Below are 56288 nucleotides of genomic sequence, written 5' to 3'. Positions count from 1 at the left end.
AGGCGGGACGGGTCGTCACGATCCGTCCCGTCTTCTCAGTCAACTTCCTGATGGAAGTTGGGGTGCGGAACGGCTTCCTGGACTGTAGCCGTTCCGCATTCCTTGTTTATGGCAGCGCCTTCAGCCGCTCACCGATCCCCCGCAGGTCCGCGACGAAGCGCGCCAGTTCCTCCTCGCGGCGATCCTCGTCGGGGAGACGCAGCACATAGCTGGGATGCACCGTCACCCAGCCTTCCGCTCCGTTGTCGAGCGCGATCGCCTGACCCCGCGCCCGGCTGATTGTCACCGCCCTGCCCAGCATGGCGCGGGCCGCCGACGCGCCCAGTGCGACGATGATGCGCGGGCGAACCAGATCGATCTCCTGCTTCAGCCACCAGCGGCACGCTTCGATTTCGCCGGCGTCGGGTGATTGATGCAGCCGCCTCTTGCCGCGCCGTTCGAACTTGAAATGCTTGACCGCATTGGTGACGTAAGCGCGCGACCGGTCCACCCCGGCCTGCGCCAGCGCCCGGTCGAACAACTGGCCCGCCGGTCCCACGAACGGCCGCCCGGCCAGATCCTCCTGATCGCCGGGCTGCTCGCCGATGAAGAGCAAAGGCGCGTCGAGCGGGCCTTCGCCGAACACCGTCTGCGTGGCGTCCCGGTGCAGCGGACAGCGGGCGCAAGTCATCGCCTCCTCGCGGAGGGCCGCCCAGACGGTCGCCGCATTGCCCTGGCGTTTGGGCGGCGCCTTTTCTGGCAGGGGCGCGGTCGCGATCATGGCCGCCTCGCGCGCTTGCGCGCCGGCGACAAGGTCGGGGATGAGCGCGGCTTCGGGCAGGTTGCGCCAGTATTTTTTCGGCATTTCGGACAGCATGGCCTTGGTCTTGAGCCGGGCCGGATTGAAGATCGCGGCATAATAGCCCTTCCATAGATCCTCGACCGGGTCGTCCGCGGGGGCGTCCCCACGGCTGGCGCCCGGTCCCTCGCTCAATGTCTCGCCATCCCAATGGATGCTGGCCTCCGGGGTCAGGATCGACCAGTGCATGGTCGCGAAGCGGCGCAGGAAGAAACCGGCATTGGCGCGGACGATATGATGGTCGGGCTCGAACCAGGCGACGAAGCGCGGGCCGACCGCATCCTCCAAAGCGCGGAAGCGCACGAAGGCGCGCATTTTGTGGATGTCGCGGCGCACCGCCTTGGCCAGTATATCGACCCGGCGCAGCAGCGGGTCGGCCTTGTCCTCCATCAGCCCCGGCCGGTCGCGCAGCCGGCATAGCAGCGCATAAAGCAGGGCGAAGCGTTCGGGGTCGCGATGCAGGATCGCGCTCTGCGCCAGGTCGACGAAGGCGCGGGGCACCGAGAAGCCCGCGCCGGGCCGGTCGGGCGGCAGGGGCGCGTCGCCGAACAGGTCGCCGCCCGCCATCTCCCCAGCCTGCCAGACGACATCGGCCGGATCGACGCCGTTGACCGCCAGCCGCCGCGCCGCATCCCGCCAGCCGTCGAAATCGTCCGGAGCGGTCAGCGCGACGCGATACAGGGCTGGCGATCTCATCAGCCGTTCACTGCGAACGGGGTGGGAGGGGCGCTCAGTCCTCGGCCTGCGCGCGCTCCAGTTCGGCCGGCTTGCGCTTGGCGAACAGCTTGCCCAGCCGCTCTTCGTCCTGCGCCGTCAGTTCCTTCGCGGCGTCGGGGAACATCTCCTCCTCCTCCTCGTCGATATGGTGGAGGTAGCGCTTCTTCATTTCGGCGAATTTCTTGCGCCATGCCTCGCCGTTGAATTTCAGCGCGTCCAGCTCTTCCAGATAATCGTCGATTTCCTTGTGTTCGGACACGCTGTGCTGCGCATCCTCGCGCAGGTCCGGCTGCGCCAGCATGGTGGCGTAGAGCGTTTCTTCCTCGGCCGCGGCATGGGCGGTCACTTCCACCTTGAACTGCTCGAACAGCTTTTCCAGCCGATCCTCGTTCTTTTCGCGCTCCGCGTCCGCCATCTTGGCGAACAACTGGCGATGGGTGTCGTGATCCTGCTTCAGGCGATCGAAAATCTTGGTGTCGGCCATGGATGGTCCTCCTCTTTCGAGGACAGACAACGACAGGCGGCGCAAATGGCTCCCGCCAGAGAGCCGCCCGATCTTCAGCCGAACAGGAAGCGGAAGATGATCGCGACCGGAATCCAGAGCAGCGCGCCCAGCAGGCTGGCGGCCCAGAGTTGCAGCACGTCGCGACGGAAACGCACGGTGAGGCCGCTGGTCGACAGGCCGCCCCGCTCCAGCATCTGCCAGCGCCGTTCCAGCCCGCGCGCGGCCACGGCATAGCCGCCGATCGCAACGATGATACCCAGATGCAGGACGAGCGAGCCGCCCGTCTTGGCGACGATGCCGATCTGGAGCAGGCAGAAGACGACCAGCGCCGCCGCCAGATGGGTGCTGATCCGCTTCGCGAAACCCTTGCGCTGATGTGTGCGATTGCCGAGCGCCGTCGCCAAAGCCCCGAACTCCTTGCTTGACCCTGGTGACAGAATTTCACGAGTCGCAGCCGCGATCAACCCGAAATCCGCGATCAGGCGAACAAATCGAGCTGTCGTGCCGGCGGCGCGACCCGCGCGCGCAGGTCGGCGCTGTCGATCAGCGCCAGCGGGCGCCAGTCCGCCGCGATCAGGAAGGGGCGTAATTTCTTGATCGACGTCGTCAGCCGCGCGACATCGTCCAGCCGCAGGCGGCGATGGCGGCGGCTCGACAGGATGCGGTCCACCGCCTTCACCCCCAGGCCCGGCACCCGCAGCAGCGCCTCGCGCGGGGCGCGATTGACGTCGACCGGAAAGGTCGCGCGATGGCTGAGCGCCCAGGCCAGCTTGGGATCGATGTCGAGCGGCAAGCACCCGGTCGCCGCATCGGTCGCCGCCGCGATCTCCTGCGCATCATAGCCGTAGAAACGGATCATCCAGTCCGACTGGTAGAGCCTATGTTCGCGCAGCAGCGGCGGCCGCTTGAGCGGCAGCACCGCGCTGGGCGAGGGGATAGGGGAAAAGGCGCTGTAATAGACGCGGCGCAGCTTGTGCCGGTCGTAAAGGCTGCTGGCCCGCGCGATGATCGCCCGGTCGTCGGCGGCGTCGGCGCCCACGATCATCTGGGTGGACTGGCCAGCGGGCGCGAAGCGCGGCGCGCTCTTATATTTGCGGCGGGCGTCCTGCCCGTCCTCCATGTCGCTGCGCAGCCGGCTCATGGCCCCTTCGATCCGCACCCCGTCCTTTTCCGGCGCCAGACGCTTGAGGCCGCTTTCGGTCGGCAGTTCGACATTGATCGACAGGCGATCGGCATGGAGCCCGGCCTGGTGGATGAGGTCGGGGTCGGCGTCGGGAATGGTCTTGAGATGGATATAGCCGCGAAAATGATGGTCCTCGCGCAGCGATCGCGCCACCTCGACCATCTGCTCCATCGTATAGTCGGACGACCGGATGATGCCCGACGAGAGAAACAGCCCCTCGATATAGTTGCGGCGGTAGAAGCTCAGGGTCAGGTCGACCACCTCCTGCGCGGTGAAGCGCGCGCGGCGGACATCGCTCGACCGGCGGTTGATGCAATAATGGCAGTCGAAGATGCAACTGTTGGTCAGCAATATCTTGAGCAGCGAAATGCAGCGGCCGTCGGGCGCATAGGCGTGGCAGATGCCCATGCCTTCGGTCGATCCGATCCCCTTGCCGCCGCGGCTGTCGCGCCTGGTGGTGCCGGAAGACGCGCAGGACGCATCATATTTGGCGGCGTCGGCGAGGATTGCGAGTTTCGCGCGGGTGGAGAGCTGGACCATATCGTTCCTGATATGTTCGCAAGGCGTCGCTGTCCATAATCTCGATCAACCCTGTCCCAAGGGGCATGGCGGGCAGGGCAGAGGCCGCGGCACGACAGGGGAGGGGTGGCGCATCGGGCCAACCATGCTATGCGCGTCGCCATGCATAGCAGCGCCGGTACCGTCGACGTCGACGGCTTCACATATGAATGGGAATTGCGGCGCGAGCCGCAGTGGAGCGACATCGACGGGTGGAAGGGCATGGCCATCGCGCTGTTGCAGAAGAATATGCAGCGCGGGGCGCTGCTGGAGTTCCCCCCGCCCAAGCGCTTGTTGAAAGGCTTGCAGCGCGGTCGGCTCCAGATCAACGACGCGATTATCGCCCGCGGCATCCGCGCCGCTTTGGAGGCGGGATGGGAACCGGAATCGCGCGGCAAGCCGATGGTGTTCACGGTGGACGCCGAGGGTAACTGATCGCCGCGCCGCTCGGGCCGCGATCGCTTGCGGTTCGGCCCATGCCCTTCGTTATACGACATGGCGAAGCGAACGGGGAGACGAGGCAATGGACAGGCGCGCATTTCTGGGCCGGGGCATGGGCGGCATGGCGGCGCTGTCGCTGGCGACGGCGGGCCGCACGGCGAATCTGTGCGACGCCATGCCGCCGCCGATCCGTGCGACCCCCGATCGCCTGTTTCGCGTCACCGTCTGCCTGCGCCCCTTCCGCGCCGCCGGGCCGCGGATCGAGGTGGAACGGGTCGGCACCAAGCGGGTGGTCCATAATTATGGCCATGGCGGCAGCGGCTGGTCGCTGTCCTGGGGATCGGCGCAGGTCGCGGTCGGCATGGCGCTGGCGGACGGGGTGCGCGACGTCGCGGTGATCGGCGCGGGCGCGCTGGGCCTGACCGCCGCGCTCACCGCCCAGCGCGCCGGGGCCGATGTCACCATCTATGCCAAAGAGCAATTCCCCTATGTCCGCTCCGCCCGCGCGACGGGCGGCTGGACGCCCGACAGCCGGATCGCGATGCAGAAAGCCGTCGATCCGGGGTTCGCCGACCGGTGGGAAGCGATGGCGCGTGCGTCCTTCACCATGCACCAGAGCTATCTGGGCCTGCCCGGCGACCCGGTCGAATGGACCGACCGCTACATGCTGTCGGACACGCCCTTCACCGAACGGGTGCGACACGCGCCGTCAGGCGAGCATCCTGACGAATTTCTCCGTCTCGAACAGCGGCTGGCCGACATCACCCCGCGCTCGGTCGAACTGGCGCCCGGCACCCACCCCTTCCGCCCGACCTATGCCCGACGCGGCAGCGGCCTGACCTTCAACGTCGCCGACCTTGCCCATCAACTTATGGCCGATTTCCGGCTGGCCGGGGGCAAGGTCGTGCCGATGGAACTGCACGATCCCAATGACGTGACGAAGCTGCGCCAGAAATCGATCATCAACTGCACCGGCTATGGCGCCCGCGCGCTGTGGCGGGACGAAAGCATCGTGCCGGTCCGCGGCCAGATCGCCTGGCTGATCCCGCAGGCGGGCGCGACCTACGGCGTCTATTATGGCTCGCTGTCCATGCTGGCCCGGCGCGACGGCATCGTCGTGCAGGAAGTCGGGGCCGACGAATGGTTCGGCTATAATGACGCAAACGAAGAACCGGATTACGCAGCGGCCCAGGCGTCGGTGCGGCAACTGGCGCAATTCTGGGCGGACGGTAAGGGGGCGTAAGCGGGAGGGGAGCGGCGTATCCGCATTTCTCCGTCATCCCGGCCTTTGCTGAATGACGGTAGTGGATGATGGCCAATGATCCCTGCTGCTTTCCACCCCTCTCTTGCCATTCCACCCCCGCGCCGCCATCACCTGCGCCCATGACCTGGCATTTCTGGATCGACCGCGGCGGCACCTTCACCGATGTGGTGGCGCGCGCGCCCGATGGGCGGCTGCACACCGTCAAATTGCTGTCCAGCGACCCGGAACGCTATGCCGATGCGGCGGTGGAGGCGGTGCGGCGGCTGACGGGCGCAGGTGCGGACGGGGACATCCCGCCCTGTGCGCTGCGCATCGGCACCACCATCGCCACCAACGCCCTGCTGGAGCGCAAGGGCGAGCCGGTGCTGCTGGCGATTACGCGGGGGTTTCGCGACGCGATCCGCATCGGCACGCAGGAACGGCCGGACCTGTTCGCGCGCCGCATCCGCCTGCCCGATCCGCTCCACGCCGATGTCATCGAGATCGACGAGCGGCTGAGGGCCGACGGCACGATCCGCACGCCCCTCGATGAAGCGGCCGCCCGCGCCGCGCTGCAGGGCGCCTATGACAAGGGGTTGCGCGCCGTCGCGATCGTGCTGATGCACGGCTATCTCTACCCGGATCATGAACGGGCGCTGGCGCGGATCGCGGCCGATATCGGCTTCACCCAGATCAGCACCAGCCATGACGTCGCCCCGCTCATCAAGCTGGTTGGGCGCGGCGATACGACGCTGGCCGACGCCTATCTCTCGCCGGTGCTGCGCGCCTATGTCGATGGCTTGCGCGATGCGCTGGGCGATCAGGCCGACATGTTCTTCATGCAGTCGAGTGGCGGCCTGACCGACGGCGCGCTGTTCCGGGGCAAGGATGCCGTGCTGTCCGGCCCGGCCGGCGGCATCGTCGGTTTGGCGCGAACGGCGCAGCAGGCGGGCTTCACCGAGGTCATCGGCTTCGACATGGGTGGCACCTCGACCGATGTGTCGCACTATGCCGGCGTCTATGAGCGTGACAATGAGGCGCGGGTGGCGGGGGTGCGGTTGCGTGCGCCGATGATGCGCATCCATACCATCGCGGCGGGCGGCGGCTCCGTCTGTTCGTTCCTGGACGGGCGCTTTCGCGTCGGCCCGGAAAGCGCGGGCGCGGTGCCGGGGCCTGCCTGCTATCGGCGGGGCGGGCCGCTCACCATCACCGACTGCAACGTCCTGCTGGGCAAGATCCAGCCAGCCTTTTTCCCCAGCCTGTTCGGCCCGAACGGCGACCAGCCGCTGGACCGCCAAGCGGTGGAGGCGCGCTTCGCCACCCTCTGCGCGCAGGTGGAGGCGGAGACCGGCCGCGCCATGACGCCGCGCGACGCCGCGCAGGGCTTCGTCGCCGTCGCCGTCGCCAGCATGGCCAATGCGATCAAGCGCATATCGGTCGCGCGCGGCCATGACGTCGCCCGCTATACGCTGGCCAGCTTCGGCGGCGCGGGCGGGCAACATGCCTGCCTGGTCGCCGACGCGCTGGGGATGGACCGGGTGATGATCCATCCGCTGGGCGGCGTGTTGTCCGCTTATGGCATGGGCTTGGCCGATCGGCGGGCGGTGCGGGAGAAGACGATCGCGCTGCCCCTAAGGGAAAATGGACTGGGGGACGATGGGCTGGCCGCCGCGCTGGCGGCGCTGGCCGCCGACGCCCGCGCCGACCTGCCGCAGGCCGACCGGACCGAAACGCTGCTGCGGCTGCGCTATGACGGCACCGACAGCCTGTTCGACGTGCCGCTGGGGGATGTGGACGCCATGCGCGCCGATTTCCTGGCCCAGCATCAGGCGCGCTTCGGCTTCGCGGGCAAGGGGGGCATATTGGTTGATATGGCGCGGGTGGAGGCGATCGCATCGGCGCACGAAGCCATGGACGGCATCGCGGCGATCGCGGCGCAGGCCGCCCCGCCGCTGGCCCATGTCGACTATGCGGGCGACACCGCGCCCGTCCATGACCGCGCCGGCCTGTCCGCCGATAGCGTCATCGACGGCCCGGCGCTCATCATCGATCCCGTCTCCACCACCGCGGTCGAACCGGGCTGGCGCGCGCGGCTCGATGGCCATGGCAATTTGATCCTCACGCGCCACATCCCACGCGCCCGGCCCGAAAGTGGCGACGCCACCGCCGTCGATCCGGTCCGGCTGGAGGTGATGGGCGGCCTGTTCATGGCCATAGCGGAGGAAATGGGCGCCGCGCTCCAGCATAGCGCTTCTTCGGTCAATATTCGCGAGCGGCTCGATTTCTCCTGCGCGCTGTTCGACGTCGGGGGCAATCTGGTCGCCAACGCCCCGCATATGCCGGTGCATCTGGGCAGCATGGGCGACAGTATCCGCACGATCATGCGGCGGCGCGGGGGCGGCGCGGACGGCGTGGCCATCGACGGGCGCGGGATGCAGCCGGGCGACGTCTATGCGCTCAACGCCCCCTATGATGGCGGCACGCATCTGCCCGACGTCACCGTGGTAATGCCGGTGTTCGTGGGCGATCTCGTCACCCCGTCCTTTTACGTCGCCGCGCGCGGCCATCATGCCGATATCGGCGGCATCACCCCCGGATCGATGCCGCCCGGCAGCACCTCCGTGGATGAAGAGGGCATCGTCCTCGACAATATCCTGCTGGTCGATCGCGGCGCGTTTCAGGAAGCTGCCATCCGCGACCTGCTGGCGTCGGGACCATGGCCCGCCCGCAACATCGACCAGAATATCGCGGACCTCTCCGCCCAGATCGCCGCCTGCGCGAAAGGTGCGAGCGAACTGCGCCGCATCAGCAATAGTTACGGTATCGAAACGATATCCGCCTATATGGGCCATGTGCAGGATCAGGCCGAAGCCGCCGTCCGCCGCCTGATCGATCGCCTGTCCGACGGCCACTTCACCTATGCCATGGATAGCGGTGCAACTGTCCATGTCGCTGTCCATGTCGATCGCGCCGCCCGCGCCGCGACCATCGATTTCGCCGGTTCTTCGGCCCAATTGCCGGGCAATTTCAACGCCCCTGTCTCCGTCGTGCGCGCCGCCGTCCTCTATGTCGTGCGCACCCTGATCGATGAGGCGGTGCCGATGAACGACGGGTGCCTGAAACCCATCACGATCCACGTCCCCGAAGGATCGATGCTGCGCCCCCGCTATCCCGCCGCCGTGGTCGCGGGCAATGTCGAAACCAGCCAGGTCGTGACGGACGCGTTGTTCGGCGCGCTCGGCGTCATGGCGGGCGCGCAGGGGACGATGAATAATTTCACCTTCGGCAATGATCGCCACCAATATTATGAGACGATCGCCGGCGGATCGGGCGCTGGTCCAGATTTCGACGGGGCGGACGTGGTGCAGACGCATATGACCAACAGCCGCCTGACCGATCCCGAAATTCTCGAAACCCGATTCCCGGTGCTGCTGGAGGCATTTTCGATCCGCGCCGGATCGGGCGGGGCGGGGCGTCACCATGGCGGCAATGGCGCGCTGCGCCGCGTCCGCTTCCTGGATGATATGACCGCCGGCATCCTGTCGAACCGCCGGATCGTGCCGCCTTTCGGCCTGGACGGTGGCGCGCCGGGGGACGTTGGCCGCAACCGGGTGGAGCGCGCCGACGGCAGCGTCGAGCCGCTCGGCCCGACCGCCACGGCGTCGCTGCGCGCGGGCGATGCCTTCGTCATCGAAACGCCCGGCGGCGGCGGCTTCGGAGACGCTTGATCGCTGCTTGACAAGCGGCTCGCGCAGGTCTGTTCTGCTACAGGGGGAGTGGGGCATGACGCCGGACTCGACGACGCAGATCAGATGGGGATTGGGGGCCGCGCTGCTCGCCTTGGGCATGGTCGCGATCCTCGCGCTCGTGCCCGATCCCTTCTTCCGCCAGCGGGTGATCGCCACGACGCTGGACGATGTCGAAGGGGTGTCGCCCGGCGTCCAGGTCTATTTCCGCGGCGCGCCGATCGGCGCGGTGCGATCCATCGACCTTAACCGGCAAAGCCGCACCTTCGCCGTCGCCATGGGCATCGATCGCAAATGGCAGCCGTCTGCCTGCTCCTTCGCCACCGTCGCCTCGGCCAATCCGCTCACCGCGCCGCGCATCGAACTGGTGGCGCTGGAAACCGGCAGCGCCCAATGCCCCGCCGCGCGCCGCGCCTATGGCTGCGATCCGGTGCCGGGCCGGGACGCCGCCGGTGCGCTGCCCGGCTGTCGTCGCCCTGCCGACCTGTTCGAAACCGCCGCGCTCGCGATCGGGGAGGCGGCCAATGTCGCCCGCACCGCCAACGCCATGGCGCAGAAATTGTCGGGCCTGTTGCAGGGTGACGGATCGGGCGGCGCCGTCGACATGGCGCAGGTCGCCCGCAACGCCACGCAAACCCTCGCCGCGCTCAATAGCCTCAGCACGCAGCTCGACCGCAGCTTCACGCCGGGCCGGGGCGACATCGCCCTGACCCTGTCGCATGTGCGGCAGGCGACCGGCCGGGCGTCCGAAATCGACGTTGCGGCGCTCAACGGCATCTTGCGCGAAACCCGGTCTCTGGTGGCGCAAAATCAGGCCAGCATCGCCGGGCTGCTGGCGGAGGGCAAGAGCAGCGCCGGGGAAGTACGCGGCATATTGGAGGGCGCGTCCGCCTCGCTGGTGGCGACCAGCGCCAATCTGGAGCGCACCAGCAGCAGTCTGGGGGCCTTGAGCGAGCGGCTGGCGGGCGATCCGACCTATGCGATCCGCGGCCAGCGCTACGTCGATCCGCCACCGCCGGGAGGCACGAAATGAAGCCGATCGTCCTGCTGCTGCTCTGTGCGCTCCCCGCCTGCGCCGCGCTCAAGCCGGGCGATGCGCCCGTCACCATGCGCCTCTCGCCCCAATTCGCGCCCGGCCGGCCGGTCGCCGCCCCCAGCTTCACGGTTGCGGCGGTGCAGGCGCGCGGCCTGTCGGGCGGGATGCGCTACGCCTATGTCGATGCCGCCGCGCCCGGCGAGATCCATCAGGCCGCCACCTATTTCTGGGAAGAGCCGCCCGCCGACAGCCTGGCCCGCGCGCTGGTCGCGGGGCTGCGCACCCGCTTCGCCACCGTCACCGGCCCGTCGCTAGCGCTCGCCGCCGACCGGCGCGTGGTGGCCACGCTCGACCGGTTCGAGGAACTGAGCGCAACGGGTAATGCACAGGCGGTCGTCGCCTTCGACGTGACGCAGGTGGCCCAAGGCAAAGCGATCTGGGCCGGCCGCTATTGCGCAATCCGGCCTATCTCCTCTGCTGCGGGCACCGTCCGCGCTGCCGCCTTCCAGGGCGCGATCGAACAGGCGGTCGCCGCCTTCGTTCAGGACGTCGCGTCGGGGACCGTGACCGCCGCATCCTGCTGAATGAGGCGCCCGCGCTCCAGCCGGTAGACCCGCTCGCACAGCCGCCCCGCCAGCGCCCGGTCCTGCGTCAGCAGCAGCAGCGCCCGGCCCTGCGGCACGATCCGCCGCCGCACCTGCGCCTCCAGCATGTCGCCCCGCGCGAAGGCCCCCTCGAACGGTTCGTCCAGCACCAGCAATTCGGGATCGCGGACGAAGGCGCGGGCCAGTTCCGCACGCCGCCGCTCGCCGATCGACAGCGCGTCGGCGCGGGTCGTCGCCGCCTGCTCCAGCCCATATTCCAGCAGCAGCCGGTCGATCCGCCGCCCCCCGCGCCGCGCCTTGGACCAGTCGCCGGTGCCGATCGCCAGCCGCATATTCTCCTCGACGCTGAGGTCGCCGAGCAGCGATCCGCCCTGCATCGCCACGCCGCACCGCGCGCGCAGCAACCGGCGCACATCCGGCGGCGCGTCGGCCAGCGCCACGCCCATCAGGCGTACCGTGCCGCTGCCGGGTGTGGCCAGCCCGATCGCCAGCCGCAACAGCCAGCTCTTGCCCGCGCCGCTGTCCGCCAGGATCGCGACCCGATCGCCGGCTTCGATGGCAAGGTCCACCTGATCCAGAAGCCGCGTCCCGCCCAGCACCAGGCTCACCCGCTCGAAGGCCAGCAGCGCGCTCACAGCAAAGCCGTCCACAGCGCCGCCGCGCTAAAGATGCCCAGCAGCCCGGCAGTAAAGGCCGTGGTCGCGCGGCGGCCGATATCGGCTGGCGACCGCACCGGCTTCGCCCCCACCGCGCTGCCCACGCCAAAGGCGATCAGGGCATAGAGCAATAGCTTGGCGATGCCGGTCAGCATCGCGGCCGCCACGTCGTGGGAAAAGGCGAAGCCGGACCAGAGCGGCCAGCCGACATTGGCGATCAGCGCCAGCGGCACGCCGCAGCCGATCACCGCGGCGATCCCCCCCAGCAGCATGTGGATCGGCGCGGACAGCAGCACCGCAGCGAGTGCCGGGCCCAGCGCATGGGCGACCGGATCGCGCCCCAGCGCCTCCAGCGCGTCGATCTCCCGGTTGAGCGCCATCGCGCCGAGCCGCGACGACAGCGCCACCGACACGCTGCCGCAGGCGAACAGGCCGATCAGAAGCGGCACGATGTCGCGCAGCAAAATCTCCGCCAGCGCGCCCAGCACCGGAATCTGCGCATTATAGAGCGCCAGCAGCCGCCCCGCGCCGATGCCGGCGATGATCCCGGCCAGCGCGGCCAGCGGCAGCAATGTGCGCAGCGGCCGCCACACATGCAGGGGCAGGCCGTCCGCCAGTTGCCGCTGCGCCAGTGCGTCGCCCGCGATGATGCGCCGCCCCATGCCCAGCCCCGCGCGCATGGTCAGCCATGCCCCCGCGCCGATCGCGGCCAGCAGCTTGGAGCCGCCCTTCAGCGCGTCCATGGCGCGCGGCCGATCGCGCCGTCCGGTCCGATGCGAATGGCGCGCCGATCATCGACCGGCACCGCCGCCAGCAGCAGGTCGGCACGCGCCGCCAGCGCCGTCATGTCGCCCGCATGGATCGCATCCGCGCCCTGCACCAGCGCCGCCGCCGCGGTCGCTTCCCCCGACGGCAGCGGATCGAGGATCGCCTGCACATGGCTCTCCAGCGCCAGTTGCGCCAACTGGCCCTGCGCTTGTAGCGCGGCGAGCAAATGGCGCGACCAGCGATCGGCCGGATCGCCGACGAAGAGCGGCGCGCGGTCGGGATACTGGGCCGCCAGCGCCGCCACCAAGGCGGCTGGATCGGGCGCCGCATCCTCGCCGCCCGGCAACAGGGCGACCGTCAGCGTCCGCAGCGCCCGCTGCCCCGAAGCCGCCAGCAGCCGCGCCATGATCCGCACCTGCTCCCGGTCCAGATCCTTGATCGCTTCGCTGAGGTCGTCATAGGGGATGATGTCGGGATGCAGCCGCCGCGCATCGTCGCGCACCGCGCCATGGGTCCACCCCTGCACCAGCTTGGCCGCCATCCAGCGGTCATGTTCGGCGCGCGACAATTCCTCCAGTTCGTCGGGGGAAAGGCTGAGCGAGGGACCGCCGCCCTCGACCAGCCGCGCGCCGATGTCGCGCAGTTTGAGTTGATAGCAGTCGGCGACCAGCCGGTTGTCGTCGCGGAAGCTTTCGGGCAGGTCTTCCCATTCCTGCATCGACGCGCGCACGCCGATCCGCTCGCCCTCGGCAAAGCGGCCCTCCAGATAGAAATCATGGATCGACCGGGCGAGCGCGTCGTGCCGGTCCTGCAACAGCATGTCGGGGTCGGCGAGGTCGGACAGGCCGCCGAAGGGGAAGATGCCCGCGCCGATGCGATGATCGTGCGCGCCCGCCATCCGCACATGGATCGGCGGGGCGGGCAGGGCGGCGGCGCGATAGCGCGCATCGACCGCCAGCGCGACGGCCAGCGCCCGGTCGTCATCGTCCAGGTCGATCAGGATCGCCACCGGCTCGCCGGACGCCGCGACATGGGCGTCGATCAGCATGCCGATCCCGGCCGGGTCGGGCCGCGCCTCGACGAAGCGCAGCGGCGACAGCCCGTCCGCGCCCGGATTGCGCGCGCGAAACGCCGCCTCGCCCTGCGCCGCCTCCGCTATGTGGATAGCGAAAACGGGCTTGCCGCCGTCGCGATAATGGCCCCCCGCCAGCGTCCGCAGCACATAGCGTTCGATCAGCGGCGTGAAGCCGATCACCAGCACGCCGCGCCCCGCCTGTCCCGCGCGCGTGAATCCGTCGATCGGCCGGGCCAGCGCCAGATGCCGCGCCGCGATGTCGGGCAATGCCGCCAGCCGCACGCGCGCGGTCCGCCGGTCGCCATGCTCGAAGCGTTGCTCGACGCTGCGTCGCAGGTCGAGATCGTCGACGCGCAGGATGATATCGACCGGATCGCCCGCCGGCCGCACCGCCGCCGCCTGCGCCAGCACGGCGGACGCCAGCGCGATATTGCCGCGCGCCTCGCGCGACAGCAGCAGCACCGCGCGCGCCTTGTCCAGCGCCAGTCCGGCCGCGCTCTCCTGCGCCATGCCCTGTTCCACCTCCGCCGCGCCCGCCTCCAGCGCGTCGCCGATCCAGGTCGTGCGCCGGTCCTGCGGCCATAGCAGCACCCGTCGCCCGACGGCCAGCGCGCCGCGCGCCGCCTGCGCGGCCAGGCCCCCGCTTTCGTCGCCCGCAATCACCAGATGTTCGCCCCGCGCCCGGATCAGCGCCAGCCGCAGCGGATTGCGCACCTGCTCCCAGGCCAAAGCGGCGGTCGACCAGAAGGTCAGCAGCGGCAGCGCCCAGCGCGCGATATCGAGCGCGAGCGGCAGGTCACGCCCCTCCAGCACCTGCGGGAAGCTGCCGACGATCAGCCGCATCGCCCGCATCGCGTCCTGCATCACGGTCGATGCGATGCGGGCCTCCGCAAAAGCCTGGGCGAAACCCCAGGTGCCCAGCAGGAAGGCGAGGGCCATCGCGCCGAAGCGCACGACCGGCGCAACCGGCGGCAGTCGCAGGCCGCCGCGGGCTTTGGGCTTTCCCTGTGTCGGCTGGCCCCCCATGGCCGGGGTCAGTTGCTGGTCTGCAGCCGGACGAAGGCGGCGGAGACGCCCGCACCCTGACTGTTATTCTGGCTATCGCCCTGACGCCCGGCCAGCTTTGCGCGCAGCCTGGTCAGGAATTGCCGCTCGGTGCCGTTCACCACCTCGTCATCGCCGAACAGAGGCTTGGCCGACGCCAGCGCGACGATCAGTTCGGGGCCGAAGGGCGGCGCGACCTGATAGCGTTGCGCCGCCTGCGACAGGCCGATGGTCACGCGCCGCACGCCCTTGCGGTCGGGTTCGGGATGGCCGCGATGCAGTTCGACCGCGCTGCCGTCGGCCTGCAGGTAGATGATGCTGAGATAGGGCCGCGCCGCGCTCGTCGTCGCGCTGACGCCGAAAATCTCATTCTCCTGCATCACCACCGGGTCGCCGCTGCGATCCTTGCCGTCGGCGGTCAGGGCGACGATGCTGGTTCCCTCGCGGGACAGCGGTGCGGCGAGCGTCAGCGCCGCCTCGCATTGCGGCCAGGGCAGGTGGCGCACCGCGAAGCTGCGGGTCGGGTCGGCCTTGGCGGAGGCTTCGCGCAGCGCGGCGATGGCGTTGAGGTCGCCGGAAAAGCCGGTCACGCTCTTGCCCTGCACCGACACCGCGCCGCAGGGCATGGCCGTCATCTGGTCGGCGAAGATCTGGGCGTCGCTGCGCGGCGGTGGGGGCGGCGTGCCGGGCGCGGCCGGGGCGACCGGCGCTTCGAGCGAATAGGCTTCCCCGGTCAGCAGCTTGAAGGTGGCATAATCGATCCAGGCATAGCCTTTGTCGCCCCAGATCGGCCCCCAGCTATTCATGATGCGCAGGGCCTGCCGATCCTCGTCATAGCCTACGATCGCCATGGCGTGATAATTGGCCTTTTCGGGCTTTTCCGCGCGCCGATAGACGCCGTCGCCGCGAAACGCCTTGAAATCTGCGGGGGCCGGCATGGCGAATATCACCGGTGCGCCGCGCGCCAGGGCGCCCTTGACGTCGTCCAGCACGATCGGCGTGCGCCAGTCGTCCTTGACCTCACGGTCCACCGCGCGCCAGTCGAGCAGGCGGAAATTGCCCGCCTTCTCCTTCAGCCCCTCAGCCGCAGGAATGGCGCATTTGGTCATATCGTCGGGAAATTCGGCCAGGCTGACCGTGCCCTCATTCTTGAGCAGGGTCAGCGCCTGGACGATGCTGATCGTGCCGGTGCAGGGCGACCCCGCCGGGCGCAGCCGGTTATAGACATAGGCCGGACTCATCTGGTCGGCCGGTTCGTCGGGTTGCACATTCTTGTCGCGAAAGTTGAGGAAGGTGCGCGCGGCATAGGTGGTCGCCCAGGCGACGCAATTGGGCTGCGGACCCTGCGATCCGGGCGGCGGATAGGCGTTGGACAGGTCCACCTGCTTGGGCAGATAGGCGCGGAACCGCCCCTGTTTGGGCAGCTTGGCATAATCTTCGGGAGAAACGGGCTCCGCCCCGGTCATGAACAGCGCGTCGTCGCTCTGCTGCGCTGAAAGGCCCGCACCAGACAGCGCCAGCAGCGCGACGCTTCCCCATGTGACGAGACGGCGTGTCATCACCCGTTCCTCCCGAATAGCTGTTTTTAGAAGCGGTAGCCCACGGTCAGCGTCACCGCGTCATAATCGAACTCATGCGAGAAGCTGCTGGTGCCATGGGTGTAGATCAGGCCGATACGCAACTGCTCGGCCCGGCTCTTCTGCTCAACCTCGCGGGTGCGGATGCCCACGCTCAGCGCCGCTTCATGCACATTTTCATAAGCCTGCGGATCGCCGGTCAGCTTGGTCCAGGTGTAGCTGGCGCGCATCGATCCCTGCCGCCCGCCGAACATCCGTCCCTTGAACGGCAATTGATAGGCGATGCCGTTGCGGAACGCCCAGACATCCTCCTTGAAATAGAAGGGCAGCTTCTTGCCGATGCCGATATCGGTGGTGGTGGACCATCCGACCATATTGCCGATGGTCAGGTCGCCGCGGCCCACCTGCGCGATCTTGTAGCGGCTGGTGGCGGACAGGGTCAGCACTTCGTTGCTGGCGCCGAAATAGCCGTCATTGTCGCTCACGCCATAGGCGACGCGCGGGGTAATCAGCCAGTTGGGCTGGACCGGTATTTCGACGCCCGTCGACAGCGTGCCCAGAATCGTGGTCTGGCCGTCATTGACGTGCAGGACGTTGAGGATCGGATCGATCAGCACGCGGGCGCGGCTGCCCTCCGAAGGGCGGAACGCCTTCTGGTAGCGCAGTTCGTAGCGCTGGCCCTCGGCCCCTGCGCCGCCCCAATAGGTGAAGGCGCCGCCGATCGTGTCGGCGTCCCCCTCCATGTCGAAACCGGGCGTGTCGGGATCATCGTCATAGTCGAGATCGTTGAGATTGAGCGCGGTCGTCACCGCCGTATGCTGCAGGCTGTTCGGGCTGCCGATGCTCGCATAATAAGGCGAAGCAAAAGCCGTACCCGGCACCAGCGCCGCAACCGCGGCCGCGATCAGAAACTTCTTCATCGATATTACCCCTCTTGATGCGCCGGCTTCCCATTTCCGGCGCAAACCCTCAGATATTCCGCGTCAGGACGATCCCCCGATCTCGTCCGGTTCCAGGTCGCGCACGACGCGCAAGCCGGCGTCCTGCCGGCGCTTGCCGGGCGGGACGGTGAAGCGATTGGCCGACCGCAGCGCGTCGGGGGCGCTTTCGAACGATCCGCCCCGGATGATGCGCGCCCGGCACGACGTGTCGGTACAGCCCGACGTCCATTCCCACACATTGCCCTGCATCTGGTTGAGGCCGAAGCTGTTGGCGGGATAGCTGTTCACCGCTTCGGGATAGCCGCGATAGGGGGCCGTCTCCGATCCGTGATAGCGGGCGGTATGGTCGTAATTGGCCATGGACGGGCTGATATCGTCGCCCCAGGGAAAGGCCGTGGGCGCGCCGCCGCGGCTGGCATATTCCCATTCCTGTTCGCTCGGCAGGCGATAGGCGCGGCCCGACTGGACCGTCAGCCAGGCGACGAAGGCCTGGGCGTCCTCATAGCTGATGTCGGTGGCCGGGATCAGCGGATTGGGATTTTCCTTCGCCCAATTGCCCAGCTTCGTGCAGGCGTTGTCGCGCACGCAGGCATTCCATTCGGCGATCGTGACTTCGTAGACGCCGATCGCAAAGGGCCGGTCGATCTTCACATCGGCCTGCACGGTCTCGTTCCCGCCCCGCCCCGGTTCGGACAGGGGCGATCCGAAGGGCGACAGCCCGGCCGGAATCGCCCGCATCCAGGGGCAGGTGGCGCAGTCGTAGAAGCGATCGCTCGCCGCCCGGTCGCAGGAAATGAAGCAGGGCGGCGCACCCTGCAGGCCATAGTCGAAGGTCGGCTTCTGGAAATTCTTGCCCGACGACAGCGCCACGCGATCCGACACGCGCTTGAGCGCATCGGCGATATTCTGCTGCGGCCGGCGGATTTCCTCGGCCAGCACCTTGGAGAAGATGCCGTCGTCGAAAGCGACCTGGTCGGCGCTGGTGGAAAAGGCGACCAGATAGCCCTGATCCGGCCGGACCGCGGCGGCGGGCGCGCGGACCATGCGACGCAACCCCTTGCTGCCCGCCAGTTCGCCGACCGCGCTCGCCTCGGTCCCGGTTTCGGCCGCGATCATCTGGGTCAGCGACGGCGGCGGCGCGGGCAGGACGTTGCGGCACATGTCCAGCACGATCAGCACCGTCTTCGCACCCGATCCCAGCAGATTATGGGTCAGCGCCGCGCGGGTCAGCGTCGCGCTTTCGGGCGTCAGGTCGCGGCCGGCATCGACCGGCAGCAGCATAACGTCGCCATAGCTGCCCAGCGCCGCGCCATGCCCGGAAAAATAGAGGGTGCCGAACGCCTTCGGCCCGGCCGCAGCCAGCCTCGCGCGGAAATCGGCGACCGCCTCCAGCATCGCCGCGCGGGACAGGTCGCGGCGCACCTGCACCGGACCTGTCCCGCTGGCGTCGACAAAGCCGGTGGCATTGAGCGCGGTCGCGACCTTGTCGCCATCGCTATAGGTGGAGCCGAGCTTGTCGAAAGCCTGGTAGGCGCCGTTGACGATCACCAGCGCCAGCCGCGGTTCGTCCGCCGCCCGCGCTGGCCCTGCCAGCGCAAGCAGGGCCAGCGCCAAGGCGGCGGCCAGCGCGCGGATCAGGCCGCGCCAGCCCCCCGACAGGCTGTGGATCATTGCCCCGCCTTGCGCGGCGCGAATTCGACCTGGGTCACGACCTGGTCGACCGCATCGACATGCAGCACCGCGTCATAACGACGCGCCGCCTTATAGGGTTCGGCCGGGCCGCCGCCGAACAGCTTGGCGAAGAAGCCGCCAAAGCCGCGGCCCTTCTGGCAATAGGGGGCGACGCTGACGGCGCCGCCGCTCTGCTTGACCTCGTTCAGCCAGGCGCCGAGCGGCAACGGCGCTTCATTGTCCGCCGGATAGGGTGTGTCCAGATCGACCACTACGGCACGGCCGCGGCGCAGCTTGGCCTTGAGCGCCTGGTCGAAGCGGGCGGGATCGGTAAAGCGCAGCGTCGGCTTGGCTACCGGACGATCGCAACTCTTGAGCACGGGCGCGACCGGTGCGGCCGCGACTGGCGCGGCGGCGACCGGCGCCTGCCGGCCGGGATCGACGGCGGGACCGGGATTGACGGCGTGGACGGGCTGCTGCGCCTGTGGCTCCTGTGCAACAGGCTTGGGGGCGGGTGGCTCCGGCGGCAATATCCGCACGCCGCGACCCGTTGCGCCCTCTGCAGGGGCCTGTTCGGACGGCGGGGCGTTATCAGCCTGCGCCAGGGCGTTAGTCGCACCGCCAGCAAAAAACACGAAAGAAGCAACGACTATAGTGCAACGCAACACGGCCATTTGTCCGCTCCGAGTCAAGATATAGTTATTGCCCCGATTACCTTTCTGAGACTATGGATATATATCTGTCGAGGCAACAAAAAAGCGCGGGGGAATCCTAATGTCGAAGGGGCGACGTGGACTCTGGGCAACAGTATTGACCGGCTTTGTCACAATAATGACTAACCCAGGTTATGCTCATGCGGAAACGCGCGCCTTGCTGGTGGGGGCGTGGCAGTTCCAGTCCAAGTTGATCATGGATCTGGTGGGGCCGGAAAATGATCTGGCGGCGATGGAGGCGTTGATTCGCGGTCAGGGCGCGAGCGACGTCACCGTCCTGCGCAATGACGGCGTCAGCCGCACCACGGTCGAAACCGCGCTCCATGCGCTGGGCCTGCGGTCCAAGCCGGGCGACTGGATATTCCTCTATTATACCGGCCATGGCGCGCTGGCCGAAGCCGCGGTCAAGGGCACGCGCGACGGCGATACCGACCAGTTCCTGCCACTGCCCGGCTTCGATCCCGACGTGAAGGATGCCGAGCGCTTCATCGTCGACAAGGATTTCTACACCTGGCTGTCCCTTTACGTGCCGAAGGGGGTGCAGGTGCTGATGATGGCCGATACCTGCCATTCCGGCACGCTGCATCGGTCGGTCGATCCGCGCGCCATGGGCATGACCCCGCGGCTGACGCTGGGCGCGCGCAATGTCGAACTGGGGTCGCGCCCGGCCCCGCGCTTCGCCAGCGTGCTGGCGTCCGGCGACGCCGCCCCGGTCAGCGCCACCCGCGACGACCTGCCCAACCTCTATTATATCAGCGCGGCGCGCGACGATCAGATCGCCTGGGAAAATGCGCTGCCGGTGGAGGGCGCGCCGACCCGCGGTTTCCTGACCTGGTCGTTCGAACAGGGCGTGACCACGCCGCGCGCCGACGGGAAGGGGATGGCCGCCGACCAGGATGGCGACGGCATATTGTCGATCGGCGAACTGGGCGCCTATCTCAACGTCCAGGTGCGGATGCTGAGCGGCCAGCGACAGGAAAGCAATACCGTCATCCCGCCGGGGCGGGAAGGGCAGGGGCTGTTCGCCACGGTCCCGCCGCCACCCGCGCCGCCGGCCCCGCCGCCGCTGCCCGGACTCTATGTCGCGGACCTGAAGGCGCGCGCCAGCGTCAGCGGCGACTATCCCTGGCGCATCCTGACCGACGGGCAAGGCGCGGATTTCGTCTGGGACGCGCGGGCGCAGGCGATGCTGCGCCGCACCGGCGACATCGTCGCCCAGAATGTAAAGAGCGCGGCGCAGGTGCGCGGCGTCATCGACAAATGGGCGGCGCTGGAGGCGCTGCGCCCGCTTCTGTCGGAACGCAGCGCGCGGCTGATGGTCGGCCCGCTCGATAATGGGGCGCGCTATCCGTCCGGTGCGCCGGTCACGCTGGCGCTGGCCCCGGTTCAGGCGCAAACGGGGGATGGCGCGGTCGCGCCCGGCCCGCGCTATGCGACCGTGTTCAACATCGCGTCCGACGGCACGGTACAGCGGCTCTTCCCGGTCGCTGCGTCCGACGGCAAGGGCGAACTGGCCGCCGGCCAGTCGCTGCCCGTCCTCGACAGCCAGGTCATACCGCCCTTCGGCGCCGATCATGTCGTCGCGCTGGTGACGCCGCAGCCGCCCGACGATTTCCGCCTGCTGCTGCGCACGGTCGAGAACCAGCGCGCCGCCGTCCGGCTGGTGGGCCCGATCCGCGACCTGCTCGCCAGGGCCGGGGGGCAGGCGAGCCTGTCGATCGGCGAACTCTATACCGGCAACTGATATGCCGCCGTGCGCCTCAGTTGCTCAGGATTACGGTCCGGCTTCTGGCGGCGCTTTTATTGCCGATATCGACCCGATACTGGCCCGACGCGCGCGGCGTGACCGCGCACACCGGGGCATAATCGGCATTGTCGTCCAGACAGAGCTGCTTGCCCGACGCATCGAGCAGGCGGATATACATGTTGGTGCCGATATCGCCGATCGCGCCGATGCGCAGCGGCTCGCCACCCTTGGCGGTGACGCTGAAGCGATAGGCGTTGCGCGGATTGACGTCGAGTACGCGCCGCACCAGCCCCTTGCCGAAGGCGGAGGCGACCACGCCGCGGCCCGACGCCGACTGCGCCAGCCGGATTTGCAGCAACAGCGCCTGGTCGTCGCGCGCCAGCGCCTTGGCCTCGGCGAACAGCGCGTCGGGGGAAAAGGCTGCGTCGCCCTGCGCCGGGGTCGCGCCATCGGTCATCGGCACCTGTTGCAGCATCCGCGCGGCGGTCAGCATCGCATGGGGATCGCGCTCGCGCCGGGCGAAGTCGGCCACTTGCCGCGCGGCGATAGCCTGGGCGAAGGGATCGGCGGGCGCGGCGGGAGGTGCGACCGGCAGGGAAGCGACCGGCGGAGAGGCAACCGGCGGAGAGGCCACCGGCGGAGCGGTAGCGGCGACATTCTCCTGCGCCATGACCGGACCGTTCAGCGCCATCATCGCTCCCACCATTCCGGCGCCCGCGATCAGGAATTTCCGCATCATGTCCAATCCCCTCGGTAAGATCTTCTCGTCCCCTGTGGATACTGCCGCAGCGGTGGGAAAGCCAGTGCTTGCGGGCGGGGCGGAACTGGCGGGCTATGCCCACAAACATTTGTCGGCGCTGGTCGGCGCGGTCGGCGGCGACGGGCGTTACGCCGCGTTCATCAGCTACAGCCATGCCGACATGAAGGTCGCGCGCTGGCTCCACCGCGCCATCGAAAACTACCGCGTACCCCGCGCTCTGGTCGGGACGGCGGGTGATCGCGGCCCGATCCCCGCCCGGCTGCGCCCGATCTTCCGCGACGAGGACGAACTGGCTGGGGCCGCCGAACTTGGCCCCAAATTGCAGGGCGCGCTCGCCCGGTCCGACGCGCTGATCGTCATCTGCTCACCCACCGCGGCGCGATCGGTCTGGGTCGACAAGGAAATCCGCTCGTTCAAGCGGTTCAATCCCGACGCGCCGGTCTTCGCGCTGATCGCCGCGGGCGTGCCGGGCGATCCCGACACCGACTGTTTTCCCGCGCCCCTGCTGTTCGCGCTGGACGAGGCGGGCGAACTGGACCGCAGCCAGCCGCTCGAACCGCTGGCGCCCGACCTGCAGAAGAATGAGCGCAACATCGTCAAGCTCAAGCTGATCGCGGGCCTGCTCGGCGCGCCCTATGCCGCGCTCTACCGTCGCGACCAGCGCCGCACCCGGCGAATCGCCGCGGCCCTGTCCGCCGCCGCCCTGGTGCTGATCCTGGTGCTGAGCGGCCTGTCGATCGCCGCCTTCACCTATGCCCGGATGGCGGTGCAGCAGCGCAACGAGGCGCAGGCCGCGCGCAAACTGGCGGAGCAGAACGCCGACAAGGCGGAGCGCCGCGCCTGGCTGGCCCAGGTCGCCGCGCAGGAGGTGCGCCGCATGGTGGCTGAAGGGGAGAGCTGTCCGCGCCCCCGAGCGCGGCGAATCGCTATTCCCGCCACCCCCGATCGATCCGGTCGATGCGCCGCACCATCGTCTGGAAATCCGGCACGCCCGGCCCGACCGGCAGTTGCACGGTGCTCAGGTCACGCTGATGCACCGCGATCACGTCTGCCGGAATGTCGATCGGCGTCCCCGCCGCGCCGGCCGCGACCTGGATTTCGCAGGCGCGTTGCAGCAGCCAGTGGGTCAGGAAGGCTTCGGGCAGGCTCCCCGCCATCACCAGCGTGCCATGATTGCGCAGCAGCATGACGCGCCGGTCGCCCAGATTGGCGATCAGCCGCTCGCCCTCCTCGGCGCGAATCGTGACGCCCTCAAAATCATGATAGGCGATTCGCCCGATGAAGGCCGCGGCGTAGAAGCTGATCGGCTTCAGCCCCTCGACGCAGGCGCTCACCGCCATGCCCGCAGTGGTGTGGGTGTGGATGACGCAATGGGCGTCGGGCAGGTGCCGGTGGAACACGCTATGCTGGGTGAAGCCCGCCCGGTTGACGGGATAGGGGCTGCCGTCCAGCACCTGGCCGTCAATGTCGATCTTGACCAGGTTGGACGCGGTCACTTCGTCATAGCTCAGGCCGAAGGGATTGATGAGAAAAGCGCCGGTTTCTCCCGGTACGCGCAGGGTGATATGGTTGTAGATCAGCTCCGACCAGCCCATATGGTCGAAGATGCGATAGCAGGCGGCGAGCTGCTGGCGCGCCTCCCATTCGGCGGCGGACATGTCGGGGTGTTGGGCGGCTGTGGCCATGGCGATCCTCCACTATCTTTATGTCGCCACTATCCGCCCGCATGCTCGGCTTGTCGAGTATGAAGGCTTTAGGGTTGAATTTGCGCGGGCCTGCTGATAGGGCGCCGCCCACATGGCGTAGGGTGACCTGCGACGACTCACTGGCTTTGCTATTCGGTCGGCCCGTCGGGAAGGATGTAAAAATCCCGGCGAACCGCTCGTTTTCGATTGGAGATTGACGGACTTATGCAGATCATCGTTCGCGACAACAATGTCGACCAGGCTCTTCGCGCGCTCAAGAAGAAGCTGCAGCGTGAAGGCGTGTATCGCGAAATGAAGCTGCGTCGTCACTACGAGAAGCCCTCGGAAAAGCGCGCCCGCGAAAAGGCGGCGGCTGTCCGCCGTGCGCGCAAGATGGAGCGCAAGCGCGCCGAGCGCGACGGCGCGAAGTAAGCGCTATCGGGGCGGTCCCCGGCCTGTGCGCCATCGCCGCCCCGTATCCTGCCGAACACCCTGCCCTAATTTGCGAGAGCATACGCCATGTCCACGACGGCCGTACCCCTTCGTCCTATCGCCAAGGGGTCGCTGACGCGTCTCTGGATCGGCGTCGCCGCCGTTGCGCTGGCGGCCGGCGGTCTCGCCTGGGCGGGACAACAGGGCGTCGATCCGTCGCCGGCGGCGTTCCTGACGCAGAACAGCCATGCCAGTGGCGTGGTGACCACCGAGTCCGGCCTGCAATATAAGATCCTGTCGGAGGGCACGGGCGCCAGCCCGACCCCCGCCGACGTGGCGCTGGTCGGCTATAAGGGCACATTGCTCGACGGCACGGTGTTCGACGAGAATCCGCAGGCGCCGATGCCGATCGACGGCGTCGTGCCGGGCTTCTCCGAAGGGCTGCAGAAGATGAAGAAGGGCGGCAAGTACCGCCTCTGGATTCCGCCGCAGCTGGGCTATGGCGACCAGGTCGCCGGCCCGATCCCGGCCGGCTCCGTGCTGGTGTTCGACGTCGAGCTGCACGACTTCAAGTCGAAGGCCGAACTGATGCAGTTGCAGCAGCAGATGCAGCAGCAACAGGGCGCGATGCCGCAGGGCGCCGGGCCGCAGCAGGGCAACTAGAGCGATTTCTAATCAGATGGAATCATCTGATGACTCGGAAATCGCGTAAAAACAAAAGCTGGAGCGGCTGATCCGATGCAATCGGATCGTAAATCGCTCTAGGCGGTCAAGCCAGGACGAATCGCGAAAAGGGGCCGGTTACCACGGCCCCTTTTTCTTTGCCCGAATCAGGCGTGGCCCTGGCAGACGCCGTCATCTTCGGCGCTGAGGCCAAAGGCCAGCGCATCCGCGCTGCCGATCTTCTCTTCGCCGGCGAACAGCTTGTCGAGCCGCGCCTTGATGTCGCGCCGATATTCGGCCGTAGCCACCGATCGCGGCGCCGACACTTCGATATCGCAGGCGATCGCGCCCTTGATGCGATCGACCGCGCTTTCGTCCAGCACGCCTGCGCGGCGCAATTCCAGGCATAGTTGCAACAGGCCGACTGCGGTCGCATGGGCGCGCAGGCCGACATTGCTCAGGTCGAAATGCAGCTTCTTCTGTTTGTCCAACGGGATAGCCATGGCGATGTCCTCTCCAATATTGTCCAGCCTATCATAATCCCAAGCGCTGGACAGGCCCTGCTGTTCCCGATCCGGTTCGACGGGCGCGCGAGCGAGGCAAGGGAGCGGACAGGCGCGTGGCCCCGCCGATCGCGGCTAGGCGTCGGGCGAAGGGAGGGGCGGCGTCGGATTCTGCGGTTTCAGCGCCTTGGAGCGTTCCTCCAGATAGACTTTGATCATCGCCACGATCGGATCGGCCAGGAACAGCCCCATGATACCGAACAGCGCACCGAACAATATCTGCGCGGCCAGCACCAGCGCAGGGGCCAGATCGGTGGCGCGTTTGGCCACCATCGGCACGATCAGATAGCCGTCGACGATCTGCACCGCCATATAGACGCCGAAGGCATAGAGGCCGGTATGCGTCCCGCCGGAAAAGCCCACGAGGATGATGAGGATGCCCGATATGATCGATCCGATATTGGGCAGGAACGCGAACAGGCCGGTCAATATGCCCAGCAAACCCGCCATCGGCACGCCGCCGGCCCACAGGAACAGCCACACGCCCACGCCTTCCACCGTCATGCCGATCAATCGCCCGAACATCAGGCGGCGCAGGGTCCAGCCCATCTTGTCGGCAACCGTATAGAAATGGGCGCGCTTCTCGATCGGCAGCATCCAGGCGACGCCGCGTTCGTATAATTTGGGTTCGACCGCGATGAAGATCGCCAGCACCAGCATCATGACGCCGCTGGTGATCGCGCCCACGGCCGTGCCGACCGCCGCGGTGACGCGTCCCATGCTGCTCATCGCCTGACTGGCGAGGCTCTTGAGGTCTTCGGGGGTGGTGGTGATGCCCAATTGCTGCATCCAGCCGCCGATTCGCGCCACCTGCGTCTCTACGATGGTGCGCATCGCCTGCGCCTGCGCGGCCAGGCTCGATCCGGTGAGGTAGAAAGTATAGACCATGAAGGCGACCGCGCCCAGCAGCACGATCGTCAGCCGCCATCCGCGCGGGATCGGCAGGACGCGGCCGATCAGTCGGGTGCCGCCGTCCATCATCGTCGCCAGCACCAGCGCGCCCATGACCAGCAGCAGCGGCTGCGCCAGCAAGGCCACCAGGCCGATGGCAACCGCCAGCGCAAACCAGACGCCGGCGCGCTTCAGTTCCTGCTGGACGAGCGGGCTGCGAACTTCGCTGGGACCGGGCAATTCGACATGATGCTCGTGCGCGTCGCTCAAAACCCGTTGCCCCTTTCAAATCATTGCGGGGGTGCAACGCTCTGCGGTCGCAGGCTGTTCCCGGCCCGGCCGCTGCGCAGCGCATGGACCCAGCTCAGCGGGTTCCAGGTCGCGTCGCCGTCCAGGCTGAAGGTGATGAACTCCGCCCGGCCGCCGATCGCCTCCCACGGCACTGGCCCGCCCAGCCCGTTTTCCTCCAGCGGTGCACGGCTGTCGGCGCTGTTGTCGCGATTGTCGCCCATCAGGAAGACATGGTCGGCCGGCACCCGCACCGGGCCATACCAGTCGAGCGCGCTCGGCCCCATGTCGATCGTCACATAGGTCTTGCCGTTGGGCAGGATCTCCTGCCGCACCGGCAGTTCGCAATAGTCCTTGCCGTCCTTGCCCGTCACCAATGCGCCGGGAAATTGCAGCGGCGGGCAGGGGGCGTTGCCATCGACGGCCAGGCGCAGGGGCTTGAGCATCTTCTGCTTCACCGCCACCCCGTTCAGGATCACCTGGCCGCCACGCACCTCGATGATGTCGCCGGGCAGGCCGATCACCCGCTTGATATAATCCTCGCGCCGGTTCTGCGGGCTGACGATGACGATGTCGCCGCGGTCGGGCAGGCGGCCCAGCACCCGGCCCTTCAGGAAGGGCAGGGGGTGGAAACTGGGCGAGACATAGGACCAGCCATAGGGAAATTTGCTCACCACCAGCCGGTCGCCGGTCAGCAGCACCGGCATCATCGATTCGCTGGGAATGTAGAAGGGCTTGGCGACGAAACTGTGGAACGCCAGCACTGCGAGGATCAGCAGGACGATGCTTTTCAGCTCGTGAAACCAGTTGACCGGGGATCGGGCGTCGCCGCCCTCGGGTTGCGCATCCGCGATTGTCTCTTCGGGCAGGTCGATGGCCGTCACGGGCGGGCTTTCGCTAGGGGGAAGGTTGCTCACTGGGGCAGGGCTTCGATGATGACGAAGGCCTGCGCCCATGGATGATCGTCGGTGAGCGTCAGGTGAATGACCGGCTTATGCCCCGCCGGAACCATCGATTCCAGCCGCGCCAGCGCACCGCCGGTCAGCCTGAGCGTCGGCGCGCCGGACGGGGCGTTGACCACGCCGATATCCTTCATGAACACGCCCGCCTTGAACCCGGTGCCGACCGCCTTGGAGAAAGCCTCCTTGGCGGCGAAGCGCTTGGCGAGGGTTCCTGCCTTGGTGAAGGGACGGCGATTGCCCTTGGCCTGCTCGACCTCGGTGAAGACGCGCTGTTCGAAGCGCTGTCCGAAGCGGTCGAGCGAGTTCTGGATACGCTCGATATTGCAAAGGTCGGAGCCGAGGCCGATGATCACGCGCCCCTCACTTTCACCGCGCCAGGTCCATCTGCCGCCGCATCTCGCGGATACTGCCTTCCAGCCCGCCGAAGATCGCCTCGCCGATCAGGAAATGGCCGATATTGAGTTCGGCGACCTGCGGAATGGCGGCGATCGGCGCGACATTGTCGAAGGTCAGGCCATGGCCCGCATGGGGTTCGATCCCGTTCTTGGCCGCCAGCGCCGCGGCGTCGGCGATCCGGCGCAGTTCGGCCGCGCGCGCCTCGCCGGTCAGGTGCGCATAGGCGCCGGTGTGGAACTCCACCACCGGCGCGCCCAGCCGGATCGCCGCGTCGATCTGGGCTGCGTCCGCCTCGATGAACAGGCTGACGCGAATCCCCGCCGCGCTCAACGCCGCGACGATGGGCCTCAACGTCTCATACTGCCCGGCCGCGTCCAGCCCGCCCTCGGTCGTGCGCTCCTCGCGCTTTTCCGGCACGATGCAGGCGGCGTGCGGCCGGTAGCGCAGGGCGATGTCCAGCATCTCCTGCGTCGCGGCCATCTCCAGATTGAGCGGCACGGTCAGCGCCGCCATCAGCGTGGCGATATCCTCGTCGCGGATATGCCGCCGATCCTCGCGCAGATGCGCGGTGATGCCGTCCGCTCCGGCCTTTGCCGCCAGCAGCGCGGCCTTGACCGGATCGGGATGCGCGCCCCCGCGCGCGTTGCGGATGGTCGCCACATGGTCGATATTGACGCCAAGGCGCAGGGGCGTGGTCATCGCTCTATTGCTTCCGGCTACCGGGCTTCATCGCCGGGATCGCCGCCAGTTCGGGTGGGATCGCATCGGCTTCATAGACCGGGAAGTTGATCGACACGAGCGGATAGAAGGGGACGCCCAGATCCACTTCGCCCGCCGACCGGTCGACCAGCGCGACTTCGGCAACGACGATGCCGCCCTCCGCCTCGACCGCTTCGATCGCCTGGCGCGAGGACAGGCCGGTGGTCACGACGTCCTCGACCATCAGCACCTTCTGTCCCGGCGTGATCGCAAAGCCGCGGCGCAGCTCGAACACGCCCTCGGGCCGCTCCAGGAACACCGCATCCTTGTCCAGCGCGCGGCCGACTTCATGGCCGATGATCAGGCCGCCCATCGCCGGCGACACCACCAGATCGATCTCCTGCCGTACTTCGCGCGGTAATTTCTGCACCGTGGCGCGGGCCAGCTTGCCGGCCCGTTCGGCGTTCATCAGCACGCGCGCGCATTGCAGATAATTGGCGCTGCGTCGCCCGGACGACAGGATGAAATGTCCTTCGAGCAGCGCCCCCGCCGCCCGGAATTCCGCCAATACTTCCTCGTCTGTCATGCCGTCATATGTCCTGTCGCGCGGCCCGGCGCGTCTCTGCGCGGCCCGCCAATCCATCAGCACGACGCACCTGTGGCGCGCCATGATCGCGCCCCTGTGCGCGGACCAGCGAAATAGGCGGCCAAGGGGAGCGTTGCAACAGCGAAGAAAATCTGCTCCTGCGTGCTTGAGGCACGGGAAAACCATGCCTATAAGCCGCGGCAGAACCGACCGGACGAGGATCATGCGCTTCATGCGTGTCTTCGTTGCAGCGGCGCCAAGGGGTTACGGGGTAAGAAGACGCTATGAAAAAGGTGAAATCGCTCGTTCTCGCCGGGTTGTTGGCCTTCGCGCCAGCACTCGGGTTGAACGGACATGCGCTGGCGCAGGACAATGCCGTCGCTGCCGCACCGGCTGCGGCCAATGCCGCCGCGCCGGCCGAATCGGCCAACGCCGCCGAGGCTGCGCCCGCCGCCACGGTGGCTGCGCCGCCGCGGATGAAGCCGACCGAAGGCATCGGTATGCCCAGACCGGGCGAATTCACCCTGCAGGAACAGTTTACCTCGACCGGCCACACCGCGCGCTGGTTGCATGACAAGATGCTGATCCCGCTGATTTTCGCGATCTCCATCTTCGTGCTGATCCTGATGCTCTATGCGATGTGGAAATTCCGTCGCAGCGCCAACCCGATCCCGTCGAAGACCGCACACAACACCATGATCGAAGTGATCTGGACCGTGCTGCCGGTCGTGATCCTGCTGGTCGTCGCGGTCCCCTCGATCGGTTTGCTCGCCGACCAGTATAAGCCTGCGCCCAAGGACGCCGTCGTCGTCAAGGTGACCGGCTACCAATGGTATTGGGGCTATGAATATCCCGACAACGGCATTCCCGAGTTCGTCTCCAACATGCTGCCGGAAGACAAGGCGAAGGCCAATGGCGAGCCCTATCTGCTCGCGCCCGACAATCGTCTGGTCCTGCCCGCCGGCCGTCCGATCAAGCTGATCATCACCGGCGCCGACGTGATCCACGCCTTCGCTGTGCCCTCGCTGTGGGTGAAGATGGACGCCGTTCCGGGCCGCCTGAACGAGAAGAGCTTCACCATCGACAAGCCCGGCGTCTATTACGGCCAATGTTCGGAACTGTGCGGCGCGCGCCACGGCTTCATGCCGATCGCGATCGAAGCGCTGCCGCCGGCCCAGTTCGACCAGTGGGTGCTGTCGCAGGGCGGCAAGCCCGCCGGCGCAGCGGCAGCGGAGAAGACGGCTGACGCCGCGCCCGCAGCCCCCGCCGCCGACAAGAAAATCTGATCAGGGTAGGAAGCCATGACAACCATCACCGCAGATCATCACGGCGACCACGCCCACGATCACGATCATCACGATGCCGATCATAAGCCAGCCTTCTTCCAGCGCTGGTTCATGTCCACCAACCATAAGGACATCGGCACCCTCTACCTGATCTTCGCGATCGTCGCGGGCATCATCGGTGGCGGCATTTCCGGCCTGATGCGCGCCGAACTCGCGCATCCCGGCATCCAGTATCTGCACACATGGGCCATGATGATGGACGGCCCGGAAGCGACGCTGGACCAGGCCTATCACCTCTGGAACGTGCTGATCACCGCCCACGGCCTCATCATGGTCTTCTTCATGGTGATGCCCGCGATGATCGGCGGCTTTGGCAACTGGTTCGTGCCGATCATGATCGGCGCGCCGGACATGGCCTTCCCGCGGATGAACAATGTCAGCTTCTGGCTGCTCATCCCCGCCTTCGCCCTGCTGCTCGGCTCGACCTTCGTCCCCGGCGGCACCGGCAATGGCGCGGGCACCGGCTGGACGGTCTATGCCCCGCTCTCGACCAGCGGCTCGGCAGGCCCGGCCGTCGACATGGCGATCCTGTCGCTCCACATCGCGGGCGCGTCCTCGATCCTGGGCGCGATCAACTTCATCACCACCATCCTCAACATGCGCGCGCCGGGCATGACCCTGCACAAGATGCCGCTGTTCGTCTGGTCGGTGCTGGTCACCGCCTTCCTGCTGCTGCTCGCGCTGCCCGTCCTGGCCGCCGCGATCACCATGCTGCTGACCGATCGTAACTTCGGCACCACCTTCTACGACGCGGCCGGCGGCGGCGATCCCGAACTCTACCAGCATCTCTTCTGGTTCTTCGGCCACCCCGAAGTCTATATCATGATCCTGCCGGGCTTCGGCATCGTCAGCCAGATCATTTCCACCTTCAGCCGCAAGCCCGTCTTCGGCTATCTCGGCATGGCCTACGCCATGGTCGCGATCGGCGTGGTCGGCTTCGTCGTCTGGGCGCACCATATGTTCACCACCGGCATGTCGGTGAATGTGAAGATGTATTTCACCGCCGCGACGATGGTCATCGCCGTTCCCACGGGCATCAAGATCTTCTCGTGGATCGCGACCATCTGGGGCGGATCGATCAGCTTCAAGACCCCCATGGTCTGGGCGCTGGGCTTCATCTTCCTCTTCACCGTGGGCGGCGTCACCGGCGTCGTGCTGGCCAATGGCGGCGTCGACGACGTGCTGCACGACACCTATTATGTCGTCGCGCACTTCCACTACGTCCTCTCGCTGGGCGCGGTATTCGGCCTGTTCGCCGGCTTCTACTACTGGTTCCCGAAAATGTCGGGCAAGATGTACAACGAGTTCCTCGGCCAGTTGCACTTCTGGGTGTTCTTCATCGGCGTGAACCTGCTGTTCTTCCCGATGCACTTCCTGGGCCTGTCGGGCATGCCGCGTCGCTACCCCGACTATCCGGCCGCGTTCGAAAAATGGAACACGCTGGCCAGCCACGGCTATGAGATCATGGCCGCCGGCATGCTGATCTTCTTCGTCAATCTGATCTGGTCGCTCGCGGCCGGCAAGAAGGCGGTCGGCAATCCCTGGGGCGAAGGCGCGACGACGCTGGAATGGACGCTGTCCAGCCCGCCGCCCTATCACCAGTTCGAAACCCTGCCGGTCATCGACGACAATGCCCATCATTGATCGGGCAGTCGACTGATCGCAAAAGAATAGGGGCGTCCCGGTTGGCCGGGCGCCCCACGGGCAGGGCCGGCCGGGTATCCGCTGGTGAGGCCGTTGCCCAGATCAGCCCGGCCGTGTAACAGCGCCGGGCTGAACCCATGAGGGAGATTATGGCCAGTTCGCCGTTCGTGACCGGGGCAGAAGCCCCCACGCTGCCTGCCCATTGGCGGGATTTCGTAGCGCTGACCAAGCCCAGAGTCATGACCCTGGTCGTGTTCACGGGCCTGTGCGGTCTGCTGGCGGCGCCGGGGCATATCCACCCGATCCTCGCCTTCACCGCCATATTGTGCATCGCCATCGGCGCGGGCGCCGCCGCGGCGCTCAACCAGTGGTATGAGGCCGATATCGACGCCAAGATGAAGCGCACCGCCAACCGGCCGCTGCCCGCGGGCCGGATGGACCGGCAATCGGCGCTGCATTTCGGCGTCGGCCTCTCCTTCTTCTCGGTCATCCTGATCGGCATGGCGACCAACTGGCTCGCCGCCGTCGTGCTGGCCGTCTCGATTCTCTTCTACGTGTTCGTCTACACCATCTGGCTCAAGCCCCGGACGGCGCAGAATATCGTCATCGGCGGCGCGGCCGGCGCTTTCCCGCCCGTCATCGGCTGGGCCGCCGTCACCGGCGACATCAGCGCGCTGCCCGTCGCCCTGTTCATGCTGATCTTCTTCTGGACGCCGCCCCATTTCTGGGCGCTCGCCCTGTTCGTGAAGACCGATTACGCCGCCGCCGGCATCCCGATGCTGCCCGTCGTGTCGGGCGAAGTCGTCACCCGCCGCCAGATCTGGGCCTATACCGCGATCATGGCGGCCGCCGCGATGGCGCCGGTGCTGCTGCAACTGACCGGCATCGTCTACGGAACGGCGGCGCTGCTCGGCACCGCGCTGTTCGCCGTCTTCGCCTTCCAGGTCTATCGCCGCCGCGAAAGCGATCCGGCGCGGATGCAGCCCGAACGGCGGCTGTTCAAATATTCGATCCTCTATCTCTTCCTGCTGTTCGGGGCGGTGGTCGTCGACCGCTGGCTGCTCGCATGACGCCGGAAGAGCTGGAGAAGGTCCGCGCGCGGCAGAAGTCCCGCGCGCTGGTGATGGGCCTGCTGCTGGGCGCGCTCGTCCTGCTCTTCTACGGCATCACCATCGCCAAAATGGGTGGTGACTGATGGCCACTCTCCCGCCGTCCCCGTTCGATCGCGACCGTCGCAACCGGCGCACGCTGGTCGCCATGGCGACGGTCGGCCTGGCGATGCTGGGCCTGGGCTTCGCCTCGGTCCCGCTCTACCGCATCTTCTGCGAACAGACCGGTTTTGGCGGCACGACCAAGCGGGCCGCCGCCGATGTCCAGGTGCAGGCGGCGGTCGGCCATACCATGTCCATCCGCTTCGATTCCAACGTCCAGCCCGGCATGCCGTGGCAATTCTACCCCGAACATCGGACGGATACCGTCACCATCGGGCGCAAGGACATGGCGATCTTCATCGCCAGGAACATGTCGGACAAACCGGTAACCGGCACCGCCAGCTTCAACGTCACGCCGACGCAGGCGGGCGCCTATTTCACCAAGATCCAGTGTTTCTGCTTCACCCAGCAGACGCTCCAGCCCGGCGAGGAAGTCCGTATGCCGGTGCTGTATTTTGTCGATCCGAAGATATTGCAGGATCCCGACAACAAGGACACCCAACAAATTACCTTGAGCTATACCTTCTACCCTGTTGAGCAGGGCGGGAAGCCAAGCTAAGGCAAGCATCAGATAACGCGAACCGCGAACAGGGAAGAGACGATGGCAGGCGCCAAGAACCACGATTATCATATCCTTCCGCCCAGCATCTGGCCGCTCTTCGGCTCCATGTCGGCGCTGGTCATGGCATTTGGCGCGATCATGTGGATGCATCCCGACGCGCTACCGGCCGGGGGCGGCTGGGTGTTCCTGCTGGGCGTCGCCGGCGTGCTGTTCACCTTCTACAGCTGGTGGGCCAATGTCATCGCCGAAGCCCATGCGGGTGACCATACGCCGGTGGTGCAACTGCACCTGCGCTACGGCATGATCCTGTTCATCGCCTCGGAAGTGATGTTCTTCGTCGGCTGGTTCTGGGCCTTTTTCGACTTCTCGCTCTTCCCCAGCGCGCTCGCGCCGATCGAAGGCATGTTCCCGTCAAAGGGCATCGAGGTCATGAACGCGTTCGAGCTGCCCCTGCTCAACACGCTGATCCTGCTCTGCTCGGGCACCACCGTCACCTGGGCGCATCATGCGCTGATCCATGGCGACCGCGACGGCCTGAAAAAAGGTCTGTGGTGCACCATCCTGCTCGGCCTGCTCTTCTCCTCGATCCAGGCCTATGAATATATCCATGCGCCCTTCCCGTTCGGCGGATCGCCCTACAGCTCGGGCTTCTACATGGCGACCGGCTTCCATGGCTTCCACGTCATCGTCGGCACGATCTTCCTGATCGTCAATCTGGTGCGCGTCTATAAGGGCCACTTCACCCCGCGCCAGCATTTCGGCTTCGAAGCCGCCGCCTGGTACTGGCATTTCGTCGACGTGGTCTGGCTGTTCCTCTTCGTCGCCATCTATGTCTGGGGCGGCTGGGGCGCGCCGGTCCACGGCGGCTGATCGACCGTCAGTCACTGATGACAAGACGGCCGGGGCGATGCTCCGGCCGTTTTCTTTTGCCCCGTCGGCCGCTACAAGGACATTCATGACCGATCAGCCCGCACCCGCCCGAACCCCGCTGATCGCCACGATCATCGTCGCGCTCGCGGTGCTGACGATGATCGCCCTTGGCGTCTGGCAACTCCAGCGCCGCGGCGAAAAGGAGCAGGCGCTGGCGCTCGCCGCCGCCAATCCCGGCCGGCCTGCCGTCGCCTTCCCGATGCTTCCGCCGGTCGCGCCCGACCTGCTCTTCCGTCCCTCGTCGGTCCATTGCCTGCGCGTGGTCGGCTGGCGGATCGAGGCGGGTCGCGCCGCCGACGGATCGACCGGCTATCGTCATATCGCGCAATGTGCGACCGGGGCGGAGGGGCCGGGCGCGCTGGTCGCGATCGGCGTGGGGCAAAAGCCCGACGACAAGCCGAACTGGACCGGCGGGCAGGTATCAGGCTGGATTTCGGAGGAGCCGGACCACCGCGCCCTGCTATCGCGGATCGGCGGCAAGGCGACGCCGCTGCGCCCGATGCTGATCGCGCGGCAGGCGCCCGCCGGCCTCAAGCCCGCGGCACCGCCCAGCGCCGCCGACGTGCCCAACAACCATCTTGCCTATGCGGTGCAATGGTTCTTCTTCGCCGCCGTGGCGCTGATCATCTATATATTGGCGCTGCGCCGCCGCAATGCACCGCCAAAGCCGCCGCCATCCGCCTAATCGCTTGCTCCCGCGCGCGCGGGTCGCTACCGCGCTTTCCCATTATGCAATATCAGAGCACCAGGGGGAGCGCGCCCGCGCTCGGTTTCGAGGATGTGACGCTGGCCGGGCTGGCGTCCGATGGCGGCCTGTATCTGCCGACTAGCTGGCCCGCCTTCTCGACCGACCAGATTCGCGCCCTTGCCGGCCTGTCCTATGTCGAAACCGCCGTCCGGGTCATGGCGCCCTTCGTCGCGGGATCGCTCCACGAAGACGAACTGCGCGAGCTGTGCACCGCCGCCTATGGCCGTTTCAGCCATCAGGCCGTGACCCCGCTGGTGCAGCTCGATCATCAAAACTGGCTGCTCGAACTCTTCCACGGCCCCACGCTCGCCTTCAAGGACGTCGCGCTCCAGTTGCTCGGCCAGCTGTTCGAAAGATTCCTGTCGCGCCGCGACGATCACCTGACCATCGTCGGCGCGACCTCGGGCGATACCGGGTCGGCCGCGATCGACGCGGTCGCGGGACGCGAGAAGGTCGACATCTTCATGCTCCATCCCGAAGGTCGGGTGTCGGACGTCCAGCGTCGCCAGATGACCACCGTGCTGGCCCCCAACGTCTATAACATCGCGATCGAAGGCAGCTTCGACGATGCGCAGGCGCTGGTGAAGGCGATGTTCAACGACGCGGATTTCAAGAGCCGCTTCAATCTGTCCGCCGTGAATTCGATCAACTGGGCACGGCTGATGGCGCAGGTCGTCTATTATTTCTACGCCGCCGTGCGCCTGGGCGCGCCGGAGCGGGAGGTCGCCTTCTCCGTCCCCACCGGCAATTTCGGTGACGTGTTCGCGGGCTATGTCGCGGCGAAGATGGGCCTGCCGGTCGCGAAGCTGATCGTCGCGACCAACGTCAACGACATCTTGCACCGGGCCTTGTCCGAAGGCGATTACAGCCAGGGCCAGGTCGTGCCGACCGCCACCCCCAGCATGGACATCCAGGTCAGCTCCAATTTCGAACGCCTGCTGTTCGACGCCGGCGGCCGCGACGGCCTGGCGCTGGCGGAGCAGATGCGCGGCTTCGAAACCAGCAAGGCGATGCGCCTGACCAACGCCCAGCGCGAAGGCGCGGCGCATCTGTTCAGTTCCGCCCGCGTCGATGCCGACGGCATGACGATGGCGATGCGCTGGGCCTATGACGGCGCAGGGCAGATCCTCGACCCGCACAGCGCGATCGGCCTCGCCGCCGCGCGCGAAGCGGGCATCGATGCGCACATCCCGGTTGTCACGCTGGCGACCGCCCACCCCGCCAAGTTCCGCGACGCCGTCGAACGCGCGACCGGCACCCGCCCGCCGCTCCCCGCGCGCGTCGGCGACCTGTTCGCGCGCGAGGAAAGCTACGCCAAGCTGCCCGGCACGTTCGAGGCGGTCACCGCCTATGTCGCCGAACGCGCGACCCCGCGCGGCTAAGTTGGAACTCAAGACCCTTATCGGCGAGCCATGGTCCGATTACGGCCTGCTCGACAGCGGCGACGGGCGGAAGCTGGAACGCTATGGCCGCTTCCGCTTCATCCGCCCCGAACCGCAGGCGATGTGGAAGCCCGCGACGACCGACTGGCGCGCCGACGGCGAGTTCATTCCCGGATCGGACGAGGATGGCGGCGGCCGCTGGTATTATGAAAAGCCGGTCCCGGCCGAAGGCTGGCCGCTCCACTGGCGCGAAGTCACCTTCCAGTCGAGCTGCACTCCCTTCCGCCATCTCGGCTTCTTCCCCGACATGGCGCCGATCTGGGACGATCTGCGCGCCACCTATGCCGACAAGCCCGATGCCGAGGTCATGAACCTGTTCGGCTATACCGGCGTCGGCACGCTGGCCCTGTCGGCCGGCGGCGCGCGCATGGTCCATGTCGATGCGTCGAAGAAATCGGTGGCGCAGGCCCGCGCCAATGCCGACCTGTCGGGCATGGCGGACAAGCCCGTCCGCTGGATCGTCGAGGACGCCGCCAAGTTCGTCGCCCGCGAGGTGCGCCGCAACCGCCGCTATGACGGCATATTGCTCGATCCGCCCAAATATGGCCGCGGTCCCGACGGCGAAGTGTGGCGGCTGGAGGAAGACCTGCCCGGCCTGATCGCCAATTGCCGTGCGCTGCTGGATGCCGACAGCCGCTTCCTGTTCCTCACCGTCTATGCCGTGCGCATGTCGGCGCTGGCGATCGGCGAATTGCTGCGCCAGGCCTTTGCCGACCTGCCCGGCACCGTGGAAGCGGGCGAGCTGGCGGTGCGCGAGGAAGCGCGCGGCATCGCCCTGCCGACCGCGATCTGGGCCCGCTGGAAGCGCTAAGCGCGCGCTTGGTCGCGCAATATAGATTTTGGTAACCATTTGGGCGCAAGCATCGCGGCTTACAGGCAGGTCGCGCATGTTCACATCTATTACCGCCCGGATTGCCGCCTTTGGCGCGCTGGTCCTCATCGCCTTGCTGGCGCTCATCTGGATGCTGGTGGATGCGTCGATCCAGACCCGCGACAGTTTTCGCTGGGTCACCCATTCGGCCGAAGTGATCGAGACGATGGACGATGCGCTGGTGGCGCTGCGCGAGGCGGAATCGGCGCAGCGCGGCTTCGTCCTGACCCGCAACGCCAGCTTTGCCGACCCGACCGACGCCCGGATCGCCGATGCGCGCCAGTCGATGGCCCGGCTGGTGCGATTGACCGCCGATAATCGGGCGCAGAATATACGGGCTCGGGACGTGCAGGCGCTGGCGGAACGGCGGGCCACCCTGTTGCGCGATACGCTGGAACAGGCACGGCGCGGCCAATTCGATGCGGCTCGCGGTTCCATCGCTGCGGGCACCGGGCGCGACCTCATGACCATGTTGTCGCTGCGCGCGACAGTTTTCTCAGCGAAGAGCGCGCCTTGCGTATCACGCGGATCGCGGCGGCGGACAGCCGCCTGGCCTGGGTCAGGCAATTGGCGCTGGTCGGCGGTCCGTTGCTGGCGCTCGCGATCCTGTCGATATCGCTGCTCCTGATCTGGGGCATCCGCCAGCCACTGGGCCTCATCCATCAGGCGATGACGGCGCTGGGTCGCGGGGATCGCGACAGGCGCGTCACCGCGACGATGGGATCGCGGGAATTTGCGCAGCTCGCCCATGGCTACAACGCCATGGCCGATCAGTTGCAGGCCGCCATTGCCGATCAGGGTCGCAGCGCGCAGGACTTGCAGGCCGCCCATGCACAATTGCTGCGCAACAGCGACACGCTGCAGGAGCGGGGCGAGGTGATCGAACTGCTCGGCGGCATGGCCCACCGGATGCAGGCGGCGCGCACCGACGAGGAACTGGCGCAGGTCATCCGCGTTTTCGTGCCGCGCGTGCTGCCGGGGGTTCCGGGTGCGCTCTATGCCCATAATAACAGCCGCAACCTGCTGGTTCCGATCACGGGATGGAACGGATTCCAGCCGCGTGAAGAGGGGTTCGCCCCCGATCAGTGCTGGGCGCTGCGCCGGGGACAGAGTCATTTCGTTGCGCAGCCGGGGGGCGACATCGTCTGCTCCCATGTCGACGCCGACCTGCTCTATCATTGCGAACCGCTGTTGGCTGGGGGCGAAGTGATCGGCACCCTTTATCTTCAGGGCGTGGTGCAGGAGGAAAGCCGCTTCCGCCTGACCGTGATGGCGGAAAATATCAGCTCCGCCCTCGTCAACCATCGCCTCCAGCGGGGCTTGCGCGAACAGACGATCCGCGATCCGCACCGGCCTGTTCAATCGCCGCTACATGCAGGAATCGCTGGCGATCGAGATCGCGCGGGCGCGCCGTTCGGGCGCACCGCTCAGCGTGGTCATGTGCGACATCGACCATTTCAAGCGGTTCAACGACGAATTCGGCCATGATGCGGGCGATACGGTGCTGCAGTCGGTCGCCACCGAAATGCGCAGCCGTTTCCGTGATGGCGACATCGTCTGCCGTTATGGCGGGGAGGAATTTGCCGTCATCGCGCCGGGCGCCACGGCGCAGGCGCTGGCTGCGCGGGTCGAAATGGTGCGCAAGGGGATCATGGAAATCGTGCTCCGCCAGGGGGGCCGGGCGCTGGGATCGACCAGCATGTCCTTCGGCATCGCCAGTTGGGACGACAAGATGGCGATCGACGGATCGACGCTGGTGCAGGCCGCCGACGCGGCGCTCTACCGGGCCAAGCGCGAGGGCCGCAACCGCGCCGTGATCGACCTGCCGGCCGCCGCCTGAGCCGTTCTCACGCCAACGTCAGGTAGAGTTCCGCCTCGATCACCCATTGTCCGCCGACCCCGCGCCATTTGGCGCTGTAGCTGCCCGACGCCTGGATGACGCCATCGACGACGCCCTGCCAGACCCCATGCTCCATCGCGATCGGCTCCACCGGCGACGCAACGATGCTTTCGGGCGTGCGGGTGTAGATCATGCGCGGCTTGGCGGCGAACTCCCGCTTCCACGCCATCAACTGCGCCTTGCGCCCCGCGATCACTGCGCTGTCGGTGCCGGTGACCATGACGACGTCCATCGCCAGCAGTGGTCCGATGGCAGCAAGGTCTGCCTCCGCCAGCGCCCGGTTGAACGCCGCGCGCGCCAGACGAATGGCAAGGTCGGCCGTGGCGGTCATTTCCAGATAAAACTCTCGATCCGTTTGATTACCCGCAGCGCGCCGACATAATCACCATCGCCGCGTCATAACTCACGGTCAGCCGGTCCGGCCGGAAATCCATCGTCATCGCCATGCCCGGTCCGCCCCAGCGCAAGCTTTTCGCGCCCGACGCCTTCAGCAAGGCCGCGCCGACCTGCGCGCTCGCCTTCTGCCCGACGAAGCTGTCGAGGCCCGCATTCTGGCACGGTCCTTCGGCGACGGCCGGCGGCGTTTCCGGCCCCGGCCCATTCGCGCCCACACAGGCGGTCAGGCCCAGAACCATCAGGCCCGCAACCGTCATCCGCATCGTCGCTCTCCTTATTCCGTGCGCGTCATCTTCAACCGGCCATTCTTGACCGCAAAGGCCATGCGGCCTTCGACCAGATCGACCGCGTCGCGGCCATATTGTTCATAGCGCCAGCCTTCGAGGATCGACAGGCCCTCGCGCACGCCCGCCGCCAGCGCATCGATATCGTCGGTCCGCGCGATCAGCCGCGCCGCCACATTGATGTCGCGCGACCGGATCTTGAGCAGCAGCTTGAGCAGATCGGCGACCAGCGCCCCATCCTTGCCCAGCCCCGGCCGCTTGGGGTCGCGCTCGGGCATCTCGTCCTTGCCCAGCGGCTGGTGCTTGGCCAGCGCGCTCATCAATCGCGCGCCGATATCGTTGGTCCGCCAGGTCGCACTCAACCCGCGCACCTTGCCCAGATCCTCCTGATTGCGCGGCGGGTGGCTGGCGATGTCGGCCAGCGTCTCGTCCTTCACGATCCGCCCGCGCGGCAGATTCTTGTCCTGCGCCTCGATCTCGCGCCAGGCGGCCAGTGCCTTCAGCCGGCCCAGCACGTCCGCCTTCTTGCTGGCGATCCGCACCCGCTGCCAAGCCTGCTGGGGGTCATTCTCATAGTGTGACGGATCGCTGATCCGCTCCATTTCCTGGTCCAGCCAATCGCCGCGCCCGGTCTTGCGCAACTCTTCCAGCATCTTGGGGAAAATCTGGATCAGATAGGTGACGTCGCCGATCGCATAGTCGATCTGTCGTTTGTCCAGCGGCCGCCGCGCCCAGTCGGTAAAGCGCGCGCCCTTGTCCAGCACCACGCCCATCCACGCGTCGACCAGATTGCCGTAACCGATCTGCTCGCCCAGCCCCAGCGCCATCGCCGCGATCTGCGTATCGAACATCGGATGCGGCGTCTTGCCGGTCAGGTTGTGGACGATCTCTATGTCCTGCCCACCGGCATGGAAGACCTTCAGCACATCCTCATTGTCGACCAGCAGGTCCAGCAGCGGCGTCATGTCCAGCCCCGGCGCCTTGGGGTCGATCGCGGCGGCCTCGTTCGGGTCGGCGACCTGGACCAGGCAGAGTTCGGGCCAATAGCTGTTTTCCCGCATGAACTCGGTATCGACGGCGATGTAGGGGGACTTTGCGATGCGGGCGCAGAAATCGGAAAGCGTCTTGCTGTCGGTAATCAGCGGATGAATTTGCATATGGTCTTCGATCTTATTATGGGCTGGCCCGCGTCCGGCGGACTGGTCAATGCTTGACAGCATAGGCCATAGCGGGACTGCAACACTTTGTCATTTCCGTAAAACGAAGCTGAAAGACCAAAACGCCATGCACGCCTATCGCACCCACACCTGCGGCGCCCTGACCACAGCCGATGTCGGCACTGAGGTCCGCGTGTCGGGCTGGGTGCATCGCAAACGCGATCATGGCGGCGTCTTGTTCGTCGATCTGCGCGACCATTATGGCATCACGCAGGTGGTGGCGAAGGCGGACAGCGATCCGCTCCGCGCGCTCGAAAGCCTGCGCCTCGAATCCGTCGTGACGATCGATGGCCATGTCGTCGCGCGCGCACCCGAAGCGATCAACCCGCGCATGGCGACCGGCGAGATCGAGATCGTGGCCGACAGCGTCACCATCCTGTCCACCGCCGCCGAATTGCCGCTGCCGGTCGCGGGCGAGCAGGACTATCCCGAAGATATCCGCCTGCGCTACCGCTTCCTCGATCTGCGCCGCGAAACGCTGCACGCCAATATCGTCAAGCGCACGAAGATCATCTCGGACATGCGCCGCCGCATGGAGGGTATCGGCTTCACCGAATATTCCACCCCAATCCTGACCGCGTCCAGCCCGGAAGGCGCACGCGACTTCCTGGTGCCCAGCCGCATCCATGCCGGCAAATTCTACGCCCTGCCGCAGGCGCCCCAGCAATATAAGCAGTTGCTGATGGTCGCAGGCTTCGACCGCTATTTCCAGATCGCCCCCTGCTTCCGCGACGAAGACCCGCGCGCTGATCGCCTGCCCGGCGAATTCTACCAGCTCGACCTCGAAATGAGCTTCGTCACCCAGGAAGATGTCTGGAACACGATGGAGCCGGTCATCGCGCAGGTGTTCGAACAGTTCGCCGACGGCAAGCCGGTGACCCCCGCAGGCAGTTTCCCGCGCATCCCGCACGCCGAAGCGCTGCTCAAGTACGGCAGCGACAAGCCCGATCTGCGCAACCCCATCCTCATCACCGACGTGACCGAGCATTTCGTCGGATCGGGCTTCGGCATCTTCGCATCGCTGGTCGACAGCGGCAGCGTGATCCGCGCGATCCCGGCGCCCGGCGCAGGCGCAGGCAGCCGCAAATTCTTCGACGAAATGAACAATTGGGCGCGGGCCGAGGGCTATTCGGGCCTGGGCTATATCAACATCAAGGATGGCGTCCCCGGCGGCCCGATCGCCAAAAACCATGGCGAGGAAGCGACCGCCAAGCTGATCGCCGCACTCGGCCTCGGCCCCAATGACGGCGTCTTCTTCGCGGCGGGCAAGGAAAGCCAGGCCGCCAAGCTGGCAGGGCTGGCGCGCACCCGCGTCGGCGAAACGCTCGACCTCATCGACAAGGACCGCTTCGATCTGTGCTGGATCGTGGACTTCCCCTTCTACGAATATGACGAAGACACCAAGTCGGTCGACTTCGCGCACAACCCCTTCTCCATGCCGCAGGGCGGGCTGGACGCGCTGAACAATCAGGACCCGCTGACGATCAACGCCTATCAATATGACATGGTCTGCAACGGCTATGAAATCGCGTCGGGATCGATCCGCAACCAGTCGCCCGAACTGATGGTCAAGGCGTTCGAACTGGTGGGCCTGAGCCAACAGGATGTCGAAGACCGCTTCGGCGGCCTCTACCGCGCCTTCCAGTACGGCGCGCCGCCCCATGGCGGCATGGCGGCGGGCGTCGACCGCATCGTGATGCTGCTGTGCGGCGCGCAGAATCTGCGCGAAATCACGCTGTTCCCGATGAACCAGCGCGCCGAAGACCTGCTGATGGGCGCGCCCAGCGCGGCCGAATTCAAGCAACTGCGCGAACTCCACGTCCGCGTCGTGGAGCCGCAGGCGAAGGGTTGATCCTTCAGTCCGTTCGTCCTGAGCTTGTCGAAGGACTCTCCTGAGCGTAGCGAAGGCACTTCACTGCGTTCAGTGGAGGGCTTCGACTTCGCTCAGCCCGAACGGTAGAGAGGGTAACCATGACCATCGACCTTGCCGACTATGAAAAGGGCGCGAAGTACAAGGGCGACTATGACGCCGACCTGCTCGCCCTGCAGCGGCGGCTCGCCAAGATTCAGGTCGCCCATATCCTCCATGGCAAACGCAGCGTCATCCTGCTGGAGGGCTGGGACGCCGCAGGCAAGGGCGGCATCATCAAGCGGATGAGCGCCGACTGGGACCCGCGCTATTATCAGGTCCACCCCATTTCCGCCCCGAACGCGGAGGAGCGCGACCATCATTTCCTCTGGCGCTTCTGGACGCGCCTGCCCGCCAGCCACAATATCGGCATTTTCGACCGTAGCTGGTACGGCCGCGTACTGGTCGAGCGGGTCGAGGGTTTCTGCAGCAAGGCCGACTGGAAGCGCGGCTATGACGAGATCAACGCCTTCGAAAAGCAGTTGGCGCAGGCCGGCACCAACTTCGTCAAGCTGTTCGTCCACATCACCCAGGAAACCCAGGACGAACAGCTCGCCCAGCGGCTCGATACGCCGTGGAAGCGATGGAAGACCGGCGCGGACGACTATCGCAACCGCGCCCGCCGCGCCGACTATCTCGACGCGATGCACGCCATGTTCAAGAAAACCGACAGCAAGCACGCGCCCTGGCAGGTGATCGACAATAACCACCGCAAGGCGGGGCGGATCGCGGCCCTGACCTATGTCGCCGACCGGCTGGAAAAGCTGGTGCCGATGGATTTCCCCGATGCGGACCCTGCCGTGGTCAAACTGGCGCAGGACGCATTTGGCTATAAATCCAAATGAAATCAGCTACTTGTAACAAAAGTGTCATGAAATTCTAACCGCGCATTTACCATTGACCGTCTAAGCCGCTGTCCATGTTAGCCGCGCCCATCGCCATGCCCGATCCGTCCGTCGTCCCCGGTCTGCCCCTGGCGGAGCGGACGCCGGTCGTGCGCCTGGGCCAGCCGCTCAGCGAGGCGGTGGACTGGTTCCAGCGCGATTCGGCCTTGCGCCTGCTGCCGGTGCTGGATGCGCGCGATCGCCCCGTCGGCGCCATCTATGAGCGCGACATGCGCCGCATCCTCTTCAACCCCTTCGGCCATGCGCTGCTGCGCAATCCCAGTTTCGGCGGACGGCTGGACGATCATGTCCGCCCCTGCGCCACGGTCGATCGCGCCGCCAGCGTGGAGGCGCTGGTCGATCTGTTCGCGGCGCAGGGTGCGGGCTGCGACGGGCTGATCGTCACCGACGCCGGCCTCTATGGCGGCGTGCTCGACGGCGGGCTGCTGCTGCGGCTGGCGGCCGAACGCGACGCGCGGGTGGCGCTGGCGCGGACCGCACGGGTCGAGCAGATCACCCAGGAAAGCGCGGCCTTCCGCCAGGATATCGCGACGATGATCGCCGACATGGCGGCGATGGCCGAACGGCTGTCGGCGCTGGCGGCGCAAGCGGCGGAACGCGCGGCGGGCGACGGCGCGGACTCCGCCGCGATGGCGGTCGCCGCAGCACAAACGGCGGAGCGGCTGGCGGGCGTGGCGTCGGGCGGCAGCGAACTCCACCACCTCTTCCAGGCGATGGAAGCCGAAGCCCAGGCGGCAGGCGCAGCGATCGCCGAAGCTGCCGCTCGCAGCCGATCCGGCGTCGCGCGCAGCACCGCGCTGCAAAGCGAAGCGGACGGCATTGGCGAGGTCATCGCCCTCATCGACAGCATCGCCCGCGCGACCGCCATGCTGGCGCTCAATGCGGGGATAGAGGCGGCGCGTGCGGGGGAGGCGGGGCAGGGCTTCGCCGTGGTCGCGCGGGAGGTGAAGTCGCTTGCCCAGCAGACCCGCGACGCCGCGGCCGGCATAGCCGGGCGGATCGACCATATCCGCACCGCCATCGGCGACGTGGCGGCCGGCCATGCGCATATGGACGCCACCATGGCCCGCGCCGACCGGCTGTCGGCGGCGGTGTTCGAGGCGGTGGCGCGGCAGAGTCTCTTCAGCCGGACCATGGCGGACAGCGTGGCGGAGGCGGGGTCGTCCAGCGCCCATATCCGCACCGGCGCGCGGCAGATCAGCGACAATGCCCAGGCCACCGTCCTGGCGGCGCGGGGGATGCGCGATGTCGCCGACGCCCTGGCCGAGGAAGCGCATCGGCTGGAGCAGCGCGCAGGCGGCTTTATCGCGGCGATCCGCGCCGCCTGAACGATCCCTCTGGCGTCGGCGCGCGAAAAGGTTAGGCTGTTCTTCCAAAGACAGCCGCATTTTCAAGTCGACAATAAGGTCGACGGCTCGGAAAATGCAGCCACAAAAAAGGAGAGGACGCCATGCTCGTGATGTTCGTCGGCACCGATCGCACCCAGACCGCGATCAACCCCGCGCAGGTCACCTTCGTTTCCTCGGTCAGCGACGGCACCCGCATCCGCTTCGGCGAAGGGCGCAGCGTGACCGTGACCGAACCGATCGACGCGGTACTCGACAGCCTGAACCAGGCGCTACGTCCGCACGAATAGGGTTTCCCATCTCCGTTCGGTTCGAGCCTGTCGAAAAGCCTGCGCGAACCGAACGGACGTCACTCCGCCAGCTTCTTGCCCAGCGTGGCCTCCGCCCGCTGCGCATAGGCGCGGCAGGCGCCGGAATCGAGAAACGGGTTGGGCGTGCGCGTCTTGTGCAGCCGCGCCAGCCTGTCGGCCTGATCGTCGGCCGGGTGGGACGGGATCAGCAGGTCGCACCGCATCGCCTTCACCCGCGCGAAGCTGGTGCGAAACGCGTCGACGAACGGCCGGTGCGCCGGATCGGCAAAGCGCCAGCCATCGGGCGCGATCGGATTGAGGCTGGAACCGAAGACGATCGTCTGGCAATCCTTCCCCTCGCAACTTTTCCAGCTCCAGCTCATGCTGCCCAGCGTATGGCCCGGCGTGGCATGGGCGGTGACGGCGGTATCGCCCAGCCGGATCACTTCCCCATCGCGCGCGGCGCGCACCTTCGCGACGCCGGGAAAGCGATCCAGCCAGGCCGCCTGCGGATCGTCGGGGTCGCCGCCGCCCGTCCGCAGCACCGCCGCGCCGGCCGCGCTGGCGATCACGGTCGCGCCGCTGTCCCGCGCCAGCCCGGCGATGCCGCCGGCATGGTCATAATGCGGCTCGGTGGAGAGGATCAGCTTCACCTGTTTGATCGACAGGCCGAGCTGGCGGAGATTCGCCGCAATCTCCGGCACCCCTTCCGGAACGCCGCCATCGACCAGGATCAGCCCCGCGCTGGTGCGGATCATCGCGACGTTCAAATCGCCGAACCCGACCAGATAGGTCGATCCGTAGAGCCGGGCGGGCGATTGCGGTTCCATCCACTTGGCATGATCGGGCGAGACCGGCGGCGATGCGCCGCCGCCGGGCTTGCCCGCACCCATGGTCGCGATCCCAGCCAGGCTAATAGCCAATGCCGCCGTTTTCCGCATGATCCTGCCTCCATTGCTTCGTGAAGGCGAAGCTGCCCTGTCGGGCGGCCGCCCGCAAAGCAGCATTTCTCGACAGAGCCATGAGCCAGGCTTATGGCTCTTGCCCCATGGACCGCTCCCAATTGCCCCTGAACGCCTTGCGCGCCTTCGAGGCGTCGGCGCGTCATCTCAATTTTACCAAAGCTGCCATCGAACTGTGCGTCAGCCAGGGTGCGGTCAGCCAGCAGGTGGCAGGGCTGGAGGCGCGACTGGGCGCGCCGCTATTCCGCCGCCTGCCCCGCGGCCTGATGCTGACCGACGAAGGCCGCGCGCTGCTGCCGGTCATGGGCGACGCGCTCGACCGGATCGGTGCGACGCTGGACCGGATCGAGGGCGGCCGCCCGCGCGAAATCCTCAATCTGGGCGTCGTCGGCACCTTCGCGGCCGGCTGGCTGCTGGATCGGCTGGCGGATTTCGAACGGGCCTGCCCCCATGTCGATCTGCGCATCATGACCAACAACAACCGCGTCGATCTGGCGGGGGAGGGGCTGGACCTCGCCATCCGCTTCGGCGACGGCGCCTGGCATGGCACCCATGCCGACCCGATCCTGCGCGCGCCGCTCGCCCCGCTCTGCACGCCCGAGGTCGCGGCGCGTCTGCCCGATCCGGCCGCGCTCGCGCGCGAAACCCTGCTGCGCTCCTACCGCGCCGACGAATGGCCGCGCTGGTTCGCGGCGGCCGGCTTCCTCTGCCCGCCGCTGCGCGGGCCGCTGTTCGACAGTTCGATCCTGATGGTGCAGGCGGCGCTGCGTGGCCTGGGCGTCGCCTTGGCCCCGCCCGCCCTGTTTCACGCCGATCTGTACGCGGGCCGCCTGGTCCAGCCCTTCGCCACGGCGGTCGATCTGGGCGGCTACTGGCTCACCCGCGTGATGTCGCGCGCCGACAGTCCGGCGATGGCGGATTTCCGCACATGGCTCATTGCCGCTGCCGGGGGGGGGCAGGCGCACGGCAATCCAGAATACAGCCCGTTCACCCTCAGCCTGTTGAAGGGTTTTCTTCTTTCATGTCGCGAGGAGGGAAGAATGGGGCTTTGACAGGCTCAGCCCGAACGGACGGGGCTGGTTCCGGTCTGTTACGTCCGTGCAATGTTGCCACGATCCGTGAATTATAATCACGAATAAGTGTATTGCGTTCCTCAGCTCACGAAAAGCGCAAAACCGCCACAACTGTCCAACTTGCTGTCTCGGTCATGCCGGATAGGCGATCGCCATCACCTCATATTCCTTCTCCCCCGCCGGCAGCAGCACGCGGCGCAGGTCGCCCACCGCCGCCCCGCGCAGCGCGCGCGATATGGGCGATCCCCAGCCGATCCGGCCCGCGTCCACATCCGTCTCGTCATTGCCGACGATGGTGACGGTGCGGTGATTGTCGTCCTCGTCCGCGATGGTGACGGTCGCGCCGAAATAGACCCGGCCCTTGTCGGGCTGCTGGCGGGCATCGACGACCTTGGCGTCCTTCATCTTCTTCGACAGGCGCTTGAGCTGAAAATCGATCTCGCGCATCCGTTTGCGGCCGTAGAGATAATCGCCATTCTCGCTGCGGTCGCCATTGCCCGCGGCCCAACTCACCACCTCGACGATGCGCGGCCGTTCGGTGCCCAGCAAATGGTCATATTCGGCGCGCAGCTTCGCGAAGCCTTCGGGGGAAATATAGTTGGGATAGGGGGTGGTCATGGCGTCACCCTACTGCCCATTCCCATCTTCGTCATCCCGCGCCTGACCCGGAATCCCGCTTTCTTCTCGACGTCGAAGAAGCGCGATGACGCAGCCTGCAAGACTACCCCTAACCCGGCGTCTGCTTGCCCAGATAGCGGCTCAGCACCGCATTGGTCCCCCGGACCTTCGCCCGCTCCGGGTTCATCGCCTCATAGACCACGGCATTTTCCAGCACGCGCTGCACATAGTTGCGCGTCTCGACAATCGGGATCTGCTCGATCCAGCGCAGCATGTCCGCGCCCGGCATCCGTGGGTCGCCATTGGCGCGAACCCATTTGTTCACATTGCCCGGCCCGGCATTATAGGCCGCCACCGCCAGCGGGTAGCTGCCGCCATAATAGTCCAGCATCCGCTGGAAATAGGACGATCCGAGCATGATATTGTAGCTCGGCTCGTTGAGCGATCCAGGATTGTAGCTCATGCCGAGCTTGCCCGCCTGCTCGCGCGCGGTGCCGGGCATCAGCTGCATCAGGCCGCGCGCGCCGGCATGGCTGACGATCTGCTTGTCGAACTGGCTTTCCTGCCGGGCGATAGCATGGACCATGGTCCAGTTATATTGCGCTTCGGACGGCACCGGAACGCGCGGGAAGGCGCTCTGGCCATAACCGGTCAGCCCGCTCGACACGGCGCGGCGGCCGACCATCACGCCCATGTCCGGGCGGCCGATCTTCTGCGCCAGTTCGGCCGCCAGATAATGGTCGGTATCGCTGTCGGCATTGTTGGCGATGGCGCGGGCGAATTTGCTCTGGTCTTCCCAATAACCCATCTGGCCCAGCGCCTGCACCGCGCGCACCACCGTCCGATTGTCGAACGCGGCGCGTTCGGCCTGGGAAATCGGCACCGGCCGCTCAACCGTGGCGGGGGCGGGGATCGGGCGGCCCAGCCGCTCCAGCGCCAGTTGCCCGTAAAACTGATCGGGATAGACGCCCGCCTGGGCAAAATAGCTGTTGGCGGTAGCCGCATCGCCGGACTGGAGCGCGGCGCGGCCGGCCCAATAATAGCCTTTCGACTTGGTCTGGGGCGACTTGGCCGCATCGGCATAGCGGCGGAACATCGTCACCGCGTCGGTCGGGCGGTTCAAATTGTAAAAGGCCGTGCTGCCCGCCAGCCAGGCCAGGCTGGTATAGTCGTCGCGCACGCCGATCGGCTGGGTGCTGATGTCGGTGCCCGGCGCGACTGCGTCGTCGATCTTGCTGGCGATGCCGTAGGCGAAGCTCCACTGGCTGTCATTGGATGCGGCGCGCGCCTGATCCAGCAGGATTTCGTAGAATTTCTCGGCGTTGCTGGGGCGGTAGGCGACGGCGCTGCGGTTCGCCAGATATTGCCGCGCCGCGACCCAGTTGCCGCTGTCGCGCAGCCAGATCGCCTTGTCGGCGACGAAGCCCGCATCGCTCGCGCCCGTGGCCTCGGCCGCCTGCATCAGCATCGCCGCATCGGGCGCCTTGCGCCGGAAGGCGATACGCGCCTGGAATACCGGCCGCCGGGCGGGGCTGACATAGGCGATCATCCGCGCCGCGCCGTTGCTGTCATTGGCCCAGAGCAGCGCGTCGGCACGCTGGTCATGGTCCGCGGGCGTCAGGCTGGAGCCGAACAGCGACAGCAGCCGCGCCTCGTCGGTGGGGCTGAGCGATCCGCCGATCCAGGCATTGCGGGCGGCGATTCGCGCCTCGTCCATCCGGCCGAGCTGCATCAGCGCCACGGCGTTGCGGGCATGGCCGGTCGCGGTTCGCGCCGGGAAGCGCGCAAAGAATCCCGCTACCTGGCTGGGATCGAAACTGTCGGGATTGATTCCCGTCTCCGCCAGCCGCCGCATCCGGTCCTCGCCCGGCCAGCCGGGATTGGCGACGATGAAGCTGGCATAGGTGGAAAAGCCGAGGGCGTCGCTCTGCTGCAAGGCGCGCCACTGGCTGATCGTGCCGGCGATGCTGCCGTCCTGCGCCACGCCGATCCGGCTTTGCGCCTGTTGCCAGGGGCTGGGGCCGTTATTCTGCGCAGGCAGCGGCTGGACGACCGGACCGCGCGCCGTGGGATATTCGGGCGGTACGGGCTGGACCATCTCGGTCTGGGCGCCGGCGCCGGCGGTCATGAGCAACAGGGCAATGATGGGCATGCGGATCAGATAACTTTCGACATGGGTGGTGGCGCGCATGCTGGACATTATCGCAATTGCATCCTTATCAGGCCCTGAATGACGCGCTATAGCGCGCGGCTCGATCGATCATGCCCCGGCTGCCCGGAGATTTGAAGGAGTTTAATCATGTTTTCGGGCTCGATTCCGGCTCTGGTGACCCCATTTCGCGATGGGCTGGTCGATGAGGCGGCGTTTCGCGCGCTGGTGGACTGGCAGATAGAGGAAGGTTCGAGCGCGCTCGTCCCCTGCGGCACCACCGGCGAAAGCGCGACGATGACGGTCGAGGAGCATAATCGCGTCATCGCCATCTGCGTCGATCAGGCCGCCGGCCGCGTCCCCGTGATCGCCGGCTGCGGCTCCAACGACACGCGAATCGCGCTCGAACATATGTATGCGGCGCAGGGTGCCGGCGCGAACGCCGCGCTGGTCGTCGCGCCCTATTATAACAAGCCCAATCAGGATGGCGTGTATCAGCATTTCGCCTATCTGGCCGAACGCTGCGACCTGCCGATCGTCCTGTACAATGTGCCCGGTCGCACCATCACCGACATCGGCGTGCCGGTGATGTATCGTCTGGCCGAGGAATATCAGTCGATCGTGGGGATCAAGGACGCCACCGGGAATCTGGGGCGGGTCACCGCCCAGCGGCTGGCTTGCGGTCCCGACTTCTGCCAGCTTTCGGGCAATGACGAAACGGCGCTGGGTTTCAACGCGATGGGCGGCAAGGGGTGCATCAGCGTCACCGCCAATGTCGCGCCGCGCCTGTGCGCCGATTTCCAGGCGGCCTGCGCGCGCCATGACTGGGATGGCGCCTTGGCGTTGCAGGATCGTCTCTATCCCCTGCACGATGCCCTGTTCAGCGATTCTTCACCCGGTCCGGTTAAATATGCGCTTACGCGCGTGCGCGCCGACATGCCCAGCGACGTCCGCCTGCCGATCACCTGGCCGTCGGAATCGAGCCGGGCCGCGGTCGATCGCGCGCTGGAAATCGCCGGGCTGGTGTAACGACGCGATCGACACCATATCCTGCCCATTCCGGGCGCAGGCATGGAATAGGAGAGGGGCGCGGGGCGTATAGTCGCCATCCCGGCCCGACACGAATGGAAGCATAAACAAGACCATGGCCCGCCCCCGTCCCGCAACCTTCGACAAGAAGAAGATCGTCGCCGAAAACCGGCGCGCACGCTTCGACTATTTCATCGAGGACGTATTCGAGGCCGGCATCGCCCTGCAAGGCACGGAGGTGAAGGCGTTGCGCGGGGGCGAGGGCAATATCGCCGAAAGCTATGCCGAGGTGAAGGGCAACCAGGTGTTTCTGGTGAACAGCAACATCCCCGAATATAGCCATGGCAACCGCGAGAATCACGAGCCCAAGCGGCCGCGCAAGCTGTTGCTGCACGAGCGCGAGATCGAGAAGATGCACAGCGCCGTGTCGCGCAAGGGCATGACTTTGGTGCCGCTGATGATCTATTTCAACAGCACCGGCCGCGCCAAGATCGAGCTGGCGCTGGCCAAGGGCAAGCAGAATCACGACAAGCGCGAGACGATCAAGGACCGCGACTGGAAGCGCGACCAGCAGCGCATCATGCGGGACAAAGGCTGATGAGCCGCCTGACCCGCTGGTGGCACGCCAATTGCCCGACCCGCGAATCGCTTGAACAGAGCCGCGTCCTGGCCCCCGTCGCCCATCGTGTGCTGGAACCCTCGCTCTGGCGCTTCACCCGCCGGTCGGTGCCGCGCGGCGTGGCGCTGGGCCTGTTCGTTGGCATCTTCCTGCTGATCCCCGGCGTGCAGATCGCCGGCGCGGCGTTGCTGGCGCTGCCGTTCCGCGCCAATATCCCGGTCGCCGCCGCGATGACCTTCCTCTCCAATCCCGCCACCACGCCGCTGATCCTGATGGCGTCGGTCTGGCTGGGCAACTGGATGCTGGGGCGCAGCGCCGATGCGACCGGCTTCATGGCTTTGGTCGATGGCCATGCATCGGTGAGCCAATGGACCACATGGCTCCTGTCCGAAGCGGCGCCCGCGATGCTGCTCGGCCTCTTCCTGATCTCGCTCGCCAGCGCCGTCATCGGCTATGTCATCGCAGACTGGTTCTGGCGCCGCCGCATGGGGCGGAAATGGCAGGCGCGCAAATTGAGGATTGGCAAGGTCCATCAAAGCGGCGCATTGGAGAAGGCCGCCGGCGTCTGATCGGCGGAACATTCAGGTCCAGTTTCGTATCAGAGGTGTCGGGTTGAAAAGAGGTGAAGAGGCCTGGCTGATGCAGCCGCGCTCGCGCTTGGCGCTGCCGCTGCTGATCCTCGCCGCCCTGGCCTCCGCCGCGCTCGTCCTCTACGCGGTGGGCAGCTGGCCGCTCGCCGCCGGTTTCGCCGCGACGATCCTGACCGCAGCAGCGCTGCTGACCTGGTATCAGCATCTCTATCCGCCCCAGATTTCGGACCGGGAGGCTACGCCCGACTGGACCGTGGCCCGCGCCGCGGCCGATGCGTCGAGCATGGCGATCGCCGTCACCGACCGGGGCGGACGGCTGGTCTGCGCCAGCGATCTGTTCGGCGAATGGTTTCCCGGCTACCCGACCCCGCCCGCCGTCACTGCCGACGCGGCGCTCAACGACGCCCTCTCCGCCGCCGCCCGCGCCGCCTGGCGCGACGGTGAGGCCAGGCATGAGGGCGTGGCGCAGGGCGCGCTGCGCCTCGACGTCGATGTCGCCCGCACCGGCCGGTCGGAAGATTATCTGCTCTGGCGCTTCTCGCCGGTGCGCCAGCCCAGCGCGCTGGACGACGTCAATCGCTTCCTCACCGGGGAAGCGGGCCGCCAGCTCGGCGAAGCAGGCATCATGGCGGTGCTGATCGGCGGGGAGGGGCGCATCCGCGCCGCCAATGGCGCCTTCCTGCTGCGCGCCGCCGGGCGGATCGACGCCAATATCGGCGGCCGCGACTTCGCCGCCCATATGCGGGTGGATGACAAGGGGCGACTGTTTCTGGCGCGCGAGGAGCAGGGCGGCCTGCCGCTGCGCCTGCTCCAGGTACCCTTGAAGCGCGCCGCCCAGCCCAACGGATCGCAGGCGTCGATGCAGGACGGGCCGATGCTGCTGCTGCTGATCGACGAACCGGCGGGCGGTGGCGGCACCTCCGCGCTCTCCTATATCGAAACCCTGCTGTCGCTGCTGCCCTTCGGCCTCGCCATGGCCGACCGGGACGGGCGCGTCCTGTTCGTCAACAACGCCTTCGCGCGGGTCGCGGGCCTCAAGTCCGGCGACAAGCCCAGCTATCCCGGCGACCTCGTCGTGCGGGAGGATCAGGCGGCGGTCGCCGACGCGGTGCGCCGTTTCGCCGTCGGCCCGCAAATGTCCGGCGACATCGCGGTGCGGATGCGCGACACGCCCGACGATCCGATCGCGCTCAGTCTGGCCGGCGTGCGGGGCCTGGGCGAAGCGGCGGTGCTGCTCAGCCTCAAGGACAATAGCGAAGAATCCAAGCTCAAGCGCCAGGTCGCGCAGGCGACCAAGATGCAGGCGATCGGCCAGCTCGCCGGCGGCGTCGCGCATGATTTCAACAATATCCTGACCGCGATCATCGGCCATTGCGACCTGATGCTGATGCGCCATACGCCGGGCGACAGCGATTATGACGATATCCAGCAGGTGAAGTCGAACAGCAATCGCGCCGCGGGCCTGACCCGCCAGCTGCTCGCCTTCTCGCGCCAGCAGACCTTGCGCCCGCAGATATTGCAACTGCCCGACATCGTCGCCGACGTTTCCAACCTGCTCAAGCGCCTGCTCGGCGAAAATGTGAAGCTGGACGTGACCCACGGTCGTAATCTGGGCGCGATCCGCGCCGATCCGGGCCAGTTGGAGCAGGTGATCGTCAACCTGGCGGTCAACGCCCGCGACGCCATGCCCGAAGGCGGCACCGTCAATATCCAGACCTACGCCGTCCCCGCGATCAAGGTGCGGGAGATGCGCCAGCAGATATTGCCGGTGGGCGATTATACCGCGCTGCGCGTGTCGGACACCGGGCTCGGCATCCCGCCGGACATCCTCGCGAAGATTTTCGAACCCTTTTTCACCACCAAGGAACTGGGCAAGGGCACGGGCCTTGGCCTCTCCACCGTCTACGGCATCGTCAAACAGTCGGGCGGCTATATCTTCGCCGAATCCGAACTGGGCCGCGGCGCGAGCTTCGTCATCTACCTGCCGGTCTATGCCGGCGCCGACGCCGAACAGCCGGCCCCGGTGAAGGCGCCCGCGCCGCGGCCCGAAACCTGGGGCACCGGCACCGTGCTGCTGGTGGAGGACGAAGATATGGTCCGCGCCGTCGCCGAACGGGCGCTGACGCGGCAGGGCTATAAGGTGCTGACCGCCAATGACGGCGAACAGGGTCTGGAGGTGCTGGGCGGCCCGGAGAAGATCGACCTCCTCATCTCCGACGTCGTCATGCCCAATATGGATGGCCCCGCTATGGTCGCCCAGGCCCGCCGCGCCTATCCCGACCTGCCGGTGCTGTTCATGTCGGGCTATGCCGAGGAACAGCTGCGCAAATCGATCGACATCGCCCATGTCGCCTTCCTGCCCAAGCCCTTCTCGGTCAGCCAGCTGGCGGAGGCCGCGCGCGACGCGCTGGCGATGCGGCCGACGGCCAAGTGATCGAGGGACAGACAGCGCCCCTCTTTTGCTCAATCGCCGGAAACGTCGCCGTCATCGTCCTTCCGCTTCGCAGCCACGCGGCGCGATCGTGTTGCCTGGATCAGCTTTTCGATCTCGAACAATAAGGTCCGGCCCTCATCGGTCTTTCCGTTGTCATCGTTGGGGTCGTCGGCGAAAAGGGCCTTCGCCTGCGCGGCGAGTGCGATCAGTTGCGCATAGCGCTCTTCGCCGAGTTTCTTGCGCACTTTCCCGAACCCCTCGGTCAGCGCATGAAATTCGGTGTCGATGTTTTGATCGTGGAAAACCCCGGTTGCGTCGATAAAGGTGGGGGCACCTAAGATCATAGATCCCAGCATATCATAAATTTCGCTAAGTGAATCTGGAATATAGGGATTGGTTTTACGATAAGAGCTAACAAAATATTCAATCATTTTTTTGTCTCCGGTCGTGTTATAATATAGCTACTATTTAATCCGACCTGACGAGGGCGAATGATAATAACATGATTGGGCTTGAAATCTGTATTGAAAAAACCTCTTACTTGTGCATTTTCCAAGGTTTTTTGCGTTAAAGTCACATCATAGGCAATGTCTCCGATGCGTGCATCCGGCAACCGGAAGGTCAGTTCGCTTCCTGAAGTGTCATTTTCTCTTCTATTTACGCGTACGGGCCCTTTTCCGGCCGATTCAATACCATACCGACTGAACTGCTTGCGCAGATCGAACCGTACTCTTCGATCAATGAAATTGCCGAGAGCTTCCCGTTCTGACAGTCGAATGGTTAGGCCGTAGACTCATAAGCCCTGAGCCACAGCCGCATTGAGG

The 56288-nt window shown here is 66.8% G+C and carries 55 protein-coding genes and 1 pseudogene; 30 read left to right on the top strand and 26 right to left on the bottom strand.

Annotation, left to right across the window (positions count from 1 at the left end; genetic code table 11):
- Nucleotides 1-106: 106 nt before the first annotated feature.
- From K9B33_RS17635 to K9B33_RS17620, 4 genes are all read right to left on the bottom strand, one after another.
- The gene (locus tag K9B33_RS17635; RefSeq protein WP_224550415.1) at nt 107-1519 is read right to left on the bottom strand and encodes a UdgX family uracil-DNA binding protein; all 1413 of its coding nucleotides are present in this window, start codon (nt 1517-1519) and stop codon (nt 107-109) included.
- Between the two features lie 49 nt (nt 1520-1568).
- Nucleotides 1569-2039 carry a hemerythrin domain-containing protein gene (locus K9B33_RS17630; protein WP_224550378.1) on the bottom strand — a complete coding sequence of 157 codons (471 nt, stop codon included), beginning with the start codon at nt 2037-2039 and terminating at the stop codon, nt 1569-1571.
- Nucleotides 2040-2113: 74 nt separating this feature from the next.
- A complete protein-coding gene (locus K9B33_RS17625) occupies nt 2114-2464 on the bottom strand; it encodes a hypothetical protein (protein WP_224550377.1) in 351 nt (116 codons plus the stop codon).
- A gap of 74 nt (nt 2465-2538) precedes the next feature.
- On the bottom strand, nt 2539-3783 hold the full coding sequence (locus tag K9B33_RS17620; RefSeq protein WP_224550376.1) for a putative DNA modification/repair radical SAM protein: 1245 nt from the start codon (nt 3781-3783) through the stop codon (nt 2539-2541).
- 141 nt (nt 3784-3924) lie between these two features.
- Here K9B33_RS17620 and K9B33_RS17615 point away from each other — a divergent pair, with 141 nt between their 5' ends.
- The 5 genes from K9B33_RS17615 (at nt 3925) to K9B33_RS17595 (ending at nt 10851) form a co-directional block, all read left to right on the top strand.
- Nucleotides 3925-4236 carry a hypothetical protein gene (locus K9B33_RS17615; protein WP_224550375.1) on the top strand — a complete coding sequence of 104 codons (312 nt, stop codon included), beginning with the start codon at nt 3925-3927 and terminating at the stop codon, nt 4234-4236.
- A gap of 88 nt (nt 4237-4324) precedes the next feature.
- A complete protein-coding gene (locus tag K9B33_RS17610) occupies nt 4325-5485 on the top strand; it encodes an FAD-dependent oxidoreductase (protein ID WP_224550374.1) in 1161 nt (386 codons plus the stop codon).
- Nucleotides 5486-5625: 140 nt separating this feature from the next.
- Nucleotides 5626-9213, top strand: a complete 3588-nt coding sequence (locus K9B33_RS17605) for a hydantoinase B/oxoprolinase family protein (protein ID WP_224550373.1) — start codon at nt 5626-5628, stop codon at nt 9211-9213.
- 55 nt (nt 9214-9268) lie between these two features.
- Nucleotides 9269-10264, top strand: a complete 996-nt coding sequence (locus tag K9B33_RS17600; RefSeq protein ID WP_224550372.1) for an MlaD family protein — start codon at nt 9269-9271, stop codon at nt 10262-10264.
- Entirely contained in the window at nt 10261-10851 is a 591-nt protein-coding gene (locus K9B33_RS17595) for an ABC-type transport auxiliary lipoprotein family protein (RefSeq protein ID WP_224550371.1), read from the top strand. Before K9B33_RS17600 ends, K9B33_RS17595 begins: the two co-directional genes overlap by 4 nt.
- On the opposite strand, the gene K9B33_RS17590 is transcribed toward K9B33_RS17595, so the two are convergent.
- The 7 genes from K9B33_RS17590 to K9B33_RS17560 all read right to left on the bottom strand — a co-directional run bounded on the left by K9B33_RS17590 (nt 10809) and on the right by K9B33_RS17560 (nt 19143).
- On the bottom strand, nt 10809-11507 hold the full coding sequence (locus K9B33_RS17590) for an ATP-binding cassette domain-containing protein (RefSeq protein WP_224550370.1): 699 nt from the start codon (nt 11505-11507) through the stop codon (nt 10809-10811). The genes K9B33_RS17595 and K9B33_RS17590 overlap by 43 nt on opposite strands.
- Nucleotides 11504-12271 (bottom strand): ABC transporter permease, encoded by a 768-nt coding sequence (locus tag K9B33_RS17585; RefSeq protein ID WP_224550369.1) that lies wholly within the window; start codon nt 12269-12271, stop codon nt 11504-11506. Before K9B33_RS17585 ends, K9B33_RS17590 begins: the two co-directional genes overlap by 4 nt.
- A complete protein-coding gene (locus K9B33_RS17580; RefSeq protein WP_224550368.1) occupies nt 12259-14397 on the bottom strand; it encodes a RyR domain-containing protein in 2139 nt (712 codons plus the stop codon). Before K9B33_RS17580 ends, K9B33_RS17585 begins: the two co-directional genes overlap by 13 nt.
- An 8-nt stretch (nt 14398-14405) precedes the next feature.
- Nucleotides 14406-15974: a C1 family peptidase gene (locus K9B33_RS17575; protein WP_224550367.1), complete on the bottom strand. Its 1569-nt coding sequence runs from the start codon at nt 15972-15974 to the stop codon at nt 14406-14408.
- Nucleotides 15975-16000: 26 nt separating this feature from the next.
- Nucleotides 16001-16912, bottom strand: a complete 912-nt coding sequence (locus K9B33_RS17570; protein ID WP_224550366.1) for a hypothetical protein — start codon at nt 16910-16912, stop codon at nt 16001-16003.
- 63 nt (nt 16913-16975) lie between these two features.
- Nucleotides 16976-18604, bottom strand: coding sequence for an SUMF1/EgtB/PvdO family nonheme iron enzyme (locus tag K9B33_RS17565; protein ID WP_224550365.1), 1629 nt, complete (start codon nt 18602-18604; stop codon nt 16976-16978).
- Nucleotides 18601-19143, bottom strand: coding sequence for a hypothetical protein (locus K9B33_RS17560; protein ID WP_224550364.1), 543 nt, complete (start codon nt 19141-19143; stop codon nt 18601-18603). The genes K9B33_RS17565 and K9B33_RS17560 overlap by 4 nt, the downstream gene beginning before the upstream one ends.
- Nucleotides 19144-19435: 292 nt before the next feature.
- Here K9B33_RS17560 and K9B33_RS17555 point away from each other — a divergent pair, with 292 nt between their 5' ends.
- The gene (locus K9B33_RS17555; protein WP_224550363.1) at nt 19436-21061 is read left to right on the top strand and encodes a caspase family protein; all 1626 of its coding nucleotides are present in this window, start codon (nt 19436-19438) and stop codon (nt 21059-21061) included.
- 16 nt (nt 21062-21077) lie between these two features.
- Here the strand turns inward: K9B33_RS17555 and K9B33_RS17550 are convergent, their stop codons facing one another.
- On the bottom strand, nt 21078-21803 hold the full coding sequence (locus K9B33_RS17550; RefSeq protein ID WP_224550362.1) for a hypothetical protein: 726 nt from the start codon (nt 21801-21803) through the stop codon (nt 21078-21080).
- Between K9B33_RS17550 and K9B33_RS23280 the strand changes: the two are divergent.
- Nucleotides 21733-22233, top strand: a pseudogene (locus K9B33_RS23280) (toll/interleukin-1 receptor domain-containing protein); the annotation flags it as partial. The gene K9B33_RS17550 and the pseudogene K9B33_RS23280 overlap by 71 nt on opposite strands.
- Nucleotides 22234-22750: 517 nt before the next feature.
- Here the strand turns inward: K9B33_RS23280 and K9B33_RS17540 are convergent.
- Nucleotides 22751-23509: a class II aldolase/adducin family protein gene (locus K9B33_RS17540; protein ID WP_224550361.1), complete on the bottom strand. Its 759-nt coding sequence runs from the start codon at nt 23507-23509 to the stop codon at nt 22751-22753.
- Nucleotides 23510-23734: 225 nt separating this feature from the next.
- Between K9B33_RS17540 and rpsU the strand changes: the two genes are divergently transcribed.
- A complete protein-coding gene (gene rpsU / locus K9B33_RS17535) occupies nt 23735-23941 on the top strand; it encodes a 30S ribosomal protein S21 (protein WP_056686590.1) in 207 nt (68 codons plus the stop codon).
- Between the two features lie 87 nt (nt 23942-24028).
- Nucleotides 24029-24604, top strand: a complete 576-nt coding sequence (locus tag K9B33_RS17530) for an FKBP-type peptidyl-prolyl cis-trans isomerase (RefSeq protein ID WP_224550360.1) — start codon at nt 24029-24031, stop codon at nt 24602-24604.
- 167 nt (nt 24605-24771) lie between these two features.
- Here the strand turns inward: K9B33_RS17530 and K9B33_RS17525 are convergent, their stop codons facing one another.
- From K9B33_RS17525 to pyrE, 6 genes are all read right to left on the bottom strand, one after another.
- Nucleotides 24772-25107: a hypothetical protein gene (locus tag K9B33_RS17525; protein WP_224550359.1), complete on the bottom strand. Its 336-nt coding sequence runs from the start codon at nt 25105-25107 to the stop codon at nt 24772-24774.
- Between the two features lie 135 nt (nt 25108-25242).
- A complete protein-coding gene (locus tag K9B33_RS17520) occupies nt 25243-26328 on the bottom strand; it encodes an AI-2E family transporter (RefSeq protein ID WP_224550358.1) in 1086 nt (361 codons plus the stop codon).
- Nucleotides 26329-26348: 20 nt separating this feature from the next.
- Nucleotides 26349-27230 carry a signal peptidase I gene (gene lepB / locus K9B33_RS17515; protein ID WP_411974037.1) on the bottom strand — a complete coding sequence of 294 codons (882 nt, stop codon included), beginning with the start codon at nt 27228-27230 and terminating at the stop codon, nt 26349-26351.
- Between the two features lie 29 nt (nt 27231-27259).
- Complete coding sequence (acpS, locus tag K9B33_RS17510) at nt 27260-27661, bottom strand: holo-ACP synthase (RefSeq protein ID WP_224550356.1); 402 nt, start codon at nt 27659-27661, stop codon at nt 27260-27262.
- 13 nt (nt 27662-27674) lie between these two features.
- Nucleotides 27675-28403, bottom strand: a complete 729-nt coding sequence (locus K9B33_RS17505) for a pyridoxine 5'-phosphate synthase (protein WP_224550355.1) — start codon at nt 28401-28403, stop codon at nt 27675-27677.
- Nucleotides 28404-28407: 4 nt separating this feature from the next.
- Nucleotides 28408-28989, bottom strand: a complete 582-nt coding sequence (gene pyrE / locus K9B33_RS17500) for an orotate phosphoribosyltransferase (protein ID WP_224550414.1) — start codon at nt 28987-28989, stop codon at nt 28408-28410.
- Nucleotides 28990-29273: 284 nt separating this feature from the next.
- Between pyrE and coxB the strand changes: the two genes are divergently transcribed.
- The 12 genes from coxB to K9B33_RS23180 all read left to right on the top strand — a co-directional run bounded on the left by coxB (nt 29274) and on the right by K9B33_RS23180 (nt 39583).
- A complete protein-coding gene (gene coxB / locus K9B33_RS17495) occupies nt 29274-30275 on the top strand; it encodes a cytochrome c oxidase subunit II (protein ID WP_224550354.1) in 1002 nt (333 codons plus the stop codon).
- A gap of 15 nt (nt 30276-30290) precedes the next feature.
- Nucleotides 30291-31979 carry a cytochrome c oxidase subunit I gene (gene ctaD / locus K9B33_RS17490; RefSeq protein WP_224550353.1) on the top strand — a complete coding sequence of 563 codons (1689 nt, stop codon included), beginning with the start codon at nt 30291-30293 and terminating at the stop codon, nt 31977-31979.
- Nucleotides 31980-32128: 149 nt separating this feature from the next.
- Nucleotides 32129-33049 (top strand): heme o synthase, encoded by a 921-nt coding sequence (locus K9B33_RS17485; protein WP_224550413.1) that lies wholly within the window; start codon nt 32129-32131, stop codon nt 33047-33049.
- Nucleotides 33046-33174: a hypothetical protein gene (locus K9B33_RS23085; protein WP_263499628.1), complete on the top strand. Its 129-nt coding sequence runs from the start codon at nt 33046-33048 to the stop codon at nt 33172-33174. Before K9B33_RS17485 ends, K9B33_RS23085 begins: the two co-directional genes overlap by 4 nt.
- Nucleotides 33174-33749, top strand: coding sequence for a cytochrome c oxidase assembly protein (locus tag K9B33_RS17480; protein ID WP_224550352.1), 576 nt, complete (start codon nt 33174-33176; stop codon nt 33747-33749). Before K9B33_RS23085 ends, K9B33_RS17480 begins: the two co-directional genes overlap by 1 nt.
- A gap of 42 nt (nt 33750-33791) precedes the next feature.
- Nucleotides 33792-34622, top strand: a complete 831-nt coding sequence (locus tag K9B33_RS17475; protein WP_224550351.1) for a cytochrome c oxidase subunit 3 — start codon at nt 33792-33794, stop codon at nt 34620-34622.
- A gap of 85 nt (nt 34623-34707) precedes the next feature.
- Nucleotides 34708-35367: an SURF1 family protein gene (locus K9B33_RS17470; protein WP_224550350.1), complete on the top strand. Its 660-nt coding sequence runs from the start codon at nt 34708-34710 to the stop codon at nt 35365-35367.
- A gap of 44 nt (nt 35368-35411) precedes the next feature.
- On the top strand, nt 35412-36812 hold the full coding sequence (gene thrC, locus K9B33_RS17465; protein ID WP_224550349.1) for a threonine synthase: 1401 nt from the start codon (nt 35412-35414) through the stop codon (nt 36810-36812).
- Nucleotide 36813: 1 nt separating this feature from the next.
- Nucleotides 36814-37683, top strand: a complete 870-nt coding sequence (locus tag K9B33_RS17460; protein ID WP_129925651.1) for a class I SAM-dependent methyltransferase — start codon at nt 36814-36816, stop codon at nt 37681-37683.
- A gap of 76 nt (nt 37684-37759) precedes the next feature.
- Nucleotides 37760-38371: a CHASE3 domain-containing protein gene (locus tag K9B33_RS23190; protein WP_318011152.1), complete on the top strand. Its 612-nt coding sequence runs from the start codon at nt 37760-37762 to the stop codon at nt 38369-38371.
- On the top strand, nt 38257-39231 hold the full coding sequence (locus tag K9B33_RS23185; protein WP_318011151.1) for a HAMP domain-containing protein: 975 nt from the start codon (nt 38257-38259) through the stop codon (nt 39229-39231). The genes K9B33_RS23190 and K9B33_RS23185 overlap by 115 nt, the downstream gene beginning before the upstream one ends.
- Nucleotides 39116-39583: a GGDEF domain-containing protein gene (locus tag K9B33_RS23180; RefSeq protein ID WP_318011149.1), complete on the top strand. Its 468-nt coding sequence runs from the start codon at nt 39116-39118 to the stop codon at nt 39581-39583. The genes K9B33_RS23185 and K9B33_RS23180 overlap by 116 nt, the downstream gene beginning before the upstream one ends.
- Nucleotides 39584-39590: 7 nt before the next feature.
- Here K9B33_RS23180 and K9B33_RS17450 read toward each other — a convergent pair whose 3' ends face one another.
- From K9B33_RS17450 to rnd, 3 genes are read right to left on the bottom strand one after another with little or no spacing between them, the layout of a single operon-like run.
- A complete protein-coding gene (locus K9B33_RS17450) occupies nt 39591-39974 on the bottom strand; it encodes a nuclear transport factor 2 family protein (protein ID WP_224550348.1) in 384 nt (127 codons plus the stop codon).
- Between the two features lie 28 nt (nt 39975-40002).
- Complete coding sequence (locus K9B33_RS17445) at nt 40003-40296, bottom strand: I78 family peptidase inhibitor (protein WP_224550412.1); 294 nt, start codon at nt 40294-40296, stop codon at nt 40003-40005.
- Between the two features lie 17 nt (nt 40297-40313).
- Entirely contained in the window at nt 40314-41480 is a 1167-nt protein-coding gene (gene rnd, locus K9B33_RS17440; RefSeq protein ID WP_224550347.1) for a ribonuclease D, read from the bottom strand.
- A 127-nt stretch (nt 41481-41607) separates the two neighbouring features.
- Between rnd and aspS the strand changes: the two genes are divergently transcribed.
- The 4 genes from aspS to K9B33_RS17420 all read left to right on the top strand — a co-directional run bounded on the left by aspS (nt 41608) and on the right by K9B33_RS17420 (nt 45990).
- The gene (gene aspS, locus K9B33_RS17435; RefSeq protein ID WP_224550346.1) at nt 41608-43392 is read left to right on the top strand and encodes an aspartate--tRNA ligase; all 1785 of its coding nucleotides are present in this window, start codon (nt 41608-41610) and stop codon (nt 43390-43392) included.
- A gap of 119 nt (nt 43393-43511) precedes the next feature.
- The gene (locus tag K9B33_RS17430) at nt 43512-44294 is read left to right on the top strand and encodes a polyphosphate kinase 2 family protein (protein ID WP_224550345.1); all 783 of its coding nucleotides are present in this window, start codon (nt 43512-43514) and stop codon (nt 44292-44294) included.
- A 74-nt stretch (nt 44295-44368) separates the two neighbouring features.
- Nucleotides 44369-45682 carry a methyl-accepting chemotaxis protein gene (locus K9B33_RS17425; protein WP_224550344.1) on the top strand — a complete coding sequence of 438 codons (1314 nt, stop codon included), beginning with the start codon at nt 44369-44371 and terminating at the stop codon, nt 45680-45682.
- Between the two features lie 122 nt (nt 45683-45804).
- Nucleotides 45805-45990 carry a hypothetical protein gene (locus tag K9B33_RS17420; protein ID WP_224550343.1) on the top strand — a complete coding sequence of 62 codons (186 nt, stop codon included), beginning with the start codon at nt 45805-45807 and terminating at the stop codon, nt 45988-45990.
- A 59-nt stretch (nt 45991-46049) separates the two neighbouring features.
- Here K9B33_RS17420 and bla read toward each other — a convergent pair whose 3' ends face one another.
- Complete coding sequence (gene bla, locus K9B33_RS17415) at nt 46050-46883, bottom strand: subclass B3 metallo-beta-lactamase (protein WP_411974039.1); 834 nt, start codon at nt 46881-46883, stop codon at nt 46050-46052.
- Nucleotides 46884-47038: 155 nt separating this feature from the next.
- Between bla and K9B33_RS17410 the strand changes: the two genes are divergently transcribed.
- Complete coding sequence (locus K9B33_RS17410) at nt 47039-48004, top strand: LysR family transcriptional regulator (protein ID WP_224550341.1); 966 nt, start codon at nt 47039-47041, stop codon at nt 48002-48004.
- A 153-nt stretch (nt 48005-48157) separates the two neighbouring features.
- Here the strand turns inward: K9B33_RS17410 and greB are convergent, their stop codons facing one another.
- Both greB and K9B33_RS17400 read right to left on the bottom strand, forming a co-directional pair.
- Nucleotides 48158-48643: a transcription elongation factor GreB gene (greB, locus tag K9B33_RS17405; RefSeq protein WP_224550340.1), complete on the bottom strand. Its 486-nt coding sequence runs from the start codon at nt 48641-48643 to the stop codon at nt 48158-48160.
- Nucleotides 48644-48752: 109 nt separating this feature from the next.
- On the bottom strand, nt 48753-50795 hold the full coding sequence (locus tag K9B33_RS17400) for a transglycosylase SLT domain-containing protein (RefSeq protein ID WP_411974038.1): 2043 nt from the start codon (nt 50793-50795) through the stop codon (nt 48753-48755).
- A 147-nt stretch (nt 50796-50942) separates the two neighbouring features.
- Here K9B33_RS17400 and dapA point away from each other — a divergent pair, with 147 nt between their 5' ends.
- The 4 genes from dapA to K9B33_RS17380 all read left to right on the top strand — a co-directional run bounded on the left by dapA (nt 50943) and on the right by K9B33_RS17380 (nt 55464).
- Nucleotides 50943-51821, top strand: a complete 879-nt coding sequence (dapA, locus tag K9B33_RS17395) for a 4-hydroxy-tetrahydrodipicolinate synthase (protein WP_224550338.1) — start codon at nt 50943-50945, stop codon at nt 51819-51821.
- 115 nt (nt 51822-51936) lie between these two features.
- A complete protein-coding gene (gene smpB, locus K9B33_RS17390; protein WP_066599515.1) occupies nt 51937-52419 on the top strand; it encodes an SsrA-binding protein SmpB in 483 nt (160 codons plus the stop codon).
- Nucleotides 52419-53009, top strand: a complete 591-nt coding sequence (locus tag K9B33_RS17385; protein ID WP_411974036.1) for a DUF2062 domain-containing protein — start codon at nt 52419-52421, stop codon at nt 53007-53009. Before smpB ends, K9B33_RS17385 begins: the two co-directional genes overlap by 1 nt.
- 70 nt (nt 53010-53079) lie before the next feature.
- Nucleotides 53080-55464: an ATP-binding protein gene (locus tag K9B33_RS17380; RefSeq protein ID WP_224550337.1), complete on the top strand. Its 2385-nt coding sequence runs from the start codon at nt 53080-53082 to the stop codon at nt 55462-55464.
- Between the two features lie 29 nt (nt 55465-55493).
- Here the strand turns inward: K9B33_RS17380 and K9B33_RS17375 are convergent, their stop codons facing one another.
- Nucleotides 55494-55895 carry a hypothetical protein gene (locus tag K9B33_RS17375; RefSeq protein ID WP_224550336.1) on the bottom strand — a complete coding sequence of 134 codons (402 nt, stop codon included), beginning with the start codon at nt 55893-55895 and terminating at the stop codon, nt 55494-55496.
- Between the last annotated feature and the right edge of the window lie 393 nt (nt 55896-56288).

The organism is Sphingobium sp. 3R8 (assembly GCF_020166615.1).
GTDB classification, from domain to species: domain Bacteria; phylum Pseudomonadota; class Alphaproteobacteria; order Sphingomonadales; family Sphingomonadaceae; genus Sphingobium; species Sphingobium bisphenolicum.
This window is presented reverse-complemented; position numbering and strand designations above follow the sequence as displayed.

Bases quoted from the DNA above. Each gene is read 5' to 3' on its own strand.
- K9B33_RS17630 (WP_224550378.1), bottom strand. From the start codon at position 2,039: ATGGCCGACACCAAGATTTTCGATCGCCTGAAGCAGGATCACGACACC.
- K9B33_RS17620 (WP_224550376.1), bottom strand. From the start codon at position 3,783: ATGGTCCAGCTCTCCACCCGCGCGAAACTCGCAATCCTCGCCGACGCC.
- K9B33_RS17615 (WP_224550375.1), top strand. From the start codon at position 3,925: ATGCATAGCAGCGCCGGTACCGTCGACGTCGACGGCTTCACATATGAA.
- K9B33_RS17610 (WP_224550374.1), top strand. From the start codon at position 4,325: ATGGACAGGCGCGCATTTCTGGGCCGGGGCATGGGCGGCATGGCGGCG.
- K9B33_RS17605 (WP_224550373.1), top strand. From the start codon at position 5,626: ATGACCTGGCATTTCTGGATCGACCGCGGCGGCACCTTCACCGATGTG.
- K9B33_RS17600 (WP_224550372.1), top strand. From the start codon at position 9,269: ATGACGCCGGACTCGACGACGCAGATCAGATGGGGATTGGGGGCCGCG.
- K9B33_RS17595 (WP_224550371.1), top strand. From the start codon at position 10,261: ATGAAGCCGATCGTCCTGCTGCTGCTCTGTGCGCTCCCCGCCTGCGCC.
- K9B33_RS17585 (WP_224550369.1), bottom strand. From the start codon at position 12,271: ATGGACGCGCTGAAGGGCGGCTCCAAGCTGCTGGCCGCGATCGGCGCG.
- K9B33_RS17580 (WP_224550368.1), bottom strand. From the start codon at position 14,397: ATGGGGGGCCAGCCGACACAGGGAAAGCCCAAAGCCCGCGGCGGCCTG.
- K9B33_RS17575 (WP_224550367.1), bottom strand. From the start codon at position 15,974: ATGACACGCCGTCTCGTCACATGGGGAAGCGTCGCGCTGCTGGCGCTG.
- K9B33_RS17570 (WP_224550366.1), bottom strand. From the start codon at position 16,912: ATGAAGAAGTTTCTGATCGCGGCCGCGGTTGCGGCGCTGGTGCCGGGT.
- K9B33_RS17565 (WP_224550365.1), bottom strand. From the start codon at position 18,604: ATGATCCACAGCCTGTCGGGGGGCTGGCGCGGCCTGATCCGCGCGCTG.
- K9B33_RS17555 (WP_224550363.1), top strand. From the start codon at position 19,436: ATGACTAACCCAGGTTATGCTCATGCGGAAACGCGCGCCTTGCTGGTG.
- K9B33_RS17550 (WP_224550362.1), bottom strand. From the start codon at position 21,803: ATGATGCGGAAATTCCTGATCGCGGGCGCCGGAATGGTGGGAGCGATG.
- K9B33_RS17540 (WP_224550361.1), bottom strand. From the start codon at position 23,509: ATGGCCACAGCCGCCCAACACCCCGACATGTCCGCCGCCGAATGGGAG.
- rpsU (WP_056686590.1), top strand. From the start codon at position 23,735: ATGCAGATCATCGTTCGCGACAACAATGTCGACCAGGCTCTTCGCGCG.
- K9B33_RS17530 (WP_224550360.1), top strand. From the start codon at position 24,029: ATGTCCACGACGGCCGTACCCCTTCGTCCTATCGCCAAGGGGTCGCTG.
- K9B33_RS17525 (WP_224550359.1), bottom strand. From the start codon at position 25,107: ATGGCTATCCCGTTGGACAAACAGAAGAAGCTGCATTTCGACCTGAGC.
- K9B33_RS17505 (WP_224550355.1), bottom strand. From the start codon at position 28,403: ATGACCACGCCCCTGCGCCTTGGCGTCAATATCGACCATGTGGCGACC.
- pyrE (WP_224550414.1), bottom strand. From the start codon at position 28,989: ATGACAGACGAGGAAGTATTGGCGGAATTCCGGGCGGCGGGGGCGCTG.
- coxB (WP_224550354.1), top strand. From the start codon at position 29,274: ATGAAAAAGGTGAAATCGCTCGTTCTCGCCGGGTTGTTGGCCTTCGCG.
- ctaD (WP_224550353.1), top strand. From the start codon at position 30,291: ATGACAACCATCACCGCAGATCATCACGGCGACCACGCCCACGATCAC.
- K9B33_RS17485 (WP_224550413.1), top strand. From the start codon at position 32,129: ATGGCCAGTTCGCCGTTCGTGACCGGGGCAGAAGCCCCCACGCTGCCT.
- K9B33_RS23085 (WP_263499628.1), top strand. From the start codon at position 33,046: ATGACGCCGGAAGAGCTGGAGAAGGTCCGCGCGCGGCAGAAGTCCCGC.
- K9B33_RS17480 (WP_224550352.1), top strand. From the start codon at position 33,174: ATGGCCACTCTCCCGCCGTCCCCGTTCGATCGCGACCGTCGCAACCGG.
- K9B33_RS17475 (WP_224550351.1), top strand. From the start codon at position 33,792: ATGGCAGGCGCCAAGAACCACGATTATCATATCCTTCCGCCCAGCATC.
- K9B33_RS17470 (WP_224550350.1), top strand. From the start codon at position 34,708: ATGACCGATCAGCCCGCACCCGCCCGAACCCCGCTGATCGCCACGATC.
- thrC (WP_224550349.1), top strand. From the start codon at position 35,412: ATGCAATATCAGAGCACCAGGGGGAGCGCGCCCGCGCTCGGTTTCGAG.
- K9B33_RS23190 (WP_318011152.1), top strand. From the start codon at position 37,760: ATGTTCACATCTATTACCGCCCGGATTGCCGCCTTTGGCGCGCTGGTC.
- K9B33_RS23180 (WP_318011149.1), top strand. From the start codon at position 39,116: ATGCAGGAATCGCTGGCGATCGAGATCGCGCGGGCGCGCCGTTCGGGC.
- K9B33_RS17450 (WP_224550348.1), bottom strand. From the start codon at position 39,974: ATGACCGCCACGGCCGACCTTGCCATTCGTCTGGCGCGCGCGGCGTTC.
- K9B33_RS17445 (WP_224550412.1), bottom strand. From the start codon at position 40,296: ATGACGGTTGCGGGCCTGATGGTTCTGGGCCTGACCGCCTGTGTGGGC.
- rnd (WP_224550347.1), bottom strand. From the start codon at position 41,480: ATGCAAATTCATCCGCTGATTACCGACAGCAAGACGCTTTCCGATTTC.
- aspS (WP_224550346.1), top strand. From the start codon at position 41,608: ATGCACGCCTATCGCACCCACACCTGCGGCGCCCTGACCACAGCCGAT.
- K9B33_RS17430 (WP_224550345.1), top strand. From the start codon at position 43,512: ATGACCATCGACCTTGCCGACTATGAAAAGGGCGCGAAGTACAAGGGC.
- K9B33_RS17425 (WP_224550344.1), top strand. From the start codon at position 44,369: ATGTTAGCCGCGCCCATCGCCATGCCCGATCCGTCCGTCGTCCCCGGT.
- K9B33_RS17420 (WP_224550343.1), top strand. From the start codon at position 45,805: ATGCTCGTGATGTTCGTCGGCACCGATCGCACCCAGACCGCGATCAAC.
- bla (WP_411974039.1), bottom strand. From the start codon at position 46,883: ATGGGTGCGGGCAAGCCCGGCGGCGGCGCATCGCCGCCGGTCTCGCCC.
- K9B33_RS17410 (WP_224550341.1), top strand. From the start codon at position 47,039: ATGGACCGCTCCCAATTGCCCCTGAACGCCTTGCGCGCCTTCGAGGCG.
- greB (WP_224550340.1), bottom strand. From the start codon at position 48,643: ATGACCACCCCCTATCCCAACTATATTTCCCCCGAAGGCTTCGCGAAG.
- K9B33_RS17400 (WP_411974038.1), bottom strand. From the start codon at position 50,795: ATGCCCATCATTGCCCTGTTGCTCATGACCGCCGGCGCCGGCGCCCAG.
- dapA (WP_224550338.1), top strand. From the start codon at position 50,943: ATGTTTTCGGGCTCGATTCCGGCTCTGGTGACCCCATTTCGCGATGGG.
- smpB (WP_066599515.1), top strand. From the start codon at position 51,937: ATGGCCCGCCCCCGTCCCGCAACCTTCGACAAGAAGAAGATCGTCGCC.
- K9B33_RS17385 (WP_411974036.1), top strand. From the start codon at position 52,419: ATGAGCCGCCTGACCCGCTGGTGGCACGCCAATTGCCCGACCCGCGAA.
- K9B33_RS17380 (WP_224550337.1), top strand. From the start codon at position 53,080: ATGCAGCCGCGCTCGCGCTTGGCGCTGCCGCTGCTGATCCTCGCCGCC.
- K9B33_RS17375 (WP_224550336.1), bottom strand. From the start codon at position 55,895: ATGATTGAATATTTTGTTAGCTCTTATCGTAAAACCAATCCCTATATT.